This is a genomic window from Streptomyces sp. NPDC005866 (genome assembly GCF_040629895.1).
Lineage (GTDB): Bacteria > Actinomycetota > Actinomycetes > Streptomycetales > Streptomycetaceae > Streptomyces.
This window is the reverse complement of record NZ_JBEXWP010000007.1, coordinates 56125-112867: the sequence shown is the minus strand read 5'-3', so window position 1 is coordinate 112867 and position 56743 is coordinate 56125. Positions and strand designations below refer to the sequence as shown.

General features: G+C 70.9%; 55 protein-coding genes and 1 pseudogene (2 of these 56 running past the window's edge). 34 read left to right on the top strand and 22 right to left on the bottom strand.

Annotation, left to right across the window (positions count from 1 at the left end; all coding sequences use genetic code 11):
* Positions 1-537, top strand: the 3' end of a protein-coding gene (gene mycP / locus ABZ396_RS12975; RefSeq protein ID WP_358915269.1) for a type VII secretion-associated serine protease mycosin. 627 nt of this gene lie to the left of the window's left edge; only the last 537 of its 1164 coding nucleotides appear in the window; its start codon lies beyond the left edge, outside the window; the stop codon is at positions 535-537.
* Between the two features lie 113 nt (positions 538-650).
* Here the strand turns inward: mycP and ABZ396_RS12970 are convergent, their stop codons facing one another.
* Complete coding sequence (locus tag ABZ396_RS12970; RefSeq protein WP_358915267.1) at positions 651-1646, bottom strand: serine hydrolase; 996 nt, start codon at positions 1644-1646, stop codon at positions 651-653.
* A 150-nt stretch (positions 1647-1796) separates the two neighbouring features.
* On the opposite strand from ABZ396_RS12970, the gene ABZ396_RS12965 reads away from it, so the two are divergent.
* On the top strand, positions 1797-2528 hold the full coding sequence (locus ABZ396_RS12965) for an SseB family protein (RefSeq protein ID WP_358915265.1): 732 nt from the start codon (positions 1797-1799) through the stop codon (positions 2526-2528).
* A gap of 3 nt (positions 2529-2531) precedes the next feature.
* Here ABZ396_RS12965 and ABZ396_RS12960 read toward each other — a convergent pair whose 3' ends face one another.
* The gene (locus ABZ396_RS12960) at positions 2532-2906 is read right to left on the bottom strand and encodes a DUF1844 domain-containing protein (protein WP_358915263.1); all 375 of its coding nucleotides are present in this window, start codon (positions 2904-2906) and stop codon (positions 2532-2534) included.
* A gap of 400 nt (positions 2907-3306) precedes the next feature.
* On the opposite strand from ABZ396_RS12960, the gene infC reads away from it, so the two are divergent.
* From infC to ABZ396_RS12910, 10 genes are all read left to right on the top strand, one after another.
* Positions 3307-3969, top strand: a complete 663-nt coding sequence (gene infC, locus ABZ396_RS12955; protein ID WP_358915577.1) for a translation initiation factor IF-3 — start codon at positions 3307-3309, stop codon at positions 3967-3969.
* A gap of 132 nt (positions 3970-4101) precedes the next feature.
* Complete coding sequence (rpmI, locus tag ABZ396_RS12950; protein ID WP_006607578.1) at positions 4102-4296, top strand: 50S ribosomal protein L35; 195 nt, start codon at positions 4102-4104, stop codon at positions 4294-4296.
* 98 nt (positions 4297-4394) lie between these two features.
* The gene (rplT, locus tag ABZ396_RS12945) at positions 4395-4778 is read left to right on the top strand and encodes a 50S ribosomal protein L20 (protein ID WP_055492778.1); all 384 of its coding nucleotides are present in this window, start codon (positions 4395-4397) and stop codon (positions 4776-4778) included.
* Positions 4779-4914: 136 nt separating this feature from the next.
* On the top strand, positions 4915-5769 hold the full coding sequence (locus ABZ396_RS12940; RefSeq protein WP_358915260.1) for an RNA methyltransferase: 855 nt from the start codon (positions 4915-4917) through the stop codon (positions 5767-5769).
* A gap of 53 nt (positions 5770-5822) precedes the next feature.
* Positions 5823-6968 (top strand): ATP-binding protein, encoded by a 1146-nt coding sequence (locus tag ABZ396_RS12935; RefSeq protein ID WP_358915258.1) that lies wholly within the window; start codon positions 5823-5825, stop codon positions 6966-6968.
* Positions 6969-7131: 163 nt separating this feature from the next.
* The gene (gene pheS / locus ABZ396_RS12930; RefSeq protein WP_358915256.1) at positions 7132-8253 is read left to right on the top strand and encodes a phenylalanine--tRNA ligase subunit alpha; all 1122 of its coding nucleotides are present in this window, start codon (positions 7132-7134) and stop codon (positions 8251-8253) included.
* Positions 8253-10766 carry a phenylalanine--tRNA ligase subunit beta gene (gene pheT, locus ABZ396_RS12925; RefSeq protein WP_359184536.1) on the top strand — a complete coding sequence of 838 codons (2514 nt, stop codon included), beginning with the start codon at positions 8253-8255 and terminating at the stop codon, positions 10764-10766. Before pheS ends, pheT begins: the two co-directional genes overlap by 1 nt.
* A gap of 259 nt (positions 10767-11025) precedes the next feature.
* Positions 11026-12132 carry a PP2C family protein-serine/threonine phosphatase gene (locus ABZ396_RS12920; protein ID WP_358915252.1) on the top strand — a complete coding sequence of 369 codons (1107 nt, stop codon included), beginning with the start codon at positions 11026-11028 and terminating at the stop codon, positions 12130-12132.
* A 399-nt stretch (positions 12133-12531) separates the two neighbouring features.
* The gene (locus ABZ396_RS12915) at positions 12532-13872 is read left to right on the top strand and encodes a transcriptional regulator (RefSeq protein ID WP_358915250.1); all 1341 of its coding nucleotides are present in this window, start codon (positions 12532-12534) and stop codon (positions 13870-13872) included.
* Positions 13873-13959: 87 nt separating this feature from the next.
* Positions 13960-14544: an NUDIX hydrolase gene (locus tag ABZ396_RS12910; protein ID WP_358915248.1), complete on the top strand. Its 585-nt coding sequence runs from the start codon at positions 13960-13962 to the stop codon at positions 14542-14544.
* Positions 14545-14758: 214 nt separating this feature from the next.
* On the opposite strand, the gene ABZ396_RS12905 is transcribed toward ABZ396_RS12910, so the two are convergent.
* Both ABZ396_RS12905 and ABZ396_RS12900 read right to left on the bottom strand, forming a co-directional pair.
* Positions 14759-15016: a hypothetical protein gene (locus ABZ396_RS12905; RefSeq protein WP_358915246.1), complete on the bottom strand. Its 258-nt coding sequence runs from the start codon at positions 15014-15016 to the stop codon at positions 14759-14761.
* 208 nt (positions 15017-15224) lie between these two features.
* Entirely contained in the window at positions 15225-16085 is an 861-nt protein-coding gene (locus ABZ396_RS12900; RefSeq protein ID WP_358915245.1) for a 3-hydroxybutyryl-CoA dehydrogenase, read from the bottom strand.
* Positions 16086-16254: 169 nt separating this feature from the next.
* On the opposite strand from ABZ396_RS12900, the gene ABZ396_RS12895 reads away from it, so the two are divergent.
* Positions 16255-17481 (top strand): family 10 glycosylhydrolase, encoded by a 1227-nt coding sequence (locus tag ABZ396_RS12895; protein ID WP_358915243.1) that lies wholly within the window; start codon positions 16255-16257, stop codon positions 17479-17481.
* A gap of 34 nt (positions 17482-17515) precedes the next feature.
* On the opposite strand, the gene ABZ396_RS12890 is transcribed toward ABZ396_RS12895, so the two are convergent.
* Together ABZ396_RS12890 and ABZ396_RS12885 are read right to left on the bottom strand one after the other, a co-directional pair.
* Positions 17516-17716 (bottom strand): DUF1918 domain-containing protein, encoded by a 201-nt coding sequence (locus tag ABZ396_RS12890; RefSeq protein WP_358915241.1) that lies wholly within the window; start codon positions 17714-17716, stop codon positions 17516-17518.
* 13 nt (positions 17717-17729) lie between these two features.
* Positions 17730-18656: a DMT family transporter gene (locus tag ABZ396_RS12885; protein ID WP_358915240.1), complete on the bottom strand. Its 927-nt coding sequence runs from the start codon at positions 18654-18656 to the stop codon at positions 17730-17732.
* On the opposite strand from ABZ396_RS12885, the gene ABZ396_RS12880 reads away from it, so the two are divergent.
* The 3 genes from ABZ396_RS12880 (at position 18655) to ABZ396_RS12870 (ending at position 21341) form a co-directional block, all read left to right on the top strand.
* Positions 18655-20100: a PLP-dependent aminotransferase family protein gene (locus tag ABZ396_RS12880; RefSeq protein WP_358915238.1), complete on the top strand. Its 1446-nt coding sequence runs from the start codon at positions 18655-18657 to the stop codon at positions 20098-20100. The two genes, ABZ396_RS12885 and ABZ396_RS12880, sit on opposite strands and share 2 nt — an antisense overlap.
* A gap of 84 nt (positions 20101-20184) precedes the next feature.
* Positions 20185-20631, top strand: a complete 447-nt coding sequence (locus ABZ396_RS12875) for a GNAT family N-acetyltransferase (RefSeq protein WP_358915236.1) — start codon at positions 20185-20187, stop codon at positions 20629-20631.
* 116 nt (positions 20632-20747) lie between these two features.
* Entirely contained in the window at positions 20748-21341 is a 594-nt protein-coding gene (locus ABZ396_RS12870; protein WP_358915234.1) for a histidine phosphatase family protein, read from the top strand.
* On the opposite strand, the gene ABZ396_RS12865 is transcribed toward ABZ396_RS12870, so the two are convergent.
* Positions 21323-21766, bottom strand: a complete 444-nt coding sequence (locus ABZ396_RS12865; RefSeq protein WP_358915575.1) for a DUF6314 family protein — start codon at positions 21764-21766, stop codon at positions 21323-21325. The two genes, ABZ396_RS12870 and ABZ396_RS12865, sit on opposite strands and share 19 nt — an antisense overlap.
* Before the next feature lie 2 nt (positions 21767-21768).
* Entirely contained in the window at positions 21769-22005 is a 237-nt protein-coding gene (locus tag ABZ396_RS12860; protein ID WP_358915232.1) for a hypothetical protein, read from the bottom strand.
* Between the two features lie 177 nt (positions 22006-22182).
* On the opposite strand from ABZ396_RS12860, the gene ABZ396_RS12855 reads away from it, so the two are divergent.
* Complete coding sequence (locus ABZ396_RS12855; protein WP_358915230.1) at positions 22183-24669, top strand: alpha-L-arabinofuranosidase C-terminal domain-containing protein; 2487 nt, start codon at positions 22183-22185, stop codon at positions 24667-24669.
* Here the strand turns inward: ABZ396_RS12855 and ABZ396_RS12850 are convergent.
* The gene (locus ABZ396_RS12850) at positions 24656-25090 is read right to left on the bottom strand and encodes a carboxymuconolactone decarboxylase family protein (protein WP_358915228.1); all 435 of its coding nucleotides are present in this window, start codon (positions 25088-25090) and stop codon (positions 24656-24658) included. The genes ABZ396_RS12855 and ABZ396_RS12850 overlap by 14 nt on opposite strands.
* Before the next feature lie 441 nt (positions 25091-25531).
* Between ABZ396_RS12850 and ABZ396_RS12845 the strand changes: the two genes are divergently transcribed.
* The 10 genes from ABZ396_RS12845 (at position 25532) to ABZ396_RS12800 (ending at position 35829) form a co-directional block, all read left to right on the top strand.
* Positions 25532-28078, top strand: a complete 2547-nt coding sequence (locus ABZ396_RS12845) for a YfhO family protein (RefSeq protein ID WP_358915226.1) — start codon at positions 25532-25534, stop codon at positions 28076-28078.
* Between the two features lie 23 nt (positions 28079-28101).
* Positions 28102-29076 (top strand): glycosyltransferase family 2 protein, encoded by a 975-nt coding sequence (locus tag ABZ396_RS12840; protein ID WP_358915224.1) that lies wholly within the window; start codon positions 28102-28104, stop codon positions 29074-29076.
* Entirely contained in the window at positions 29076-29489 is a 414-nt protein-coding gene (locus ABZ396_RS12835) for a GtrA family protein (RefSeq protein WP_358915222.1), read from the top strand. Before ABZ396_RS12840 ends, ABZ396_RS12835 begins: the two co-directional genes overlap by 1 nt.
* A 67-nt stretch (positions 29490-29556) precedes the next feature.
* On the top strand, positions 29557-30585 hold the full coding sequence (gene argC, locus ABZ396_RS12830) for an N-acetyl-gamma-glutamyl-phosphate reductase (protein ID WP_358915220.1): 1029 nt from the start codon (positions 29557-29559) through the stop codon (positions 30583-30585).
* Positions 30582-31733: a bifunctional glutamate N-acetyltransferase/amino-acid acetyltransferase ArgJ gene (gene argJ, locus ABZ396_RS12825; RefSeq protein ID WP_358915218.1), complete on the top strand. Its 1152-nt coding sequence runs from the start codon at positions 30582-30584 to the stop codon at positions 31731-31733. The genes argC and argJ overlap by 4 nt, the downstream gene beginning before the upstream one ends.
* The gene (argB, locus tag ABZ396_RS12820; protein WP_358915216.1) at positions 31730-32647 is read left to right on the top strand and encodes an acetylglutamate kinase; all 918 of its coding nucleotides are present in this window, start codon (positions 31730-31732) and stop codon (positions 32645-32647) included. The genes argJ and argB overlap by 4 nt, the downstream gene beginning before the upstream one ends.
* Positions 32644-33840 carry an acetylornithine transaminase gene (locus tag ABZ396_RS12815; protein WP_358915214.1) on the top strand — a complete coding sequence of 399 codons (1197 nt, stop codon included), beginning with the start codon at positions 32644-32646 and terminating at the stop codon, positions 33838-33840. The genes argB and ABZ396_RS12815 overlap by 4 nt, the downstream gene beginning before the upstream one ends.
* Positions 33841-33847: 7 nt before the next feature.
* Positions 33848-34393, top strand: a complete 546-nt coding sequence (locus ABZ396_RS12810; RefSeq protein ID WP_358915212.1) for an arginine repressor — start codon at positions 33848-33850, stop codon at positions 34391-34393.
* 109 nt (positions 34394-34502) lie between these two features.
* On the top strand, positions 34503-35090 hold the full coding sequence (locus ABZ396_RS12805) for a sigma-70 family RNA polymerase sigma factor (protein ID WP_358915210.1): 588 nt from the start codon (positions 34503-34505) through the stop codon (positions 35088-35090).
* Entirely contained in the window at positions 35080-35829 is a 750-nt protein-coding gene (locus tag ABZ396_RS12800; protein ID WP_359184529.1) for a zf-HC2 domain-containing protein, read from the top strand. The genes ABZ396_RS12805 and ABZ396_RS12800 overlap by 11 nt, the downstream gene beginning before the upstream one ends.
* A gap of 1 nt (position 35830) precedes the next feature.
* On the opposite strand, the gene ABZ396_RS12795 is transcribed toward ABZ396_RS12800, so the two are convergent.
* The 8 genes from ABZ396_RS12795 to ABZ396_RS12760 all read right to left on the bottom strand — a co-directional run bounded on the left by ABZ396_RS12795 (position 35831) and on the right by ABZ396_RS12760 (position 43759).
* Entirely contained in the window at positions 35831-36652 is an 822-nt protein-coding gene (locus ABZ396_RS12795) for a serine/threonine-protein kinase (protein ID WP_358926185.1), read from the bottom strand.
* Complete coding sequence (locus tag ABZ396_RS12790) at positions 36649-38463, bottom strand: ABC transporter ATP-binding protein (protein ID WP_358926183.1); 1815 nt, start codon at positions 38461-38463, stop codon at positions 36649-36651. Before ABZ396_RS12790 ends, ABZ396_RS12795 begins: the two co-directional genes overlap by 4 nt.
* Positions 38464-38543: 80 nt before the next feature.
* A complete protein-coding gene (locus tag ABZ396_RS12785; protein ID WP_358926181.1) occupies positions 38544-38720 on the bottom strand; it encodes a hypothetical protein in 177 nt (58 codons plus the stop codon).
* Between the two features lie 110 nt (positions 38721-38830).
* Positions 38831-39619, bottom strand: coding sequence for an FAD:protein FMN transferase (locus ABZ396_RS12780; RefSeq protein WP_358926180.1), 789 nt, complete (start codon positions 39617-39619; stop codon positions 38831-38833).
* Positions 39612-40397, bottom strand: a complete 786-nt coding sequence (locus ABZ396_RS12775; RefSeq protein WP_358926178.1) for an FMN-binding protein — start codon at positions 40395-40397, stop codon at positions 39612-39614. The genes ABZ396_RS12780 and ABZ396_RS12775 overlap by 8 nt, the downstream gene beginning before the upstream one ends.
* A 44-nt stretch (positions 40398-40441) precedes the next feature.
* Positions 40442-41824, bottom strand: coding sequence for a ferredoxin reductase family protein (locus tag ABZ396_RS12770; protein ID WP_358926176.1), 1383 nt, complete (start codon positions 41822-41824; stop codon positions 40442-40444).
* Positions 41825-41883: 59 nt separating this feature from the next.
* Positions 41884-42393, bottom strand: a complete 510-nt coding sequence (locus tag ABZ396_RS12765; RefSeq protein WP_358926175.1) for an FMN-binding protein — start codon at positions 42391-42393, stop codon at positions 41884-41886.
* 10 nt (positions 42394-42403) lie between these two features.
* Positions 42404-43759: a ferric reductase-like transmembrane domain-containing protein gene (locus ABZ396_RS12760; RefSeq protein WP_358926173.1), complete on the bottom strand. Its 1356-nt coding sequence runs from the start codon at positions 43757-43759 to the stop codon at positions 42404-42406.
* A gap of 150 nt (positions 43760-43909) precedes the next feature.
* Between ABZ396_RS12760 and ABZ396_RS12755 the strand changes: the two genes are divergently transcribed.
* Positions 43910-44650 (top strand): response regulator transcription factor, encoded by a 741-nt coding sequence (locus tag ABZ396_RS12755; protein ID WP_358926188.1) that lies wholly within the window; start codon positions 43910-43912, stop codon positions 44648-44650.
* Positions 44647-46137: a HAMP domain-containing sensor histidine kinase gene (locus ABZ396_RS12750; RefSeq protein WP_358926172.1), complete on the top strand. Its 1491-nt coding sequence runs from the start codon at positions 44647-44649 to the stop codon at positions 46135-46137. The genes ABZ396_RS12755 and ABZ396_RS12750 overlap by 4 nt, the downstream gene beginning before the upstream one ends.
* Positions 46138-46146: 9 nt before the next feature.
* On the opposite strand, the gene ABZ396_RS12745 is transcribed toward ABZ396_RS12750, so the two are convergent.
* From ABZ396_RS12745 to ABZ396_RS12735, 3 genes and pseudogenes are all read right to left on the bottom strand, one after another.
* Positions 46147-46851 (bottom strand): L,D-transpeptidase family protein, encoded by a 705-nt coding sequence (locus ABZ396_RS12745; protein ID WP_358926170.1) that lies wholly within the window; start codon positions 46849-46851, stop codon positions 46147-46149.
* Between the two features lie 3 nt (positions 46852-46854).
* Positions 46855-47442 carry a pyridoxamine 5'-phosphate oxidase family protein gene (locus tag ABZ396_RS12740; RefSeq protein WP_358926168.1) on the bottom strand — a complete coding sequence of 196 codons (588 nt, stop codon included), beginning with the start codon at positions 47440-47442 and terminating at the stop codon, positions 46855-46857.
* 115 nt (positions 47443-47557) lie between these two features.
* Positions 47558-48423, bottom strand: a pseudogene (locus tag ABZ396_RS12735) (hypothetical protein).
* 234 nt (positions 48424-48657) lie between these two features.
* Here ABZ396_RS12735 and ABZ396_RS12730 point away from each other — a divergent pair.
* The 5 genes from ABZ396_RS12730 (at position 48658) to ABZ396_RS12710 (ending at position 54663) form a co-directional block, all read left to right on the top strand.
* Positions 48658-49851 carry an argininosuccinate synthase gene (locus ABZ396_RS12730; protein WP_358926166.1) on the top strand — a complete coding sequence of 398 codons (1194 nt, stop codon included), beginning with the start codon at positions 48658-48660 and terminating at the stop codon, positions 49849-49851.
* A 78-nt stretch (positions 49852-49929) separates the two neighbouring features.
* Positions 49930-51357: an argininosuccinate lyase gene (gene argH, locus ABZ396_RS12725; RefSeq protein WP_358926164.1), complete on the top strand. Its 1428-nt coding sequence runs from the start codon at positions 49930-49932 to the stop codon at positions 51355-51357.
* Positions 51358-51535: 178 nt separating this feature from the next.
* Positions 51536-52507, top strand: coding sequence for an aldo/keto reductase (locus ABZ396_RS12720; protein ID WP_358926163.1), 972 nt, complete (start codon positions 51536-51538; stop codon positions 52505-52507).
* An 84-nt stretch (positions 52508-52591) separates the two neighbouring features.
* Entirely contained in the window at positions 52592-53143 is a 552-nt protein-coding gene (locus ABZ396_RS12715; RefSeq protein ID WP_358926161.1) for a helix-turn-helix domain-containing protein, read from the top strand.
* Positions 53140-54663: an MFS transporter gene (locus ABZ396_RS12710; RefSeq protein WP_358926160.1), complete on the top strand. Its 1524-nt coding sequence runs from the start codon at positions 53140-53142 to the stop codon at positions 54661-54663. Before ABZ396_RS12715 ends, ABZ396_RS12710 begins: the two co-directional genes overlap by 4 nt.
* Positions 54664-54673: 10 nt before the next feature.
* On the opposite strand, the gene ABZ396_RS12705 is transcribed toward ABZ396_RS12710, so the two are convergent.
* Complete coding sequence (locus tag ABZ396_RS12705; RefSeq protein ID WP_358926159.1) at positions 54674-56308, bottom strand: multicopper oxidase family protein; 1635 nt, start codon at positions 56306-56308, stop codon at positions 54674-54676.
* Between the two features lie 162 nt (positions 56309-56470).
* A protein-coding gene (locus ABZ396_RS12700) for a lysophospholipid acyltransferase family protein (RefSeq protein WP_358926158.1) crosses the window boundary here: on the bottom strand, positions 56471-56743 show its 3' end. It continues 399 nt past the right edge of the window; only the last 273 of its 672 coding nucleotides appear in the window; its start codon lies off the right edge, out of view — the gene reads right to left on this strand; its stop codon occupies positions 56471-56473.

Here is a 56743-nt window from a genome sequence, read left to right as displayed (position 1 = left end):
CACATCTCCTACCCGGCCGCCTACCCGGGTGTCATCGCCGCCACCGCGGTGGACAAGTTCGGCACCCGCGCCGCCTTCTCCACCCGCCGCTGGTACGCCACGGTCAGCGCACCCGGCGTCGACATCGTCATCGCCGACCCGGACCACAAGTACTACGAGGGCTGGGGCACGAGCGCCGCCTCGGCCTTCGTCTCAGGAGCCGTGGCCCTGATCAGGGCAGCCCATCCCGGCCTCACCCCGGCCCAGGTCAAGAAGCTCCTGGAGGACACGGCCCGCGACGCCCCGTCCGGCGGCCGCGACGACTCCCGGGGCTTCGGCATGATCGACCCGGCGGCGGCGATCAAGGCCGCGGCCAGGGTGAAGACGCGGAGCCTCACGTCGGCGTCGTACGGCGAGAAGTACTTCGGCCCGGGCCCCGACACGCAGGGGAAGACGACGAGCGCGACCGACTGGGCGGCCCCGCTGGCGGGCGGCGCGGGCGGCGTGCTGTTGGTGGCGGCGGGAGTCCTGTGGCGGAACCGCCGCAGGACTCTGTGAACCGCCCCGGCTCGGAAACGCCCCGATAACAGGCGACCCCTCAAAGGCGCGGGGAACTGCGCGACCAGCCCCCACCGTGCCGCGCCCGCCCACGAACCCTTGGACCCACCCCCCTACTGCGGAGCAGCAGCCGACGCCGACTCGGAAGACTCCGCAAACGACCCCACCGCCGCCCGAGCAGCCGCCTCCACCAGCGAAATCCCCTTCGCCTGGCTCACCGTCCCCTTGGACAGCACCGCGACCAGATAGCCGGTCCCGTCCGCCGTCACCCGCCCGATGCTGTTGACGTCCCACAGCCCGGTCGTACTCCGGGCCAGCCACCCGTTCTTCAGCGCGAACCCCGAACCGTCGGCGGCGGCCGAAACGCCCCACCGCTGGTCCGACTCGACCGTCTTCATCAGGTCCTGGATGTACGACCGCGCGGCCTCGCTCAGCTGCGAGTCGTCCCCGAACACCTGCTGGAGCAGGGCTAGCTGGTCGGCCGCCGTGGTCTGGGTCAGCCCCCACAGCTCCCCGTCGCCGCCCTCGGTCTCCGTCAGTCCGAAGCGCTTGTTCGCCGCGTCCAGGCCCGCCGCCTCGCCGATGATCTCCCACAGTTCCGACGCGGACGTGTTGTCGCTGTTCCCGATCATCTTCGTGGCGTACGCCTTCTCCGTCGCCGTCAGCTGCCGCCCCGCGTCCTGCGCCTGAAGCAGCAGCGTCGCCAGGATGTCGACCTTGACGATGCTCGCGGTGTCGAACGCCGTGTCGCCGTAGGCCGCGCTGTCACCGGAGGCCAGATCGAGGACGGCCGCCGACACCTTCGCTCCGGACGGCACGGGCACCGTCTCCATCGCCGTGCTCAGCAGCGCGGCCCGGTCCACTGCCCGCTCCGTCACGGGTTCCACCGATGCCTCCGCGCCCGCCGAGGCCGAGGAGGACGGCGCCGGCGACGCGGCCGAGGGTACGGCGCCGCCGTCGCGGGCGTGCGCCTTCACATACACGGTCCCTGCCGCGGTGGCGCCGACCACGGCGACCGCGGCGAGGGAGATGTACAGAAGAGCCCGGCGCCGGGGCCGGGCACGGCGGCGGCCCCGCCGGGATCCTGAGGTGGCTCTGGGGGACTCCATGCCCGCGATGCTCGGGGCGAGGACTGTGTGGTCCGTTTGTCGCAAGTTAGAAGCGGGTCAGGGATATCTGAGAATCCCGTGAAAGCCGTGTCGATCCGGTTTCGGGGGCCGCACAACCGCAGCAGCATCCCACCGATAGGGTCGGGGACCGTGGCGAACAAGAACATTCCCGACTCCGGCTACTCCGACGACGACGGCTCCGCCGACCCCCGGCTGTCCGCCGCGCTGGCCGCCTGGGCCGAGGACCGCACGGCGGTGGGACCCGTCCTGGCGGCACTGAAGGACGCCCGGCTGCTCGTCCCGGTGGTCGCCGTGCTCGGCGACGCCGAGGAGGACGAGAACGGGCTGCGCCGCGAGAAGACCAGCGACATGGCCGTCCCGACCCTGAAGGCCGGCCGCCGAACCGCCCTGCCCGCCTTCACCTCCACCGACTCGCTGGCCCGCTGGGACCCGGCGGCGCGGCCCGTCGCCGTACCCCTGCACCAGGCGCTCCAGGCCGCCGCGCACGAGAAGGCGGACACGGTGGTGCTGGACCTGTCGGGGCCGGTGCCGTTCGAACTGACCGGACCGGCGCTGCTCGCCCTCGCGGAGGGGCGCACGACAGCCGATCCGCTCGCCGACCCGGCCGTGATCGAGGCGGTCCGTACGGCCGTGGCCGCCGAGCCCGCCGTACGCCGCGCCCACCTCGGGCCGGGACACACCGACGGGACCCTCGCCCTGGTCCTGGACCCGGCCGCGCCGCCCGCCGAGACCGCACAGGCCGTCGCCGAGCGGCTCGCCGCCGACGAGACACTGAGGGCCCGCCTGGTACGCGGCCTCGACCTGGCGCTGCTGCCGGCCGGGGCCACGCCGCCCGGCGAGCCCTTGTACGTAAGAATCTGACTGCTAGCCGTAGACCGGGCCGGTGTACTTCTCGCCGGGGCCCTGGCCCGGCTCGTCGGGGACGACTGAGGCCTCGCGGAAGGCCAGCTGGAGCGACTTCAGGCCGTCCCGCAGCGGGGCCGCGTGGAAGGAGCTGATCTCGGTCGCGGACGCGTCGAGCAGCCCGGCGAGGGCGGTGACCAGCTTGCGGGCCTCGTCCAGGTCCTTGTACTTGGCGCCCTCCTCGGTGAGGCCGAGCTTCACGGCCGCGGCACTCATCAGGTTGACGGCGACCGTCACGATCACCTCGACCGCGGGGACCTCGGCGATGTCGCGGGTCATCTCGTCGAAGTCGGGCTGTCCGGCGTCACCGGTGCCAGAAAGGGGCGTCTCACTCATGGCCCACACGATAGGCGCAGCGGGGGCAGGGCTCCGACCTGACCCCAGGACGTCCCAATTGGTCCTCTCTCCGCTTTGCTGCTAACCTTGTGTGACGACCGGCCGGACAGGTATGCCTCGCGGCTAACCGACCCGGCCCACAAGTGGAGACTCCGAACTCCCACCTGACCGCCCTGCTGGGCGGCGGGTCACCGGTCAGACGGTCGCTTCGCCACTACGGCGACGGCGTTCCGTCCGATAGTGCGCCCCGCGATCCTCGCGGCGGTGTTCCGGTAGTTCGAGGAGCCCCGCCTGTGATCGTCCGGGGCATTTTTTCTGCTTCGGTGCGGTTAGGTCTCACGAAAACAGACGTTACGCGGCTGTCCGCCAGACCGTCGCGTGGTGCTACCGAGGAGGATCCATCAGCACCGAGCCCCGCATCAACGACCGGATTCGCGTTCCCGAGGTGCGACTTGTCGGTCCCAGTGGCGAGCAGGTGGGCATCGTCCCCCTGGCCAAGGCACTGGAGCTTGCGCAGGAGTACGACCTCGACCTGGTCGAGGTGGCGGCGAGCGCACGCCCGCCGGTCTGCAAGCTCATGGACTACGGCAAGTTCAAGTACGAGTCGGCCATGAAGGCCCGTGAGGCGCGCAAGAACCAGGCGCACACGGTCATCAAGGAAATGAAGCTCCGGCCGAAGATCGACCCGCACGACTATGACACCAAGAAGGGTCACGTCGTACGGTTCCTCAAGCAGGGCGACAAGGTCAAGATCACGATCATGTTCCGTGGTCGCGAGCAGTCCCGGCCCGAACTGGGCTACCGACTGCTGCAGCGTCTCGCGGAGGACGTCCAGGACCTCGGTTTCGTGGAGTCGAACCCGAAGCAGGACGGCCGGAACATGATCATGGTTCTCGGTCCGCACAAGAAGAAGACCGAGGCGATGGCCGAGGCCCGACAGGCGCAGGAAGCCCGCAAGGCCGAAGCGAAGGCCAACCCCGGCAAGTCGCAGAACGCTGCCGAGCTGGAGGCCGACGCCGAGGAGCACGCCGAGGCGCCCGCCGAGGAGCACGCCGAGGCGTGATCCAGGGGTCAACGCCCCAGGTCAGCACCCGGGGCGCCAGCCCAGGATGTATTCGATACAAGAGCGACGTTCCACTGTGCCCGGTTTCACGACCGGGCACCGGAGCGCCATCGACGAGGAGATAACGGCGCTATGCCGAAGAACAAGACGCACAGCGGTGCCAGCAAGCGCTTCAAGATCACCGGCTCCGGCAAGGTGCTGCGTGAGCGCGCCGGCAAGCGCCACCTGCTCGAGCACAAGTCGTCTCGTGTGACGCGTCGCCTCACCGGCAACGCCGAGATGGCCCCGGGCGACGCCGCGAAGATCAAGAAGCTTCTCGGCAAGTGACACGCGGGCGCCGGCCGGCGCCCTGAAGTCAGCACCGGGACCCAGTCGTTTCCGGGCCGCGTGAGTCCAACCGCGGCCCCGCTACAAGGAGTTAACAAGTGGCACGCGTCAAGCGGGCAGTCAACGCCCACAAGAAGCGCCGGGCGATCCTCGAGCAGGCCTCCGGCTACCGCGGTCAGCGTTCGCGCCTGTACCGCAAGGCCAAGGAGCAGGTCACCCACTCGCTGGTCTACAACTACAACGACCGCAAGAAGCGCAAGGGCGACTTCCGTCAGCTGTGGATCCAGCGCATCAACGCCGCTGCCCGCGCCAACGGCATCACGTACAACCGCTTCATCCAGGGTCTGAAGGCCGCGAACGTCGAGGTCGACCGCAAGATCCTGGCCGAGCTGGCGGTCAACGACGCCGGCGCGTTCGCCGCGCTCGTCGAGGTCGCGCAGAAGGCGCTCCCGGCGGACGTCAACGCGCCGAAGGCGGCGTGACGCTGGCGCTGGCTCTGGCCGACGTGACTGAAGGACCCGCAGGCTGACTTGCTTGCGGGTCCTACTGTTGCCGTTGGGCACAGAGGAATGAGCGGCAGCTCAGAACGTACTGACGTCTCCGAAGGTGAACAACAGGATGCCCACTCCCGAGCTGATCTCCCCCCGTTCCGCCCGTGTGGCTGCCGCCCGGCGGCTCGGCAAGCGGAACTTCCGGGGGAAGGACCGGCTGTTTCTCGCCGAGGGACCGCAGGCCGTGCGGGAGGCGGCCGGGCATCGGGCCGGCGACCTGCCGACGCTCGTCGAGCTGTTCGCGACGCTCGACGCCGCCGAGCGGTACGCCGACATCGTGGGAGAGGCGAGGGCGGCCGGCGCCCGGATCCACCTCGCCTCCGAAGACGTCATCGCCGACATCTCCACCACCGTCACCCCCCAGGGGCTGGTCGGTGTGTGCCGGTTCCTCGACACTCCCTTCGAGGACATCCTCGCCGCCCGCCCCAAGCTCGTCGCCGTCCTCGCCAACGTCCGCGACCCCGGCAACGCCGGGACCGTGCTGCGGTGCGCCGACGCGGCCGGTGCCGAGGCCGTCGTACTCACCGATGCCTCCGTCGACCTGTACAACCCCAAGGCCGTCCGCGCCTCCGTCGGATCGCACTTCCATCTGCCCGTCGCCGTCGGCGTGCCCGTCGAGCAGGCCGTCGCCGGGCTGAAGGGCGCCGGTGTGCGGATCCTCGCCGCCGACGGGGCCGGGACCGACGACCTCGACGACGAGCTGGACAAGGGCACGATGGGCGGGCCCACCGCCTGGGTGTTCGGGAACGAGGCCTGGGGGCTCCCGGAGGAGACCCGCGCGCTGGCGGACGCCGTCGTGCGCGTTCCGATCCACGGGAAGGCCGAAAGCCTGAACCTCGCCACCGCCGCGGCCGTATGTCTCTACGCAACGGCCCGTGCACAGCGCGCCTCCGGAGGGTGCCGTTCCGTCACCGAGAGCTAGTAGGGTGACCAGCTCGGGGGCCTGCTGCGCCGTCTGAGAGGTGGAGTACGGGGATGAGTGTCGGCACCAGCAACGCGCCGGGTGACCGCGGTACAGGCCGCGTACCCGTACGCCGGCACGGCGACCTCAAGGGGCCCGGCATCGACCCCGACGAACTGCCCGACGGCCTGGTGATCGCCGACGAGCACGGCATCGTCGTCTGCTTCAACGCCGCCGCCGCCCGCATCACCGCCACCGCCCCCGCCGACGCCCTCGGACAGCGGCTGGAGAAGGCCCTGCCGTTAGAGGACCTGGAGGGCAGGCGCTGGTGGCAGCTCACCGACCCCTACGGCGGCCTCGCCATCCGGGTCGGCCAGCCCGAGCGGAACCTCCTGCTGCCCGGCGGCCGGGAGGTGCTGGTCTCCGCCACATATGTGCGGGCCGAGCCGACCGGGCCGGTCCGCCGGGTCGTCGTGTCGCTGCGGGACACCGAGGCCCGCCGCCGTACCGAACGCAGTCACGCCGAGCTGATCGCCACCGTCGCCCATGAACTGCGCTCGCCGCTGACCTCCGTCAAGGGGTTCACCGCCACCCTGCTCGCCAAATGGGAACGGTTCACCGACGACCAGAAGCGGCTGATGCTGGAGACGGTCGACGCGGACGCCGACCGGGTCACCCGGCTCATCGCCGAGCTGCTGGACATCTCCAGGATCGACAGCGGACGCCTAGAGCTGCGCCGGCAGCCCGTGGACATGGGCGCGGCCGTCGGACGGCACATCCAGGCGTACGTGGCCGCCGGGCAGCCCGCCGACCGTTTCCTGCTCCGCATCGAGCAGCCGCTGCCCGCCCTGTGGGCCGACCCCGACAAGGTCGACCAGGTCCTCAGCAACCTCATCGAAAATGCGGTGCGGCACGGCGAGGGAACCGTCACCATTGACATCACGCCCTCGGCGTCCCTGCGCGAAGGGGAAGACCTCGAGAACACAGCCACGTCGGTCACCGTGAGCGACGAGGGGTCAGGCATCCCGGAGGAGTCCATGAACCGCGTCTTCACCCGATTCTGGCGGGGCAGCAAGCGCGGTGGCACCGGCCTCGGGCTCTACATCGTGAAGGGCATCGTCGAGGCCCACGGCGGCACCATCACCGTCGGACGCGCCACGAGCGGCGGCGCCGAGTTCCGATTTACGTTGCCCGTGGGCGCACCGGCGTATCTCGCCTGAGATCACAGACAGCGTCTGGGATCACCGGGACCGCCTGAGCAGCCCGCGGGCGCTTCGCATTCCTCCACCCCCGTTAGACTCGGCCTTTGGCACCTTTGTGTCCTTCACACGGCCCACCACGGTCTCGGGGACCACCGCCAGCCAATCGGAAGCACGGGAAGAGATGTCGGCACCCAATAAGTCGTACGACCCTGTCGAGGTCGAGGCGTTGAAACCGGAAGAGATCGAGCGCATGCGGGACGAGGCGCTCGCCGCCTTCGCCGCCGCGGGCTCCCTCGACGCGCTCCAGGAGGCCAAGGTCGCCCACACCGGCGGCACCTCCCCGCTGGCCCTCGCCAACCGCGAGATCGGCGCCCTGCCCCCGCATGCCAAGGCCGCCGCCGGAAAGCTGGTCGGCCAGGCCCGCGGCGCCGTGAACAAGGCCCTCGCCGGCCGCCAGGAGGAGCTGGAGGCCGAGCGCGACGCCCGGGTGCTGGTCGAGGAGGCGGTGGACGTCACGCTGCCCCACGACCGCGTCCCGGCCGGTGCCCGGCACCCGCTGACCACGCTCTCGGAGCGCATCGAGGACATCTTCGTGGCCATGGGCTACGAGGTCGCCGAGGGCCCGCAGGTCGAGGCCGAGTGGTTCAACTTCGACGCCCTCAACATCGGCCCGGACCACCCGGCACGCGGCGAGGCGGACACCTTCTTCGTCGAGGGCCCGCGGGGCGGCACCGAGTCGGGTGTCGTGCTGCGCACCCACACCTCGCCGGTCCAGATCCGCTCGCTGCTCGACCGCGAGCTGCCGGTCTACGTGATCTGCCCGGGCCGCGTGTACCGCACCGACGAGCTGGACGCCACCCACACCCCGGTCTTCCACCAGGTGGAGCTGCTCGCCGTCGACGAGGGCCTGACCATGTCCGACCTCAAGGGCACCCTGGACCACATGGTCCAGTCGCTGTTCGGCGAGGGAATGAAGACCCGGCTGCGGCCGAACTTCTTCCCCTTCACCGAGCCCAGCGCCGAGATGGACATGCTGTGCTACGTCTGCAAGGGCGAGTCCGTCGGCAACCCCGACCGGCCCTGCCGTACGTGCTCCTCCGAAGGCTGGATCGAGCTGGGCGGCTGCGGCATGGTCAACCCGCGGGTGCTCACCGCCTGCGGCGTCGACCCGGAGAAGTACAGCGGCTTCGCCTTCGGGTTCGGCATCGAGCGGATGCTGATGTTCCGCCACAACGTCGAGGACATGCGAGACATGGTCGAGGGTGACGTCCGGTTCACCCGGCCGTTCGGGATGGAGATCTGATGCGGGTCCCGCTTTCCTGGCTGCGGGAGTACGTCGACCTGCCGGCCACCGAGACAGGCCGCGATGTGCAGGCCAAGCTGATTTCGGCCGGTCTGGAGGTCGAGACCGTCGAGCAGCTCGGCGACGGACTCAAGGGCCCGCTGGTCGTCGGCCAGGTCCTCACCATCGAGGAGCTGGAGGGCTTCAAGAAGCCGATCCGCTTCTGCACCGTCGACGTCGGCACCGCCAACGGCACCGGTGAGCCGCAGGAGATCGTCTGCGGCGCCCGTAACTTCGCCGTCGGCGACAAGGTCGTCGTCGTCCTGCCGGGGGCCGTGCTCCCCGGCGGGTTCGCGATCAGCGCCCGCAAGACGTACGGCAAGACCTCCCACGGCATGATCTGCTCCAGCGGCGAGCTGGGCATGGGCGACGACGGCACCCACGGCATCATCGTGCTGCCGCCGGAGACCGAGGTCGGCAAGGACGCCATCGAGCTGCTCGAACTGGTCGACGAGGTCCTGGACATCGCCGTCACCGCCAACCGCGGCGACTGCCTGTCCATCCGCGGCGTGGCCCGCGAGACCGCCATCGCCTACGGCCTGCCGCTGCGCGACCCGGCGCTGATCGACGTACCCGGCCCGAACGCCTTCGGCTACCCGGTCGAGGTCGCCGACCCGGTCGGCTGCGACCGCTTCACCGCGCGCACGGTCACCGGGCTGAGCCCCGAGGCCCGCTCCCCGATCTGGCTGCAGCGCCGGCTCCAGAAGGTCGGCATGCGCCCGATCTCGCTCGCCGTCGACGTCACCAACTACGTGATGATGGAGCTCGGCCAGCCGCTGCACGCCTACGACCGCAGCCTGGTCCAGGGCACCATCGGCGTCCGCCGCGCGGCCGAGGGCGAGAAGATCGTCACCCTCGACGGCGTCGAGCGGAAGCTGCACGCCGAGGACCTGGTGATCACCGACGACCGCGGCCCGATCGGCCTCGCGGGCGTCATGGGCGGCGCCGACACCGAGATCGCCGACCACGACGACGTGGAGAACGCCACCTCCGACGTGGTCATCGAGGCGGCCCACTTCGACGCCGTCGCCATCGCGCGCACCGCCCGCCGGCACAAGCTGTCCTCCGAGGCCTCCCGCCGCTTCGAGCGCGGGGTCGACCCGCAGGCCGCGGCCGCCGCCGCGCAGCGGACTGTCGACCTGCTGGTGCTGCTCGCCGGCGGCACGGCCGAGGCCGGCGTCACCGAGGTCATCGCGCCGTCCGCGCCGCACACCATCACCGTCGCGGCGAACCACCCCGACAAGGTCGCGGGTGTCGACTACGGCCGGGAGACCGTCGTCCGCCGCCTGCAGGAGGTCGGCTGCGACGTCTACGGGCAGGACGAGCTGATCGTCACCGTGCCGTCCTGGCGGCCCGACCTCCTCGAACGGAACGACCTGGCCGAAGAGGTCATCCGCCTGGAGGGCTACGAGAACCTGCCCTCCACGCTGCCCAAGCCGCCGTCCGGCCGCGGCCTGACCCACCGTCAGCGCCTGCACCGCCGGGTCGGCCGCGCGCTCGCCGGGGCCGGTTATGTCGAGGCGCCGAACTACCCGTTCGTCAGCGAGCAGGTCTTCGACCAGCTGGGCCTGGCCGCCGACGACCCGGCCCGCCGTGCCGTCAGGCTGACCAACCCGCTCAACGACGAGGAGCCCGCGCTGCGCACCTCGCTGCTGCCGGGTCTGCTCGGTGCGCTGCGGCGCAACGACGGGCGGGGCGCGCACGACCTGGCACTGTTCGAGACCGGCCTGGTCTTCCTCCCGCGTGAGGGGCACGGCGTCGCCGGTCATCTGCCGGTCGACCGCCGCCCGACCGACGAGGAACTCGCCGCGCTGGACGCCGTGCTGCCCGAGCAGCCGCGGCATGTGGCCGTCGTCCTCGCGGGCGCCCGCGAGCAGGCCGGCTGGTGGGGCAAGGGCCGTCCTGCCGACTGGGCCGACGCGGTCGAGGCGGGGCGCGCGGTCGCCCGTGAGGCCGGCGCCGAGCTGATCGTGCGGTCCGTCCAGTACGGGCCGTGGCACCCTGGCCGGTGCGCCGAGCTGGCGGTCGTCGCCGACGGCGCCGAGCGGGTCGTGGGCCACGCCGGTGAGCTGCACCCGCGCGTGCTCAAGGCGCTGGGGCTGCCCGCGCGCACCTGCGCGATGGAGCTGGACCTGGACGCGCTGGAGCAGGCCGGCGACGGCACGCCGCAGGCGCCGAGCATCTCGACGTTCCCGGTGGCCACGCAGGATGTCGCCCTCGTGGTGGACAAGCCGGTACCGGCCGCCGAGGTGGAGGCCGCGCTGCGCGAGGGCGCCGGTGAACTGCTCGAAGGCATCCGGCTGTTCGACGTGTACGAGAATGCCGCGCAGCTTGGCGAGGAGAAGAAGTCGCTGGCGTATGCGTTGCGGTTCCGCGCGGCTGACCGGACGCTGACCGTGGATGAGGCGTCGGCTGCTCGAGACGCGGCCATTGCCCTTGCCGGGGAGCGTACGGGAGCGGTGCTGCGCGGCTAGTCACTCGGGGAACTGTCGTCGGCCGGCCGCGGGTTGTCGGTGGCTGCGCCCACGCGGGGGAGCCGCATGTCGATACCGCCCCGCGCCCCCTTCGGGGCGCCTGTCACCTGCATAAATGCGGCTGTCTGAGGGATGGTCACTCATTTGGGTGAGATCCATCCGAGACATGGCCCTTTCGGGGCATGCCGTCGACAGAATCGGACCGGCCTTTCGGGGTCGGTCCGTCTGTTCTGTCAGGGCCTACTTGGGGGCCATCGGCATGATCCGCATCAAGGCTGGGGTTCCCCGCAGAAGGCGGCCCCGGACGAGCTCTCGGCCCTCGCGTTGTGCTCTCGCCCTGGGACTGCCCACGGTGTGGGGCGCCGCCGCGGTCTCGTACAAATTCGGATGCCCGCTGGCCGAGCAGAGCGGGCTCGGCGCGCGGATCATCACCAGCGCCGTGTTCTTCGCGGTCGGCACCGGGCTGATACTCCATGTCCGGCGGGCCCTGCTCAGGGAGCTACGGCAGGCCCGCAAGGTCGCCGGCGCCGCGCAGAGCGTGCTGCTGCGGCCGCTGCCGCCCCGTCTCGCCGGGCTGAACGTCGCCGCCGCCCAGCTCTCCGCCGACCGGGGCGCGGCCATCGGCGGTGACCTCTACGAGGCCGTCGCCACCGAGCACGGCGTACGGATCGTGATGGGCGACGTACGGGGGCACGGACTGGCCGCCATCGGCACCGTCGCGGCCGTCCTCGGCAGCTTCCGCGAGGCCGCCCACGACGAGCCTGAACTGGGCCATGTCCTCGGCCGGTTGGACCGCGCCCTGGCCAGACACTTACGAGAAAGAGCCAGGGCGGAACACCCCGCCAGCGGCCTGGACCCGGACAGCCCGGTCGCCGAGGAGTTCGTCACCGTACTCCTGCTGGAGATCGGCGGGGACGGCGAACTGCGCGTCCTCAACTGTGGCCATCCATGGCCGTATCTGATCAGCGGGCCGACGGTCGGCCTGTTGTCGGCGGCAGAACCGCTGCCACCCCTCGGACCGTTCCCCCTGCCGCCGGACCTCGCCGCCACGCACTGTGGCCACCTGCTCCCGGACGACTCCCTGGTCCTGTACACGGACGGTGCGGAGGACGCGAGAGACGCGCGGGGCCACTTCTTCTGCCTGCGGGAGGCCTTGGCGGAAGCGGTACGCGAGCGCCCGGTCTCCCCCCAGCGCATCCTGAGGACGGTCTTCACCGCCCTGCTCCACCACACGAACGGCCGTCCCTCCGACGACATCGCGCTCCTCGCACTGACCAACGACCGCGCACAGCAACGCGCCTTGCTCGGTGCGCGTGGAACCGTGCGAGCGACCCCTACCCACCCGCAGCCGACAACGCACCGCTAGGGCCTGTTGCGAAAGTCCCGCCTGCCCCGCGACGCCCGGCACGCACTCTCGCCGCACCGGGCACGAAGCCAAGTACGTCCAGTTCGAGGGCTTGCACCCGGCACTTTCCCAGCCTCCGGCCGGGGGGACCCCCAGAGCACGCACCGGACGCCGCGGGGCCCGCCCTCCGGGCGGACGACGGGAGTTTCGCAACAGGCCCTAGCCGGCGATCGGCCGGGCCACCGCACTGTACGAGGGGGGAGCCGGCGGCCCGGCCGGCCTCTTGCGAGGCAATTCAGTCAACCGGCCCGACACTCTCCGCAACAGCGCGCGCACGCTGCGGATTCGCGCACTCCGTTCACACCCCGTGTGAACACCCACGCACTACGCTGACGGCACCAGGCCACTCGGGGGGCATTCATGCAGCCCAACTCTCTGCTCGACGCGATCCTGGACGAGGCGGGGATCTCGCACGCCGGTCTAGCCGCCCACGTCAACCAGGCGGGCCGGGCCCGCGGACTCTCGCTCCGCTACGAACACACCGCCGTGGCCCGCTGGTTGAAGGGCCAGCGGCCGCGCGGCCAAGTGCCCGACCTGATCTGCGAGGTACTCGCCGCCCGGCTGCACCGCACGGTCACCCTCGACGACATCGGACTCGGTGTGCCCGGCCAGCCCAGCGTCGCGCACACCACCTCGCTCTCCGGGTTCGTCGAACGGGCCACCGCCCTGTGGCGGTCCGACGAACAGCAGCGCCCGCACATACTCGGCGCGCCCGCCGTCACCGGCACGCCCGCCGTGATGCCGGTGTGGGAGTGGGAGAACCCCCCTGAGGACGTGGACGTCTCGCGGGGCGGCCGGCACCGGGTCACCCCGGCCGACCTGGAGATGCTGCGCGCCGCCCGCGCCCACTACGAGCAGATGTACCGCAAGGCCGGCGGCATGGCGACCCGCACCCGGGTGGTCGGCTTCCTCAACGCCGAGGCGGCTCCGCTGCTGCGGGGCAGCTACACGGATGCCACGGGGCGTCAACTGCACCGGGCGACAGGCGGTTTGGTCGCCATCGCGGGGATCTGCGCATACGACTCCGACGCCCACGGTCTGGCCCAGCGCTACTTCCACCAGGCCCTGCGCCTGGCGAAGGCGAGCGGCGACCGGGGACTCGGCGCGTACGTCATCGCGCTGCTGGTCAACCAGGCTCTGTTCATGCGGGAGTTCCGGCAGGCCGTCGCGTTCGCCGAGGCCGCGCTGCGCGCAGCCGGCAAGCACATCACCCCCGCGCTCGCCTCCGACCTCTACGCGATGCAGGCCAAGGCATACGCCCACCTCGGCGACGGCAGCAGCGCGCTGTCCTGCATCCGGCGGGCCGAGACGGCCGCCGAGCGCATCCGGCGCGGCCACGAACCCGATGAGACCGGCTATGTCCAACCAGGCCTGGTCAATGTGCAGGTGGCCGAGGCGCTGCTCAGTCTCGGCGAGCTCGCCGCCGCCCGGGAGCATGCCGCTGCCGCCGTCGACAACCCGGCCCACGACCGGGGGCGGGTGCACCGGCTGGCCATGCTGAGCACCATCGAACTACGCCAGGGCAACGCGGACAACGCGGTGGCCATGGCCGTGCAGATGGCCGAGCAGGCGCGGGGGATGGAGTCCCAGCGACTGCGCGACAGACTCCGTGCGGTGCGCGAGCACCTGGTGCGCAGCGGCTCGGCCGGAACCGCCGAGGCCGCCGAACTCATCGACAGCGCGCTGCGCGTACCGCTCTAGACCACACCCGTATCGATCGAGGCGCACTGTAGGCCTGAGGAGTCCCTGCTGCGATATTGCCACTTATCGGCGGAAGGTGGCAGAACCGTGCAGTGGACGAAACACAACGAACAAACCGTGTACGAAAATCGCTGGTTCAGCGTCAATCTCGCAGATGTCGAGCTGCCGGACGGCCGGCATCTCGACCACTTCCTGATACGGCTGCGGCCCGTGGCCGTGGCGACGGTGGTCAACGAGGCCAACGAGGTCCTCCTCCTGTGGCGCCACCGCTTCATCACCGACAGCTGGGGGTGGGAACTCCCGGCCGGTGTGGTCGAGGACGGGGAGGACATCCCCGTCGCGGCCGCCAGGGAACTGGAGGAGGAGACCGGCTGGCGGCCGGGAACCCTGCACCACCTCATGACCGTGGAGCCGTCCAACGGCCTCACCGACGCCCGGCACCACATCTACTGGTCCGACGAGGGCGAGTACGTCGGACACCCCGTGGACGACTTCGAGTCGGACCGCCGGGAGTGGGTCCCCCTCAAGCTCGTCCCGGACATGATCGCCCGCGGGGAGGTCCCGGCCGCCAACATGGCGGCCGCGTTACTCCTGCTGCACCATCTCAGGCCGGCCGATGACCGGACGGCTAGGGGCTGTCCGGCGGATCAAGTCGCAGGAAATCAGCGGTGACTCATCGACGCTGCTGAGCGGGGTGTGGTGCGCGCAGCTGCAAGGCGGAGGAGGCGTAGACAATCAGCCGCTTCCGCGGCGGGGGACGCGGTGGGGGCACCCCCGGCCGAAGGCTGGGGGACGTCGGCGACCGACGACAACGCCGCTGGGGGCACCCCCTCTGGGGGAGGGCGTGCCACACCCCGCGTGGGCGGCATGATCCGCCGGACAGGCCCTAGTGGGCCAGCGCCTGCCAGACGGTGACGACCAGGGCGCCCAGTGCGGTGAGTGCGGCGATCGAGGGCAGGGGCCAGCGGGCGTTCTCCAGCGAGGCGAGGCGGGCGTTCAGGTCGTCCAGTTCCTTGGCCGTCTCCCTGGTGCGGCGACTGAGCAGGTTCAGCCCTCCCTCGACCCGGGCGTAGGCCACATCGAGGCGGCGACGTAACTCTGCGAGTTCTCCCCGGATCACGGGATGCTCGGGTTCGGTGGCCACGGCTCCACTCCTTTGCGTAGTCGGAGATGTCGTTCCGCATCCCTTTGCATGCGCATGAAGAGTGAACTCGCCTGGTGAGCGCATGGGGAGAGTGTGCGCAGGGCATATGCGTGCCCGGGGCGCACACGGTGTGTGAAACACACGGGCCCGGCACCGATGGTGGTGCCGGGCCCGCGGAGCATCGCTCCCTGTAATCAGCCAGGTGTGCTCAGCCGTAGCTGTAGAAGCCCGAGCCGGTCTTCCGGCCCAGCCGGCCCGCCTCGACCATGCGCTGGAGCAGCGGGGGAGCGGCGTACAGCGGCTCCTTGTACTCGGCGTACATCGAGTTGGCGATGGAGACGATGGTGTCCAGGCCGATCAGGTCGGACAGCTTCAGCGGGCCCATCGGGTGGGCGCAGCCCAGCTCCATCCCGTTGTCGATGTCCTCGCGGCTCGCGATGCCGGACTCGAACATCCGGATGGACGAGAGCAGATACGGCACCAGCAGCGCGTTGACCACGAAACCGGAGCGGTCCTGGGCGCGGATCGCGTGCTTGCCGAGCACCTTCTCGGCGAAGACCTGGGCGCGGCTGATGGTGCCCTCGGAGGTGGTGAGCGCCGGGATCAGCTCGACCAGCTTCTGCACCGGGGCCGGGTTGAAGAAGTGGACGCCGATCACATGGTCGGGCCGGGAGGTCGCGACCGCCAGCTTCACCAGCGGGATCGAGGAGGTGTTGGAGGCCAGGATCGCGTCCGGGCGGGTCACCACCTGGTCGAGCACCTGGAAGATCTCCGTCTTCACCTGCTCGTTCTCGACGACGGCCTCGATCACCAGGTCACGGTCGGCGAACTCGCCGAGGTCCGTGGTGAAGCTCAGCCGCGCCAGCGTGGCGTCCCGCTCCTCCTCGCTGATCTTGCCGCGCTCGGCGGCCTTGGCCAGGGAGTTGAACAGCCGGGTACGGCCGATCTCCAGGGCCTCGCCCGTGGTCTCGGCGACCTTCACGTCCAGACCCGAACGGGCGCACACCTCGGCGATGCCCGCCCCCATCTGGCCGCAGCCCACGACTCCGACCTTCTCGATGTCGGTCACATCGTCCCTTTCGCTGATCTACGGGCGGGGGCAGGACCTCCGGTCCGGTGCCTGCTCCGTTCGTGCACGTTACCCGTAAGTATCGATGATCGATCGTGCGGGTGGGGGCATCCTGTGGCGCGGAGGCGATCCGTGACCGTGCGGATCCGGAGAGTTAGAGGGTCTCACGATGGCACGAGTGTCTCGCAGGGCGTTCGCGGTGGCGGCGCTGTCGACGCTGGCCCTGGCGGCACCGGGGGTGACGGCCACGGCCCGGCCCCGACGCGCGGCCACCGAGATGCGGGGCATGTGGCTGGCGACCGTCTCCAACCGTGACTGGCCCTCGCGCACCGGGCTGTCGGCGTCCGCCCAGCGCAAGGAGCTGACCGCACTCTTCGACAAGGCGGTCGACTACCGGCTCAACACGGTGATGTTCCAGGTGCGGCCCACGGCCGACGCGTTCTGGCCCTCGTCCTACGAACCCTGGTCCCAGTACCTCACCGGCACCCAGGGCAAGGACCCCGGCTGGGACCCGCTCGGGGTGGCCGTCGAGGAGGCACACGCCCGGGGCCTGCACCTGCATGCCTGGTTCAACCCGTACCGGATCGCCAACCACACCGACCCGGGCAGGCTGGTCGCCTCGCACCCCGCCCGCAAGCACCCGGACTGGGTGGTGCGGTACGGCGGCAAGCTCTACTACAACCCGGGCATCCCGGCGGTCCGAGCCTTCGTGGCGCAGGCGATCCTGGACGCGGTCGCCAAGTACCCCGTGGACGCCGTCCACTTCGACGACTACTTCTACCCGTACCCGGTGGCCGGCCAGACCTTCGACGACGATGACGCCTACGACACCTACGGCGGCGACTTCTCCTCCCGGGCGGCCTGGCGCCGGGACAACATCGACAAGCTGGTGACCGAGACCGCCGCCGGGATCAGGAAGCTCCGGCCCGGCACCCGGTTCGGGATCAGCCCGTTCGCGGTATGGCGCAACGCCACCACCGACTCCCGGGGCTCGGACACCGAGGCGGGCGTGGAGACGTACGACGACCTGTACGCGGACACCCGGAAATGGGTGCAGAAGAACTGGATCGACTACATCGTCCCGCAGGTGTACTGGCAGATCGGCAACGCGGCCGCCGACTACGCCAAGGTGGTCGACTGGTGGGCCGGGGTGGCCAAGGGGTCCGGCACCCGGCTCTACATCGGTGAGGCGCTGTACCGGGCCGGGGCCGCCGACGCACCCTCGGCCTGGCAGGACCCGGCCGAACTGTCCCGGCATCTGACCCTGGCCGACCGGTATCCGCAGGTCGGCGGGCATGTGTACTTCGCGGCCCAGGACGTGGCCGCCGATCCGATCCGGGCGCTGTCGCGGGTGGTCGCCGACCACTACCAGCAGCCGGCGCTCCCGCCGGGCTGACCGGCGAGCGGCCGGCGCCACCCGTCGTCGCGGACTACTGACGCTGTTGGGTCTCCCGGTGCTTGACCTGGCAGTCGGGACCGGGGGACATGATGGCCTCGTGGCCGTCCTGGAAGCGGACCCGGTAGGGCGGGTTGCCCTCGGGGCCCAGCACCTGGACGACTTCCGAGACATGGTCGTGCTGTCCGACCACCCTGCCGTGCTGGACAAGCTGGTCGCCCTTGGATGCATGCATCTCCAGGGCCTCCTCACGATCGCGATCGTTGGGTGACGGCGATGCACACGAGCACGGCGGCGGCCGTGAGTGGAGCGGCCGCGCTGAGATGCTCGCCGAGCAGCAGTACCGACCACACCAGTGTGAGCAGGGGCTGCGCCAACTGCAACTGGCTGGCCTTGGGAATGCCGACGGCCGCCATGCCCCGGTACCAGACGACCAGACCGAGGAACTGCGAGCCCGCCGCCACCCACAGCACACCGGCCACACCGTGCGCGTTCCACACCACCGGTTCGTACGACAGCGCGACCACGGCGGCCGGCACGGTCAGCGGCAGGCAGCACACCAGCGCCCAGCCGATGACCTGCCAGCCCGGCATGGTGCGGGCCAGCCGGCCGCCCTCGGTGTACCCGGCCGCGCACACCACCAGCGCCGCGAAGAGACAGCCGTCGGCGGTCGTGAGTGCCCCGCCGCTCTGGGCGACCGTGAACGTCAGCACGGCCGCCGCGCCCGCGAGGGCCGCCGCCCAGAAGGTGCGGGAGGGGCGCACCCCCGTGCGCAGGGCCGAGAAGAGGGCGGTGGTCAGCGGGAGCAGGCCCACCACGACGGCCGCGTGCGAGGTGGTGGAGGTCTCCAGGGCGAGCGTGGTCAGCATCGGGAAGCCGAGCACCACTCCGGCCGCGACGACCGCCAGCCCCGCCCAGTGCCGGCGCTCGGGCAGTCGTACCCGAAGGAACAGCAGACAAGCGCCCGCCATGGCCGCCGCGAGCACGCTGCGCACCGCCACCAGCGCCCAGGGTCCGAAGCCCTCCAGGCCCCAGGCGGTGGCCGGGAAGGTGAGGGAGAAGGCGACGACACCGAGCGCGGCCTGCAGGGTGCCGGCCCGGTGGGAGGCGGGGGCGGCCGGGGGTATGCCGACCGCTATCGAACTCGGCTCAGTAGCGCTACTCTGTGCTCTCATGCAAGAGCGTAGCAGCGTGCTTGAACTGGCGGAACAGCTGCGGCGAGACCTCGACCGCTACTCACCCGGAGGAAAGCTCCCGTCCAGCCGGGCGCTGGTGGAGCGGTTCCGGGTGAGCCCGGTGACCGTCTCGCGGGCACTGGCCCAGCTGGTGGTGGAGGGTCTGGTCGTCACCCGGCCCGGCTCCGGCGCCTTCAAGGCCAGGCCGCGCCCCACGGTCGAGCCCGCCGGGGACACCTCCTGGCAGGAGGTGGCGCTCAGCGCCGACGGCGCCCTCGACGTGGTACCGCGCACGGTCGACGCGTCCGGGGTCACCGTCTGTCTCGCCGCCCCGCCGCCCGGCGTGCTGGAACTCAGCGGCGGCTATCTCCACGCCTCCCTGGAACCCGAGCGCGCGATGGCGGCGGCACTGGCGAGGGCCGGCCGCCGGCCCGGCGCCTGGGGGCGGCCGCCACTCGACGGGCTGCCGGAACTGTGCGAGTGGTTCGCGCGGGGCATCGGCGGCGCGGTCACCGCCGCCGAGGTGCTGATCGCGAACGGTGGCCAGTCCGCCCTGGCCACCGCCCTGCGCGCGCTCGCCCCGCCCGGCGCCCCGGTCCTCGTCGAGTCCCCCACCTACCCCGGCATGCTCGCCATCGCCCGCGCCGCTGGACTGCGTCCGGTCCCGGTCCCGGTCGACCCCGACGGAGTGCGACCCGCCCTCCTCGCCGACGCGTTCCGCGCCACGGGCGCCCGGGTCTTCGTCTGCCAGCCGCTCTTCCAGAACCCGACCGGCGCCGTCCTCGCCCCCGACCGCCGCACCGAGGTGGTGCGCATCGCCCGCGAGGCCGGCGCGTTCGTGATCGAGGACGACTACGTACGGCGGCTGGGCCACGCCGACGCGGGCCCCCTGCCCCGCCCGCTCGCGGCCGACGACCCCGACGGAGTCGTGGTCCACGTCGGCTCGCTGACGAAGGCCACCTCGCCGAGCTTCCGGGTGGCCGCTCTGGCCGCCCGCGGCCCGGTCCTGGAACGCCTGCGCGCCATCCAGATCGTCGACACCTTCTTCGTCCCCCGTCCCCTCCAGGAGGCCGCCCTCGAACTCGTCGGCTCCCCGGCCTGGCCCCGCCATCTGCGCGCCCTGACGGCCGAGTTGAAGACCCGCCGCGACACCCTCACCGGCGCCCTCGCCCATCACGTCCCCGAACTCGCCCTCCCGCACATCCCCTCCGGCGGTTACCACCTCTGGCTCCGGCTCCCCGACGGCGTCGACGACGGGACCCTGACCGCCGCCGCCCTCCGCGCGGGCGTCGCCGTCACCCCCGGCCGCCCCTACTTCAGCGCCGAAGCTCCGGCCGCCCACATCCGCCTGAGCTTCGCGGCGGTCGCGGGCGCGGCGGAGATCCTGGAGGGGGTACGGCGGCTGCGGGCGGCGTGCGACGAGGTGCTGCGGCCCGGCCCCTGAAGTCCGGCCCCGGAATCCGACCGCTGAAATGCGGCCCCTGAAATCCGATCGACGCCGGCGCGGCCGACCGGCGAGGATCGCCCCGTGAGCGACGCACCCAGCCTCCCCGAGGCCTACGAGTTCTCCGCCGACACCGAGCGTGTGGACGTCGACCGCGTCCACCGCTGGCTGTCGACCGACGCCTACTGGGCGACCGGCCGCCCGCTGGAGCAGCACCGGCTGGCGATGGCGGGGTCCCTCAACTTCGGGGTGTACGACAGCGTCACCGGGGAGCAGGTGGCCTACGCGCGCGTGGTGACCGACCAGGCGCTGTTCGCCTGGCTCGCCGACGTGTACGTCGACCCGTCGGTGCGCGGCAAAGGGGTCGGCACGGCGATGGTCGGTGCGATCCGCGAGCACCTGCGGCCGTACGGAGTGCGGCGCGTGCTGCTCGCCACCCACGACGCCCACGGGGTCTACGAGAGGCTCGGATTTGCCCCGCTCGAACACCCGGACCAGTGGATGGCGCTCTACTACGAGTCGCCGAAGTGACATTCCGGTTGACTTGTCGGACACCTCCTGACCATTGGGTAACATTTCCTCCGCCCCGGACAACTCGCAGCCCACGAGCCCTTGACCTGCGCACTTGAGCGTCACACCATCGCCGCATGTCACTTCGGGTCACGTTCGTCGCAGCCGCGCGCAGCTCACCGCTGCTCGCGGAGCGCTTCGAGGACGCCCGCCCGCTGGACCAGGCGGGCTGGGACGAGGTGCAGCGGGTCGGCGCCGAGCTGCTGCCGCTCGCGGCGGCCGAGCTGCGCTACTGCTCGCCGACCCCGCGCAGCCGCGCGACCGGCGAGGGCCTGGGATACGCCCCGCTGGTCCAGCTCGCCCTGCGCGACTGCGACATGGGCCGCTGGCGCGGGCTCACGCTGGGCGAGGCGATGGCCAGGGAGCCGGACCAGGTGGACGCCTGGCTCGCCGACCCGCGCGCCACCCCGCACGGCGGCGAGTCGCTGCTGTCGTTCATCTCCCGGGTCGGCGGCTGGCTCGACACCCGCCCGGTGGACGACGGCGGCCGTATCGTCGCCGTCGCCGAGCCCTCGGTGATCCGCGCCGCCCTCGTCTACGCCCTCAAGGCGCCGCCGTCGACCTACTGGAACATCGACGTACGCCCGCTGTCGACGACCACGGTGACGGGTCGCGCCGGGCGCTGGAACCTGCGGTTCGACGTGTCGCCGGCTCAGGCCTCGCGTACGTAGTCGGTGGTGAGGACCAGGTCCTTGGCCGGACCCCCCACCCGCCACACCGTCCGCCAGTGGTCGGCGTCCCGGACGGTGAACTCGCCCCGGTAGAGGTCGGCCGCGCACGGGTGGTCGGCGACATACCGCCCCGACGTCAGGTCCAGGTCGTGGAAGGGCCGCCCGTCGGCGAACCGCACGTCCGCCGTCCCCGGCCGCGGCCCCGGCAGGAACCGCAGCGTCCGCTCGGCGGGCCGCGCCACCCCCTGCCAGGTGAACGTCCCCGACTCCTCGTGCAGCAGCCCGCCCCCGTCCAGCGCCCGGAACACCGTGGCCCCCTGGAACGCCCCTTCGTCCCCGCTCACCAGATCCAGCACCCTCCGGTCGACACGCCACCGCCCGGCCAGATGCGCCAGCACATCCGCCACCGGCCAGAAATCGCCCATGGTCATGTCTTCTTCGGGCGGGGAGAGCCGGTCGGTGCCTTGCGCTCGGCCTGCTGCCGGATCTCGTAGTGGGCGGCATGACCGGTCGCCCGGAACGCCTCCTCGTACGCGGCGAGCGCCCCGCCCAGCCCGCCACCCGCCGCGCCCCGCCGCCGGATGTACCGGGCCGGCCAAGCGAGAGCCGCGAGGACGACACCGAATGCGGCGAGCACGATCAGGTACGGCAGCAACGTGTGCATGCCCCGACTTTACGCCCGGCGTGGCGGACGGCCCGGGGCCGGCCGACGTCCGCCCCATTGACGCGCTCATGCCCTGTACATATCTTGCCGTTCGAAGTGCTGACAGCTGTCCGATATTTCGAACCTGATTGAACCTGGTCGATCCAGATCAACTCCTTCACGAGCCGCGGAGTATCCATGTCACGCACCACCCGCACCCGGCTGAGACTCGGCCTCGGGGCAAGCGCTTTCCTGCTTGCCGTCGGCCTTGTCCCGGCCCTCGCCCACGCCGAGGACATCACCGACTACGCGATCACCGCCGACCCGACGGCCCAGGGCGCCGCGATCGACAAGACGATGTACGGCGTCTTCTTCGAGGACATCAACCGCGCCGCCGACGGCGGCCTGTACGCCGAGCTGGTCCAGAACCGGTCCTTCGAGTACACGACCGACGACAACAAGTCGTACACCCCGCTCACCGCCTGGACGGTCACCGGCACCGCCCAGGTCGTCAACGACTCCGGGCGCCTCGCCGACCGCAACCGCGACTATCTCTCCCTGTCCGCCGGTTCGGCCGTCACCAACTCCGGCTACAACACCGGAATCCGGGTCGAGGGCGGCAAGAAGTACGACTTCTCGGTCTGGGCCCGCGCGGAAGGCCGTACGACCCTGACCGTCAGCCTGTCGGACTCCGGCGGCACGCTCGCCACCGCACGCCAGGTGGGCGTGAAGAAGAACGGCTGGGCCAGGTACCGGGCGACCCTCACCGCGACCCGCACCAGCTCCACCGGGCGTCTCACCGTGGCGGCTTCGGACGCCGCCGCGCTCGACATGGTCTCCCTCTTCCCGCGCGACACCTACAAGCACGAGCCCAACGGCCTGCGCAAGGACCTCGCCGAGAAGATCGCCGCCCTGCACCCGGGCTTCGTCCGCTTCCCCGGCGGCTGCCTGGTCAACACCGGCTCGATGCAGGACTACAGCGCGGCCTCCGGCTACCAGCGCAAGCGGTCGTACCAGTGGAAGGACACCGTCGGGCCGGTCGAGACCCGGGCCACCAACGCCAACTTCTGGGGTTACAACCAGAGTTACGGCCTCGGCTACTACGAGTACTTCCGCTTCGCCGAGGACATCGGCGCCATGCCGCTGCCCGTCGTACCGGCCCTGGTGACCGGCTGCGGCCAGAACAAGGCCGTCGTCGACGACGCGCTGCTCAAGCGGCACATCCAGGACACCCTCGACCTCATCGAGTTCGCCAACGGACCGGCGACCGGCGAGTGGGGCAGGAAGCGGGCCGAGATGGGCCATCCCAAGCCCTTCCACCTCACCCACATCGAGGTCGGCAACGAGGAGAACCTCCCCAACGAGTTCTTCGTCCGGTTCCAGCAGTTCCGGGCCGCGATCCAGGCCGAGTACCCGTACATGCGGGTCATCTCCAACTCCGGCCCGGACGACTCCGGTACGACCTTCGACACGGCCTGGCAGCTCAACAAGGACGCCAAGGTCGACATGGTCGACGAGCACTACTACAACAGCCCGCAGTGGTTCCTGCAGAACAACGACCGCTACGACTCCTACGACAGAAGCGGGCCGAAGGTCTTCGTCGGCGAGTACGCCTCCGGCGGCAACGCCTTCAAGAACGGCCTCGCCGAGGCGGCCTACATGACCGGCCTTGAGCGCAACGCGGACGTCGTCGAACTCGCCTCCTACGCCCCGCTGTTCGCCAACGAGGACTACGTCCAGTGGCGCCCTGACCTGGTGTGGTTCAACAACCACACCTCCTGGGGCTCGGCGAACTACGAGGTCCAGAAGCTCTTCATGAACAACGTCGGCGACCGGTTCGTCCCGTCCACCGCCACCGGCACGCCCTCCCTGCTCGCCCCGATCACCGGCGCCGTCGGTCTGTCGACCTGGAACACCAGTGCCGCGTACGACGACGTCAAGGTGACGGACGCCGAGGGGAACACGCTGCTCAACGACGACTTCTCCGGTGACGCGTCGCGGTGGACCCACACCGGCACCGGCAGCTGGACCGTCCAGGACGGGCAGTACGTCGAGACCTCGGACACCGCCGAGAACACCATGGTCTCCGCCGGTGACCCCTCCTGGCACGACTACGACCTGCATGTGAAGGCCGTCAAGAAGTCAGGCAAGGAGGGCTTCCTCGTCGCCTTCGGCGTCAAGGACACCGGTAACTACTACTGGTGGAACATCGGCGGCTGGAACAACACCCAGAGCGCGGTCGAGCAGGCCGTGGACGGCGGCAAGTCGACGCTGATCGCCAAGGCGGGGTCGGTGGAGACCGGCAGGGCCTACGACGTCGACATCAAGGTGCGGGGCCGGAAGGTCACCCTCTACCTCGACGGGCAGGAGTGGGGCAGCTTCACCGACGACAGGCCGGCCGAGCCGTTCCGGCAGGTGGTCACCGAGGACAGGAAGACCGGCGACCTGATCGTCAAGGTCGTCAACGCCCAGTCCTCGGCCGCCCGTACGGCCATCGACCTCGGCGGCGCCAAGGTGGCCGGGAAGGCCGAGGTGACCACGCTCGCGGCAGCGCCGGACGCGGTGAACACCGAGACGTCCACCGCGGTCGCCCCGGTCACGTCCACCTTCACCCCAGTCGCCGACAGGTTCACGTACACTTTCGCGGCGAACTCCGTCACCTTCCTGCGGATCAGGCAGAAGTAGCCTCCTGCGTGGGCTGCTGCCCCACCGGCAGCAGCCCACGCTCGGCGAAGACCTTCCTGGCGACCAGGGTCGCGTTGAGCGCCTTGGGGAAACCGCAGTACCCGGCGGAGTGCAGCAGCGCCTCGACGATCTCCTCGGGCCTGAGACCCGCGTTGAGGGAGAAGTTGATGTGCACCTCCAGCTGGGGCTCGCAGCCGCCCAGCGCGGTGAGCATGCCCAGAGTCACCAGCTGCCGGTCGCGCGGTGCAAGTTCGGGCCGGGAGTAGATCTCGCCGAAGCCCCAGGAGACCACCTGGTGGCCGAGCTCGGGGCTGATGTCGGCAAGGGCGTCGAGGACCGCCGGCCCGGTGCCGCCGTCGACCTGACCCAGGACCTCAAGACCGCGGGCGAAACGCTCTTCACGGCTGGTGCTCTCACTCATGGTTCTTCCGTTCTCCTCCGAAATGGTCACGACAAGAACGCTAGGAGTTCGAGCGCGCTCCAGGTCAAGCCGGGTCCGTGCAGCGGAAAGCCCTCGTGCACGGACGTACCGGGATCAAGCCGGCCGAACGCGTCCATCGCGCGGGGACAGGCTGGTCATAGGTCAGTTAACCTGCAAAACATCTGTCTGAAATCCTCAGTTTCCTTTGAATTCGCGAATTCTTTCCCGAGTCGCACGCGGATTCGGAATTCGACTGACTACTTCACAGACGAGGTACAACCATCAGGGACCTCTACCCGTCTAAGTCGGCGAAACACCGACCTGCGGGGAGTAACAACCCCCGTTTTTCTCTGGGGGCCGCACAGAATGAATCGCACGACCCTGACCGGGCACGAACAGGGGGTGAAACCGGTGGGGGGCGAAGAACGGGAGACCGGACCCGTGCGACGGCTGAACGCCGATCCGCGACGGGCGGCCGCCCTGCTCGCGGCGCTCCTCACCACCGTGGCGTTCTGCGCGGCCGACATGGTGGCCCGCAGCTATCCCTTCGGCTCCCACACCCGCAGCGTCAACGACCTCGGCAACCAGTACGTGCCCTTCCACGCGCACCTGTGGGACCTGCTGCACGGCAGGGCCGACGGCGGGATCGTCTTCAACTGGCAGTCCGGCTACGGCTCCAGCTTCCTGCCGGACATCGGCACCTATGTCAGCAGCCCGTTCGCCCTGCTGGTCGCGGTGTTCCCGCGCGACGAGATCGACCTCGCGGTGTACACGATCACCGTGCTGAAGACGGCCACCGCCGGCGCCGCCATGGCCTGGCTGCTGCTCAGCCTGCGCAGCGGCCGCTGGTGGGCGGCCGGCGTCCTGGGCGCCTCCTACGCCCTGTGCGGCTGGAGCCTCGCCCTCGCCTCGTTCAACCCGATGTGGCTCGACGGGCTGATCGCGCTGCCGCTGCTCTGCCTGGTCGGAGAGTGGGCCATGGCAGGCCGGCGCCCGCTGCCCAGTGTGCTGATCGTGGCGCTCGCCTGGACCGCCAACTTCTACACCGCCTACATGGCCACCCTCGGCGCCGCCCTGGTGCTGCTGCTCCGGCTGGTGCTCGCCGAGCTGCCGTGGCGGCGCGCACTGGCCGTGGCCGGCCGGGCCGTGGCCATCGTCGGGCTCGGGATCGGTCTGGCCGCGCCGCTGGTGATCGTCGTCTACTCCGGCACCAAGCACGCCTACCCCGGCCGTGAGGGCCACTTCACCCCGGTCGCGGCCGACGACCTGCTCGCCCGGCTGCTGCCGACCACCTACAGCTACAGCTCCCCGGCCCTCTACGTCGGCGTCACCGCGCTGGTGCTCGCCCTGGCCCTGCCCTTCCACCGGAAGGTCCCGGCCCGGGTGCGGGCGGGCTGGACCGTTCTGGTGCTCGCGGTCGCCCTCTCCCTCCAGTGGGCGCCGACCAGCCTGGCCTGGCACGCCTTCGCCGCCCCGAACGGCAGCTCCTACCGGCAGGCGTTCGTACTCTGCGCCCTGCTGGTCATAGCGGCTTGGCATGCCCTTGCCTACGGGCTCCCGGACCGGCGCGCCCTGGGCGCGGCCACCGTGCTCCTGCTCCTGATCGCCGCCGTCGCGAGCCGCAGCGCCCTGACCCAGCGGCACTCCCACCACACCTGGCCGGTGGTGCTGCTCGCGGTCGCCGGGACGCTCGGCGGGCTCGCGCTCCTGAGCCTCAGGAACGGCCGGCCCGTGCTGGCCGGACTCGCCGCCGTGCTGCTGATCGGCGCCCAGTTCGGCGAGGCCGCCGCCACCTCCGCCGTGGCCACTCATGTGCGCCTCAGCCAGATGGACGACTACGCGCCGTGGGGAGACCGTCAGCAGCGGGAGGCGGACGCCGTCGCCCAGGCCGACGCCTGGCCGGACTACCGCACCGAACCCGGCCGCAACCAGACCGTCGCCAACGACCCGATGATGGTCGGCGGCCAGGGCTCCCAGTACTACAGCAGCCTCACCTCCGACGTCCTCAGCCGCACCCTCACCGCCCTCGGCGACGGCTGGACCTCGCGCGGCCGCAGCCTGCAGAGCCTCGACAACCCCGTCACCGACGCGGTCTTCTCAGTGGGCGCCCGGGTGCACAACCCGCCGGACCCGCACCAGAAGTGGCTGCCCCAGGGCGGCGGCCCGGCGACCGTCACCCGCGAGGACGTCCCACCGCTGGTGACCGTGCGGCCGCCCGCCGCGCACACGACCCCCGCCGACTTCGGCCCCTCGCCGTACCGCAACCAGGAACTGCTGCTCGGCACCCGCGTCTATACCCTGCCCCGCACCACCCTCAGCGGTGAGCAGAAGGGCGACGAGACGCGAGGGCTGCTGGTCGACGGACCGCAGACGCTCACCGCGCGGTGCCGGGCCGGAAGCGAGGCGTTCCTGTGGGCCCCGCACTACTCCGGCACGGCACAACTCGCCGGCGGTGGCGAGCAGCAGCTCTACCGGTCCGACGCCGAGGGCGCGCAGATCGCCGCGATGCAGCCGCTCGGCACGGTACGCACCTCGGGGCCGGTGCGGATCGACCTGAAGCCCAACCGGCTGAGCCGCGTTCCGGCGCAGGGTGCGGTCGGCTGCCTCGACACCGCCGAACTGCGCAGCGCCGTACAGCACTTGAAGTCCACCGGCGCGACCGAGGTGACCGTCTCCGACGGCACCCTGCACGCCGAACTGCCCGCCGGCAGCAAGGGAACCGCCGTCGTGGCCGTTCCGCGGATCGCCGGCTGGCGCTGCTCCGCCGGTGGCGACGAGGTCGCGGCGGGCGAGTTCCACGGCCTGATCGCCGTCCCGCTGAACGGCTCCGCCACCAGCCTCACCTGCACGTTCCACCCACCCGGCCTGCGTCTGGGCACAGCCGTCGGCGGCTCCTCGCTGCTGACCCTGATCCTGCTCGGCACCGTCCGGGCCGTACGCCGCAGAACCGCCGCCCGCTCCGGCGAGCGCACCACCGCCGCTCACTGACCCGTCCCCAGGGGGAGAGACCCATGCTGATATCGATCGTCGCGCCCTGCTACAACGAGGAAGACGTCATCGAGCGCTTCCACGAGCAGGTCCAGCGGATCGCCAACGAACTGCTGCCGCTCGGCCACGACATGGAGTTCGTGTACGTCGACGACGGCAGCCGCGACAAGACGCTCACCCTCCTCAGCCAGATCGCCGACGGCGACTCGCGCGTCCGGTACGTCTCCTTCAGCCGTAACTTCGGCAAGGAAAGCGCCCTGCTCGCCGGCCTGAAGCACGCCACCGGTGACTCCGTGATCGTCATGGACGCCGACCTCCAGCACCCGCCGTCGCTCATCAAGCGCATGGTCGAACTGCGCGGCGAGGGCTACGACCAGGTCATCGCCAAGCGCACCCGGCAGGGCGACCGCTTCACCCGCACCGTCACCGCCCGCCTCTACTACCGGCTCATCAACCGGCTCGTCGATGTCGAACTCGTCGACGGCGTGGGCGACTTCCGGCTGATGTCGCGCCGGGTGGTCGACGCGGTCGTGAACCTCACCGAGTACAACCGGTTCTCCAAGGGCCTGTTCGCCTGGGTCGGCTTCCCCAGCACCACCTTCGAGTACGAGAACGCGGTGCGCGAACACGGCACCACCTCCTGGTCGTTCCGCAGCCTGCTCAACTACGGCCTCGACGGGCTGCTCTCCTTCAACAACCGCCCGCTGCGCGCCGCGCTCTACCTCGGCCTGACCCTGCTGGCCCTCGCCGGCGTGTACACGGCGTGGATCGTGGGCGGAGCGATGATCCACGGCGTCCAGACCCCCGGTTATGTCACCATCATCACAGCCGTCACCGCCCTGGCCGGCGTACAGATGATCATGCTCGGGGTCATCGGCGAGTACACCGGCCGGATCTACTACGAGGTCAAGGGGCGCCCGCACTTCCTGGTGAAGGCGACGAACGTGGACCGAACGGAAGACCGCACCCGCGGCACGACGAAGGACCTCATCCCCTGATGCAGAACGCCCTGTCGACCACCGGACCCACCCGCCCGATATCGGGGCAGATCATCACTTTCGCGCTGATCGGGGTCATCAACACGGCGACGTACTACGGCCTCTACCTGCTGTTCCTGATGTATTTGCCGTACCTCGCCGCGCACATTCTCGCGTTCCTGCTGAGCATGATCGGTTCGTTTTTTCTCAATGCGAAGTTCACTTACCGCATACGCCCCACCTGGCGGAAATTCCTACTGTTCCCACTGACCAACGCGACGAATTTCGTGATCACCACGGTTGGGGTGTATGTGATCGTCGACGTTCTGCATGCGGGGAGTCGCTTCGCGCCGTTGATCGCCTCGGCGGCGGCCATCCCGGTCACCTTCGTCGTGTCGCGCTGGGTGATGCTGCCGAAGGTGGAGGCCGCGTAGGATTGCATGCAGCGTTGCATAAACGTGCAGCGAACCGTATAGTCATGCCATCTGGAGGAGGATGGACATGGCGGTACGTGCGGCGGTGGCCGGAGCGAGCGGATACGCGGGCGGAGAGGTCCTGCGGCTGCTCCTCGGGCACCCCGAGGTCGAGATCGGTGCCCTGACCGGCAACTCCAACGCGGGGCAGCGCCTGGGCGCGCTCCAGCCGCATCTGCTGCCGCTGGCCGACCGAGTGCTGGGGGAGACGACCGCCGAGACCCTCGCCGGGCACGACGTCGTCTTCCTCGCCCTGCCCCACGGCCAGTCCGCCGCCGTCGCCGAGCAGCTCGGCCCGGACGTCCTGGTCGTCGACATGGGCGCCGACTTCCGTCTCCAGGACCCGGCCGACTGGGAGCGCTTCTACGGCTCCCCGCACGCCGGCACCTGGCCCTACGGCCTCCCCGAACTGCCAGGCGCCCGCGCCGCGCTGGAGGGGTCCAGGCGCATCGCGGTACCCGGTTGCTACCCCACCGCCGTCTCCCTCGCCCTGTACCCGGCCTACGCCGCCGGGACCGCCGAGCCCGAGGCCGTGGTGGTCGCCGCGTCCGGCACCTCCGGCGCGGGCAAGGCGGCCAAGCCGCATCTGCTGGGCAGCGAGGTCATGGGGTCCATGTCGCCGTACGGCGTCGGCGGCGGCCACCGGCACACCCCCGAGATGATCCAGAACCTCAGCGCGGTGGCGGGGGAACGGATCGCCGTCTCCTTCACGCCCACGCTCGCGCCGATGCCCCGGGGCATCCTCGCCACGTGCAGTGCCTCGGCGAAGAGCGGAGTGACGGCCGAGTCCGTCCGGACCGCCTACGAGAAGGCCTACGCCGACGAGCCCTTCGTCCACCTCCTGCCGGAGGGCCGGTGGCCCGCCACGGCGTCCGTCTACGGTTCCAACGCCGTTCAGGTGCAGGTCGCATACGACGAGGCCGTCGGCCGCATCATCGCGATCAGCGCCATCGACAACCTGACCAAGGGCACCGCCGGCGGTGCCGTCCAGAGCATGAACCTCGCCCTGGGTCTCGCCGAGACCACCGGGCTGACCACGATCGGAGTTGCGCCGTGAGCGTGACGGCAGCGAAGGGATTCAGGGCGGCGGGCATCGCCGCCGGGATCAAGGAGAACGGCAACCCCGACCTGGCCCTCGTGGTCAACAACGGGCCCCGCCGCGCCGCCGCGGGCGTCTTCACCTCCAACCGGGTGAAGGCCGCGCCGGTCCTGTGGTCCGAGCAGGTCCTCAAGAGCGGCCAGGTCTCCGCCGTCGTCCTCAACTCCGGCGGCGCCAACGCCTGCACAGGCCCCAAGGGCTTCCAGGACACCCACGCGACCGCGGAGAAGGCCGCCGAGGTCCTCGGCCGGGGCGCCATCGAGGTCGCCGTGTGCTCGACCGGTCTCATCGGTGTGCTCCTCCCCATGGACAAACTGCTGCCGGGGGTCGAGACCGCGGCCGCCGCCCTGAGCGAGCACGGCGGTGAGAAGGCGGCCATCGCCATCAAGACCACCGACACCGTGCACAAGACGTCCGTCGTGACGAGGGACGGCTGGGCCGTCGGCGGGATGGCGAAGGGCGCCGGCATGCTCGCGCCCGGCCTCGCCACCATGCTGGTCGTGCTCACCACGGACGCGGTCGTCGAGAGCGAGGTCCTGGACAAGGCGCTCCGGGCCGCCACCCGTACGACCTTCGACCGCGTCGACTCCGACGGCTGCATGTCCACCAACGACACCGTGCTGCTGCTCGCCTCCGGATCCTCCGGGATCACCCCGGAGTACGAGGAGTTCGCCGAGGCCGTACGCGCCGTCTGCGACGACCTCGGCCAGCAGCTGATCCGGGACGCCGAGGGCGCCAGCAAGGACGTCAGGGTCGAGGTGGTCAACGCCGCGACCGAGGACGACGCCGTCGAGGTGGGCCGCTCCATCGCCCGCAACAACCTCCTCAAGTGCGCCATCCACGGCGAGGACCCCAACTGGGGCCGTGTCCTCTCCGCGATCGGCACGACCAAGGCCGCCTTCGAGCCCGACCAGCTCAACGTCGCGATCAACGGCGTCTGGGTGTGCAAGAACGGCGGCGTCGGCGAGGACCGGGAGAAGGTCGACATGCGCTACCGCGAGGTCCACATCGTCGCGGACCTCGCCGCCGGCGGCGAGACCGCCACCATCTGGACCAACGACCTGACCGCCGAATACGTCCACGAGAACAGCGCCTACTCGTCATGAGCACCACGCGTAAGCACACCGCGCTGCCCAAGGCGCAGACCCTCATCGAGGCCCTGCCCTGGCTGGTCCGCCACAACGGCAAGACCGTGGTCATCAAGTTCGGCGGCAACGCCATGATCGACGAGGACCTGAAGGCCGCGTTCGCCCAGGACGTCGTCTTCCTGCACCACGCCGGTCTCAAGCCGGTCGTCGTGCACGGCGGCGGCCCGCAGATCAGCGCCGCCCTCGACCGGCACGGCATCGTCAGCGAGTTCAAGGCCGGGCTCCGGGTCACCACCGAGGACGCCATGGACGTCGTACGGATGGTGCTGGCCGGACAGGTGCAGCGGGAACTGGTGAACCTGCTCAACCAGCACGGCCCGCTCGCGGTGGGGCTGACCGGCGAGGACGCCCACACCATCACCGCCACCAAGCACCGGCCCGAGATCGACGGCGAGCTCGTCGACATCGGGCGGGTCGGCGAGATCACCTCGATCGACACGGGCGCGATCCAGGCCCTGCTCGCCGACGGCCGTATCCCGGTCGTCTCCTCGATCGCCCGCTCCCAGGACGACTGTGATTCGGGGCATGTCTACAACGTCAATGCTGATACGGCGGCTGCGGCACTCGCTGCTGCGCTGGGCGCCGAGACTCTCATGGTCCTCACCGATGTCGAGGGCCTTTACGAGGACTGGCCGAACTCCGACGAGGTGATCAGCCGTCTCACCGCTTCCCAACTGGAGAAGCTGCTGCCGGACCTGAGCTCCGGCATGGTGCCGAAGATGGAGGGCTGTCTGCACGCCGTACGCAACGGCGTCACCACCGCCCGCGTCATCGACGGCCGGGTCCAGCACTCGATCCTGCTGGAGATCTTCACCGACGAAGGCATCGGCACGATGGTCGTGCCCGACGAACGACAGGGGGAGCAGCCATGAGCAACCAGGAACTGACCACGCGGTGGCAGGGCGCGCTCATGAACAACTACGGCACCCCGCGGCTGCCCCTGGTGCGCGGCGAGGGCGTCAGGGTGTGGGACACCGAGGGCCGGCAGTACTACGACTTCGTCGGCGGTATCGCCACCAACGCGCTCGGCCACGCCCACCCGGCGATCGTCGAGGCCGTCGGCAAGCAGATCGCAGCCCTGGGCCATATCTCCAACTTCTTCATGGCCGAGCCCACCGTCGCCCTCGCCGAGCGGCTGCTCCAGCTCTTCGGCCGGGACGGCAGGGTCTTCTTCTGCAACTCCGGCGCCGAGGCCAACGAGGCCGCCTTCAAGATCGGCCGGCTGACCGGGCGCACCCACATGGTCGCCACCGACGGCGGCTTCCACGGCCGTACTATGGGTGCCCTCGCGCTCACCGGGCAGCCCGCCAAGCAGGAACCGTTCCGTCCGCTGCCCGCCGAGGTCACCCACGTGCCCTACGGCGACGCACAGGCCCTGGCCGCCGCCGTCACCGAGGACACCGCGCTGGTCGTCATCGAGCCCGTCCAGGGTGAGAACGGCGTGGTCGTACCCCCGGCCGGCTATCTCAAGGCGGCCCGCGCGATCACCGCCGCCACCGGCGCCCTGCTCGTCCTCGACGAGGTACAGACTGGCGTCGGCCGTACCGGCACCTGGTTCGAGTACCAGGCCCACGAGGGGGTGCTGCCCGATGTCGTCACCCTCGCCAAGCAGCTCGGCGGCGGACTGCCGCTCGGCGCGACCGTGGCCTTCGGCCGCGCCGCCGAACTCCTCCAGCCGGGCCACCACGGCACGACCTTCGGCGGCAACCCGGTCGCCTGCGCCGCCGGGCTCGCCGTCCTCGACACCATCGAGAACGAGGGGTTGCTGGAGAACGTCAAGCGCCAAAGCGAGAAGTTGCGGGACGGAATCGAGGGTCTCGGCCACGGATTGATCGATTATGTCCGGGGCGCGGGCCTCCTCCTGGGTATCGTGCTCACCGAGCCGCTGGCGGTACAGGTGCAGCAGGCGGCTCAGGAGGCCGGGTTCCTGGTGAACGCGCCCGCCCCTGACGTCGTTCGGCTGATGCCCCCGCTGAACCTCCGTGACGACCAGGCGGACGCGCTGCTGAGGGCCCTGCCCGGCATCCTCGACGCAGCGATCGGGGACGGACGATCCGGAGAATGAGACGACGATGAGCCAGGCGCAGGAGTTCGACCAGTCGGGCGGGGCGGGGCCCGCGGTGCCGCAGACCCGGACCGCCCGGCACCGCCGGATCGTGGACATCCTCAACCGGCAGCCTGTGCGGTCGCAGAGCCAGCTCGCGAAGCTGCTGGCCGACGACGGGCTGACGGTCACCCAGGCGACGCTCTCCCGGGACCTCGACGAGCTGAACGCGGTGAAGATCCGCAACACCGACGGGGAACTGATCTATGCGGTGCCGAGTGAGGGTGGTTTCCGCACCCCGCGCGCACCGCTGGGGGAGTCGGCGAAGGAGGAGCGGATGCGCCGCCTCTCCCAGGAACTCCTGATCTCCGCGGAGGCGTCGGCCAACCTGGTGGTGCTGCGGACCCCGCCCGGCGCGGCGCAGTTCCTCGCCTCGGCGATCGACCAGGCGGAGCTGCAGGACATCCTGGGGACGATCGCCGGTGACGACACACTGCTGCTGATCAGCCGTGAGCCGGCCGGCGGACAGGCACTCGCGGACCACCTGCTGCGCCTGGCCCAGAACGGCCACTGACCCGCGTGCGGGGCCCGGCCCGCCGACGGAGAATGGGCATGTGATCTTCCGCGGCGAGCGGTCAGGCGGGCGGGCAATCCCCTGGCGGCCGTCGAACGTATACAGAGGTGTGTCGGGTTTCCGGTTCCCCGTCGGCCGCCTCCCGGACGAGGCACTGCTCTCCGGGCTGGCCACCGGGGATCCCGAGCTCGCGGTGATGTTCGTACGGAGGTTCCAGCACCGGGTCTTCGGGGTGGCCATGGCCGTCACCGGGGACCAGCAGCTCGCGGAGGACATCGCCCAGCAGACGTTCGAGCGCGCATGGCGTCATGCGCAGGTCTACGACTCGCGCCGCGGCTCGGTCGCGACCTGGCTGACGACCATCGCGCACAACCTCGCCGTCGACGCCGTCCGTGCCCGGCGGACGGAGCCGATGGCACCCGAGGACCTCGACCCCCTCCTCGACGCCGTCACCGTGACCCCCGAGCAGTGGGCGCTGGCCGACGAGGCCTCCACCCAGCTCCGGGCCGCTCTGGCACGGCTGCCGCGGGAGCAGGCCCGGGCCCTGATGATGGCAGGCATCTACGGCATGACGGCTCAGCAGATCGCCGACGCGGAGCGGATCCCGCTGGGCACCGCGAAGACCCGGATCAGAACGGCGATGGCTAGGCTTCGCACCGCACTCACGTCTCCGAAGCGGGGCGACCATGTCCAGTGACCGAAACTGCGAGAAGCTGCGGGAGGCCGGCGCCGAACTGGCGCTGGGCGTGCTGCCCGGCCGCGAGCGGGCCGAGGCCGTCGCCCATCTGGACCGGTGCGCGGACTGCCGGGAGTACGTCCGGCAACTCACCGGGATCGGCGACCGGTTGATCGGCCTGTTGCCGGACCGAGAGCCACCGCCCGGCTTCGAGACCCGGGTGGCGCGCAGCCTGGCCCAGCAGGCGCCGGGGCCCGAAGGGCAGCGGCCCGCCCGCGCCGCCCGGGGCCTGCGCGGCCACGCCCGGCGGGCCCGGCTGCGGCTCGCCGCGGTCGCCGCCGCCCTCGCCGTCGCCGTCGGATTCACCGGCTGGGCGATCGGCACCGCGGTCCAGGAGGTCACCGCCTCGGCGCCCGCCGTCGGGTCCGAGCCCGTGTTGGTCGGGGACATGACCCCGCCCGGGGGCGGGCAGCCCGTCGGCGAGATCTACGCCCACCCCGGCAGCCCCGCCTGGATCTTCATGTCCGTCGCCCTGACCCCCACCCCCTATACAGGCAAGGTCACCTGCTTCCTCGAACACGCCGACGGTACGACCACACGTGTCGGCGACTTCCCGCTGCGCGACGGGCGCGGCGACTGGGGTGTGGCCGTCCCCGTCGACCTCACCAAGTACACCGGCGTCCGTCTGACCTCTCCCGACGGCACCGTCCTCGCCACCGCCCAGCTGCAGAAGGGCAAGGTGGTGGCCCCGGAGGTGTGAGTCACGTGCCGCGGTCCGGGGACGGCGAGGCCGGCTCCAGAGCGGCGGCCAGTTCGGCGACGGTGGGGCGGGCCGAGGGCTTGGACCGGAGGCAGCCGTCGACGGCGGCGGCGAGAGCGCGGGGCAGCCGCCGCCGGGACGAAACCGGCGGGGGACGGCGCTCCAGCGCGGCCCCGGAGCAGTCGAACGGCCAGTCCCCGCACGCGACTTCGAACAGCGTGACGCCGATGCCCCACACGTCGGCGGCGGTCGTGAGGGTGCCACCGCGGGCCTGCTCAGGGGCGAGGTAACAGCAGGTGCCCACCCCGGCCGGCGCGGTCCCGGGCGGCCGGGCGACGCTCAGGTCGAGCACCTTGGCGTGACCGCGGTCCACCACCACATTGGACGGCTTGAGATCCAGGTGCAGCAGCCCCTGTCCGTGCAGGTAGTGGACCACCGAGCACAGCTGCACCCCCAGCAGCGCCACATCGGCGGCGGACGGCCGGCGCCGCAGCCGCTCCAGCAGCCGGGAGAGCGTCTCACCGGTCAGCGTCTCCAGGACGACGAGCGGCTCGGGGGAGTCGAAGACGTCGTACGAGCGGACCAGATGCGGATGGCTGAAGTCCCGCAGCCACCGCCCCTCCCGCAGCAGCCGCTCAGCCAGCCCCCGCTCACCCCGCCGGTCGGGCCGCACCACCTTGATCACGCACCGGCAGTCCCGCTCCACGCTCCACGCGTCGTGGATGTCGAGCCATCCGGTACGCGTGAGATGCCCGAGCACCTCGTACCCCGGGACCGGTCGCGTGCCCGGCGCCAGCGGCGAGGCCCGACCCACGAGGCTCATGACAGCACCGCTCCCGCGTTCAGCCGGTGCAGCCGGGCGTACGTCCCCTCCCGCCCGAGCAACTCCGAGTGCGCGCCGTCCTCGACGACCCGGCCGTGGTCGAGCACCACGATCCGGGTGGCGTCGCGGACGGTCAGCAGGTTGTGGGAGATGACGACGGTCGTCCGCCCGGCCATCAGCCGGCGCAGCGGGTCCATGATCCGCCGGCCCGAGCTCACGTCGAGCCCGGCGGTCGGTTCGTCCAGGAGCAGCACCGGCGCGTCCCGGATCATGGCCCGGGCGATCGCCAGCCGCTGGCACTGGCCGCCGGACAGCGTCCGGCCGCGCTGGCCGACGAGCGTATCGTAGCCGTCCGGGAGCCGCTCGATGAACGGGTCCGCGTCCGCGGCACGCGCCGCCGCGACGATCTCCGCCTGAGTGGCCGTCGGCCGCCCGTAGGCGATGTTGTCCCGCACGGTGCCGTGGAAGACGAGCGTCTCCTGCAACACCACCGCCACGTTCTCCCGCACGTCGGACAGGCTGAGCTCGCGCAGATCGGTCCCGTCGAGGCGGACCGCGCCCCGGTCGGGGTCGTAGAACCGCAACTGCAGCTTCGCGAGCGTGGACTTGCCCGCCCCGCTCGCCCCGACCAGCGCCAGCGTCTCCCCGGGCGCCACATGGAACGACACGTCCGACAGCGCCCAGGCCGCCGTACCGGGATAGCGGAACCACACCCCGTCGAACTCCACCTCACCCCGCGCCCGGCGGATGCGCCGGGCGCCCGCCGCCTCGGCCACCTGGGGCCGCTGGTCCAGGAGTTCGATGATCCGTTCCGCCGAGGCGGAGGCCGCGTAGAAGGTGGTGCCGAGCCCGGACAGGCCGTGCACCGGGCTGTACAGCTTGCCGATCAGCGCGAGGAACACCAGCAGTCCGCCGAGGGTGAGCTGGCCCTGGGCCAGCTTCCAGGTGCCGAAGGCCAGCACCGCGAGGCCGCCCGACACCTCGATGATCTCCACGACGGGTCCGTACACGGCACGGATCCGCGCCGACGCCATCGCCGCCCGGAACCTGCCGACGTTCTCCCGCTCGAACCGGCGCGCCTCCCAGCCCTGCCGGTTGTACGCCTGCACCAGCACGACATTGCCGAGCGACTCCTCGGCGATCGCGCTGAGCGAGCCGCTACGGCGTCTGCGCTCCCGCGACGCCTCCTTGATCAGCCGGGAGAAGTGCCGGGCGGAGCCCCAGAACAGCGGCACGATGACGAGGGAGAGCAGGGTCAGGTCCCAGCGCAGGTAGAACAGCAGGCCGAGGAAGACGCCGAGACGGATCACGTAGTAGAGGGCGTCGGCCACACCAGAGAGCAGGAACGTCTCCACCGCGTCGACATCGCCCGTGACCCGGGACAGCACGTCCCCGAGCCGCCGGCGCTCGAAGAAGCCGAGCGACAGCCCCTGGACATGCCGGAACACGTCGGAGCGCAGTGCGAGCAGGAAGCGTTCGCCGACCCAGGTGGAGGTCACGTCGTCGGCGAAGCCGAGCACGCCGGAGCAGACGACGAGGCCCAGATAGGTGGGCGCGATCCACAGGAACGGCCGCAACTCCCGGGTGACGAGCACATCGTCGACGACGATCTTGAAGAGCCAGAGCTCGGCGGCGTCGACGGCGGGAGCGGTCAGACTCAGCAGGACGAGGGGCACCAGCCAGCGCCGGCCACCGCGGGTGTACGGCCAGAACCGCCGGAACACCTCGCGCGGCGGCATCGGGGGCGCGGCCGCGACCACGGCGTCGGACTGATCGCCGGTCGACAGCAGGCGCCGTAGAACATGCGCCATGGCGGGGGGTCTCTCGGAAACCACCGGCGAAGCGGACCGGTATGTCCTGCGGTCGCCGGTCCGCTCAGCCTTCGGTGCGGTCAGTAGCCGTTGTGGTCGTGACGGTCGCCGTGGTCGTGGCGGTGGTCGTGGCGGTCGTTGTGGTCGTGGTGGTGGTCGTGGTCGTGACGGTGCCCGTGCCGCGAGGAGTCGTGGTCGGACGAGTGGTCGTCATGGTGCCGGTGGTCGGCCGGCATGAGGTTGCTGAAGATGGCCATGTCGTTCCTCCTGAAATGTGCTTCAGAGGGGATACGGCTGGGGTGGGGAGTTGGATGGCGCTTTACGGGACAAATCCTGAAAAATGTCGTGCCCCCGCGCCCACCCCACCTCAGCCCAGACGCGCCGCGAGCCCCCCGGTGCACCGCACCTCGTCGCCCGCCGTGATCAGCAGCCCCTCCACGTCCGGCAGGCACTCCAGCCAGGCCAACCCGGCCCGCGACCCCATCGCGAACGCCGCCGTGGCCCAACAGTCCACCCACGTCAGACGGGGACCCACCACCGTCACCGCCACCAGGTCCGTCACCGCCGGCTTCCCGGTCCGCGGGTCGACGATATGGGCGCCGCGTTCCGCCGTACCGGACGTGGCCACCGCCAGTTCGTCCACGCCCGCCGCCGTGATCACCGCCGCCAGCCCGCCCGGCCGCAACGGATCGGCGATGCCCACCCGCCACGCCCGCAAGGGCTCGGGCGCACCGACCATCTGGACGTCGCCGCCCCCGTTCACGCTCACCCCGGTCACTCCGGCCACCCGCGCCAGCCCCCGCGCCGCCCGCTCGGCAGACCAGCCCTTGACGATGCCCGTGGGGTCGAGGCGCCCCCGGTAGCGCATGCTGAACCAGCCGTCGCTCACCCGTTCCGCCTCGGCCGCCAGCTCCAGCACCTCGGCCACCTCGGGGTCGCATTCCGCGAGGCCGATCTCCTCCCGCGCCAGCCGTGACACCTGGCTGCTCTCGCGGTAGGTGCTGAACAGGCGGTCGACCCGGTGCAGTCCGGCGACCGCCTCGTCGAGGGCCGCCCGTACGGCGTCCGGATGCCCGCCGCGGACGTCGAAGGAGAAGACGGTCCCCATGACCTCCTCCGCATGGCGTACCGCAGCCTCCGCCACCGTGTCAGCCACCAGCCTGGTCCAGCGCCGACTGCAGGGACTGCTTGTAGCCGGTGCTGGTGTAGGTGGCCCCGGAGACGGAGTCGATGTTCGCGTTCCCGGCCGCCACCGCCTGCTGGTTGAGCTCCGGTACGGAGAGCGCGGTCTTCTGGTCGCTGGTGCCGCCGCTGGGCGCCTGTACGGCCTCCGCCTTGGTGATCTTCCCTCCGGAGACGGTGATCCGGACCTGGACCGGCCCGTACTGGGTCTGCGCGACCTGCCCGGTCACGGTCTTGGCCTGCGCCTGCGCGGACCCGGAGGAGGACGGCGAGGAGCCCGACGAGCCGGGCGCGCCCGCCGTCTTCATCTTGTCCAGCGCCGACTGCAGCGACTGCTTGTACCCGGTGCTGGTGTAGGTCGCGCCGGAGACGGAGTCGATGTTCGCGCTCTGCGCCGCCACCGTCTCCTTGTTCAGCTGCGGGACCGACAGCGCCGTCTTCTGGTCGCTGGTACCGCCCTTGGGCGCCTGCACCGCCTCGGCCTGGGTGATCTTCCCGTCCGCGACGGTGAGCCGGACCTGTACGACCCCGTACTCGGTCCGGGTCGCGTCACCGGTCACCGTCGTGGCCCCGGCGGCCCCGGTGCCGCCCTGCGGCGACTCCTGTCCCGCCGCCGTGGCCGACGGGGCCGCACCCGCCGCCGACGCGGACGCCGGGTCCGACGCCGGCTTCAGCGACAGCAACAGCACGACGCCGGACACGGTCGCCGCGGTGGCCAGCACCACACGCCTGATGGGGTGACTCTTCCTCATCGTTTCCGAACTCCCGTTTCCCTGGATTCCCGTGGTCCCGTCGCTCACATCTCGAACGACTCGTGATGGATGCGGCGGGCGGGAACCCCCGCGCCGCGCAGAGCGTCGTACACCTGCTGCGCGAACCCGGGCGGGCCGCACATGAAGACGTCGTGGTGATCGATGTCCGGGATCTTCCGCCGGAGGTTGTCCGCGGAGATGTCCGGCCGCTCGCCCTCCGGGCTGTTGACCGCGTACATGAGCCGGGCGCCGCGCTCCTTGGCGATCCTGGCCAGCTCGTCCCAGAGGGCCAGGTCCCGCGTGGTGTTGGCCCGGTAGAGCAGGGTCAGGTCGCCGGCGGCGCCGGGCAGCGTCTCGAACAGCGCCCGCATGGGCGTGATCCCGACGCCGCCCGCCACCAGCAGAACCTTGCCGCGGCTGCGCCGGGACGCGGTCATCGCCCCGTACGGCCCTTCGGCCCAGACCTTGGTTCCGGGCCGCACTTCGCGCAGCCGCGCGCTGTGGTCGCCGATCGCCTTGACGGTGATCCGCAGCATGTCGGGGCGCGGCGCCGCCGACAGCGAGTACGGGTGCGAGCTGAACCGCATCCCTGGGGCCATGAACCGCCAGCGGAAGAACTGGCCGGCCTCCGCGCCCATCCGGTGCAGCTTGCGCCCGCCGATCAGCACCGACACGATGCCCGGCGTCTCCTCGATGACCGCCTCGACCCGCATCCGGTGCCGCAGGTTGAGCCGGATCGGGGTGAGGATCCGGTACCAGACGACCAGCGCGCTGACCGCGCCGTACAGGCCGTACCAGAACGTCTTGGCCAGCGGCGTGAGGGCGAAGTCGTTGCCGGTGGTGATCTGGTGCCAGAAGGTCAGGAACACCGCCGCGTACGTGAGCAGGTGCACGTGGTACCAGGTGTCGTACGGCATCCTGCGGCGGACCGGGCCGATCGAGGTGAGGCCGATGACCACGAACAGACCGGTGCCGATGGCCGCCTTGCCCATGTCGGGGAGCTGGTTGATGGAGTCGACCGTCTGCTGGACGATGTCGTTCAGCGTCTTGCCGGCCTGCAGCGCATAGCCCCACATGATCAGGAAGACGTGCGCGACGACCAGGCAGAGGGTGTACCGGCCGCTCATCGCGTGCCAGCGGGCGACGCGGTCGGAGCCGACCCGCCGTTCCAGCGCCGGCACCCGGGCCGTCTGCAGCACGACGAGTGCCATCAGGTATCCGGCCAGCAGACCGGTGATGCGGCCGGCGTTGAGGATCTTGCCGTTCTGGTCGGCGATGGACGGGGTGTTGTGCCACCACAGCCACAGCACGGCCGCCGCACCCGCCCACACGGCGAGCAGCAGCGGTACGGCCGGGGAGCGGCGCGGGCGGATGCGGCGCATCGTCTGTCGGCGGGCGGCACGTCCGCCTGCGAGCGTGGTGGTCACGGTTCCTCCGTGGGGACTTGACCGTTGGCCCACAGGTACGTGCCGCACAGCCTGAGTGTTCAGAGACCCGCGGAGTCCAGCGCCGACTGGAGCGACTGCTGGTAACCCTGGCTCGTGTAGGTGGCCCCGGACACCGTGTCTATCTTCGCGCTCTGCGCCGCCAGGGCCTCACTGCGCAGCTGCGGAAGGGCGTAGCTGTCGATCTCCTGGTCCCGCGGGTTGTCCTGCGGGTACTGGACCGCCGTGACGTCGGTGACCTTGCCGCTCTTGATGGTCACGCGCACCTGGACGGGACCCCAACGGGTCTGGACGGTGTCCCCGGTGACGGTCCTGGTACCGGTGCTGCCGCTCCCGGACGTGCCGGAACCGCCCTTGCCGCCGGTGCCACCGGTCGCCCCCGGTGCGGCACTCGCGCTCGCGCTGCTCGACGGGGCGGGGGCCGCCGAGTCCGTGATCACGGTCGGGGTGGTGTGCGGCTTCAGCGCCAGCAGCATCACGATCCCGGAAACGGTGACGGCGCTCGCCAGCGTGATGCGCCGCAGGGGCCGGTTCTTGTTCAGTGCGTGCACGTCAGGGGCCTCACAGCTCGAAGGACTCGTGGTGGATACGGCGGTCCGGCACCCCGGCGGCACGCAGCGCCCCGTACACCTCCTGGGCGAACCCGTGCGGGCCGCAGATGTACACGTCGTGCCCGGCGAGACCGGGGAAGTTCGCCCGCAGCGCCTCCGCCGTGAGGGCGGGGCGCTCGCCGTACGGGCCGTTGAGGGCGTACCGCAGCTGGGCGCCACGCCACCGTGCGATCTCCTCCAACTCGCCGCCCAGCGCCAGGTCTTCGGCCGTCCGCGCCCGGTAGAGCAGGGTGACCTCGCCGGGCAGCGTCTCGAACAGCGCCCGCAGCGGGGTGATGCCGACACCGGCCGCGATCAGCAGGGACCGGTGACTGGTGGTCCGGTCGGCGGTGAGGGCGCCGTACGGGCCCTCCGCCCACACCCGGGTGCCGGGGCGCAGCAGCGATACGGCCGCGCTGTGGTCGCCGAGCGCCTTGACCGTGATCCGCAGCAGATCGCCGCGCGGCGGTGCCGAGAGCGAGTACGGCGTCGACGTCCAGCCCATGCCGTCGCCGCCGAGGAACCGCCAGCGGAAGAACTGCCCGGCCCGTGCCCCGAGTTCGTCGATCCGGCGCCCGCGGATCACCACCGAGTACACGCCCGGTGCCTCCTGCTGCACGGTCTCCACCCGCAGCCGGTGCCGGAGGTTGAGCCGCACAGGAGCCAGGATCCGGAACCACAGCACCAGGGCCGCGACCCCCAGGTACAGGGCGTACCAGAAGGCGGTGGCGACCGGCTTGCCGTTGAAGTCGTTGCCGAGTGCCAGCTGGTGGCCGAAGGCGAGGAAGACGGCCGCGTAGGTGAGGAGGTGGACGTAGTACCAGAACTCATAGCTCGTACGACGGCGCATCGCACGGACCGAGGTGACACCGACCGCGAAGAGGATCACCGTACCGGCGGTGGCCTTGAGCATCTCCGGATAGTCCAGGACGACGGTGAGCGTCTCGTGGACGAGCGAGGCATGGTCCTGGGCGGCGTACCCGGCGAGGATCAGTGCGATGTGAGCGACCAGCAGGCAGACCGTGTACCGGCCGGCCATCGCGTGCCAGCGGGCGACGCGGTCCGAGCCGACCCGGACCTCCAGCAACGGCACCCGCGCCATCAGGCCGACGAGCACCGCACAGGCGTACCCGCACAGCAGTCCGGCGATCCGCCCGGCCCCGGTCAGCCAGCCCGCCGCACCGACGACCGAGCCGCTGTCCGACCACCACAGCGCGAGCACGGCCGCCGCCCCGGCCCACAGCACGGCGAGCACGACAGTGGCGGGGCAGCGGCGCGTGGCCACGGATACGGCCGGGGCCGTGCGCCGTTCGTCCACGGTCGTCATGAGTCGTGTCCTTTCTCCGTTCCGGTCGCCACTGTGCAGCCCGAACTTCTGAAGGACCTCTCAGCGACCGTCCGCTGAGCCGACTCAGAGCAAACTCACAGGTCCCGGGGCCACCGCTCTCCACCGGGAGGAGTGATGCTGGTAGACGCGATGAACATGACCCGCTCCGGCCGCCCCGCCCTCACCCGACCCGACGGCACCCCGCTCCGCGTCCTCGTCGTCGACGACGACCCCGACCTCGCGGAGGTGCTCACCGGCGCCCTGCGCTACGAGGGCTGGGAGGTCCGCGAGGCCGGCGACGGCGCGTCCGCCCTGGCCGCGGCCCGTGAGCTGATGCCGGACGCGGTGGTCCTCGACGTGATGCTCCCCGACACCGACGGCTTCGCCGTGCTCCGTTCGCTGCACCGGGTCCAGCCGGACGTGTGTGTGCTCTTTCTCACCGCCAGGGACGGCGTGGAGGACCGGATCGCCGGTATCACCGCGGGCGGCGACGACTACGTGACCAAGCCCTTCAGCCTGGAGGAGGTCATCGCCCGGCTGCGTGGACTGCTGCGCCGCGCCGGTATGGCCCGCCAGCTGGACGAGGGCCCCCGGCTCGTCGTCGGCGACCTGACGATGGACGAGGAGGCCCGCGAGGTGACCCGGGCCGGCGAACTGGTCGAGCTCTCCCCGACCGAGTTCGAACTCCTCCGCTTCCTGATGCGCAACCCGCGCCGTGTCCTCAGCAAGGCCCAGATCCTGGACCGGGTGTGGTCGTACGACTTCGGTGGCCGCGCCCATGTCGTGGAGCTGTACATCTCCTACCTGCGTAAGAAGGTGGACGCGGGCCGAGAGCCCATGATCCACACGGTCCGTGGCGCGGGTTACGTCCTCAAGCCGGTCGGCAGGTGAGCCTCGTACTGCGGCTGCGGCGGCCACGGCGCCTGCCCCGCCCCCGCACCATCCGCGCCCGCCTCATCGTCGGCCTGGTCGTCCTGCTCGCGGTGAGCTGCGCGGCCGTGGGCGTCGCGGCGGTGATCGAGCTGGACGGCTTCCTCACCGGACGCCTGGACCAGCAGCTCCAGCAGACCGGGGTGAGCTTCCCGGAGTCGCTGGAACACGGCAAGATCAAGCCGAGCGACCACGACGGCGACGAGCACGGCGACACCCGGCGCCAGACCGCCGGCACCTTCGGCGCGCGGGTCCTGAACGGCCAGGTCACCAACGCCGCCCTGATCCCCGCCGGGAACAATCCGGACCTGACCGTCGGCCTCACGGCCCGCGACCGCGCGGCCCTCGCCGAGGTGCCCGCGAACGGCAAGGGCCACACGGTCCAGCTCTCCTCCGTGGGCGACTACCGGCTCAGGGCCTTGCCGGGCCGCGACGGGGACGTCCTGATCACCGGGCTGCCCCTGGAGCCGGTGAAGGCCACCGTCCACCGACTGGAAATGGTGGCGGCCGGCGTCTTCGGCCTCGCCCTCGCCGCGGCGGGCGTGGCCGGAGCCCTCTGGGTCCGCTGGTCCCTGCGCCCGCTGAGCCGGGTGGCGGCCACTGCCACCCGGGTCAGCGAACTCCCGCTCGCCAGCGGTGAGGTGGCCCTGCCACCCCGCGCCCCCGAAACGGACCCCCGCAGCGAGGTCGGCCGGGTGGCCACGGCCTTCAACCGCATGCTGGGCCATGTCGAGGACGCGCTGACGAAACGCCACGCCAGCGAGGAACGCCTCCGTTCCTTCGCCGCCGACGCCAGCCACGAGCTGCGCACCCCGGTCGCCTCGGTCCGCGGCCACGCGGAACTGGCACTGCTCCACCCGGGCCCGCTCCCTCCCGAGATCACCCGGGCCCTGGAACGCATCGCCGCCGAGTCCGCCCGGATGGGCGAGATGGTCGACGACCTCCTGCTCCTGGCCCGCCTGGACGCGGGTCGCCCACTGGAACGCCACCCGGTCGACCTCACCCACCTGACCCTGGACGCGGTGACGGACGCCCGCGCCGCGGGCCCGGACCACCGCTGGACCCTGGACCTCCCGGAGGAACCGGTGACGGTGACGGGCGACACGCACCGCCTGCAACAGGTGTTGGCCAACTTGTTGGCCAACGCGCGTTTGCACACACCCGTGGGCACGAAGGTGACGGTGACCCTGGAGGCGGACGACGGGGCAGGGGTCCTTCAGGTCCACGACGACGGTCCGGGTATCCCGGCGGACATCCAGCCAGGCATCTTCGAACGCTTCACGCGAGCTGACCACCGCCGCCGCGCGGACGCCTCCGGCGGAGGAGCGGGCCTGGGGCTGTCGATCGTGGCGGCGGTGGTGGAGGCGCTCGGGGGGACGGTGACGGTGGAGAGCGCCCTCGGATCCACCACGTTCACGGTTCGACTGCCGCTGGGGGCGGACACCTGAGGGGCGCACTCAGTACCGGGTGACAGCCGTGTCCCCGCTCACGGTCCCGACGGCGATGTGCGGCGCCTTCTTCGGATCCACCCACCGCACGATCTCGCGCATCGCATCCACCGGCACCGAAACACACCCGGCCGTGGCGCCCTGCCCGTTGACATGGAGGAAGATCCCGGCCCCCCGCCCCCGCACGGGCCGGTCGTAGTTGAACCCGATGACCAGCGCGTACGCGTACGTCGTCGTATACGACGACAACCGCTCCGCCTCGGCGGCCCGGCAGTCGCCCGGCAACGGCTCGACCCAGCGGTTGTAGGAAGCGGAGTCGTTGTCCTGGCACCACCATGAATCGGCCGTCACCGCCCGGTAGCCGACGGAGGTACCCGCCGGCGCCGCCTGGAGGCCGAACCCGAACGGAAGGTCGTACAACCCCGTCGGTGTCGTGTTGGTGCCCTGCTGCCGTCCGGCCCCCTCGACCAGTCCCTTCGCGCCGAACCGTGCGGCGGCCGACCCCACCTTGGTCCACTGCCCGTCCCGGCGCTCCCACCAGGTGACGGTTCCCGATGTCGAGCTCAGCGCGGACGCCTCGGCGGTGATCAGCTGGCTGCCGCCGCCAGTGTCGGCCATCCGGGCCGGCAGCGGTGAGGTGTCCGCGCCCCTCGGTGTCGCTCCGAGCAGCAGCAGAGACGCGGAGACAAGGGTGACGACGATGCTTGGACGCATGGCTCAGACGGTAGACGGCGGCAGCGGCAACGGCAGCCCGGGTAGGCCATCCAGGCTCACCGCGATGTGGTCCTTCTTCTCGAAGTACGCGCTCAGTGAGGCATCGTCCTCGCGCGCGAAGCGCCTGCCGTGCAGGTCGCGGTCGTCGTCGTAGGCCATGCGGGGGACCGCGTAACCGCAGGAGTCCCGGACGAGTTCGGCGTGCACGACGATGATCGCCCGCAGGCCGTGCGGGCTGGGGTCGATGTCCGGGAAGCGGGCGAGCAGTTCCCGGAAGCGAGGGTCGTCGCGGAAGACCGCCTCGCCGCGGCCGTGCACCCGCACGATGTTCGGCGGGCCCTGGAACGCGCACCACATCAGGGTGATGCGGCCGTTCTCCCGCAGATGGGCGATGGTCTCCGCGCTGGAGCCGGCGAAGTCCAGGTACGCCACGGTGTGTTCGTCGAGCACCGCGAAGGAGCCCTTGAGGCCCTTGGGGGAGAGGTTGACCGTGCCGTCGCCCGCGAGCGGGGCGGTGGCGGTGAAGAAAAGGGGCTGTTCCTCGATGAACGTGCGGAGTCTGCCGTCTATGCGCTCGTAGGTCTTTCCCATACCGGTGAATTATCGGCGCGTTTACTTCGCATGTCTAAGCAATTCCGGGATCCGGACACCACTGTGGCCGCCCCGGCCGGCGCTGTACACGGGGCGGCCACAGCTGCCTGTCACGTCACTTGGTGAGCGTGCAGGCGGCCAGGGTGTCCAGGCCGGTCGGCTTGGCCGACGTACGGCCGATCGCGATCGCGATCCGGTCGACGGTCGACTTCCGCTTGTTCTCCAGGGGGCCGAGGATCGCGTTCTGCACGAAGTTCGGGCCGCCCTGGCCGACCGAGGTCCGGAGCCGCTTGTCGGCCTCGTCGATCTGAGTCTGGAGCAGGGTGAGGTTCCGGTCGACCTCCGTCTGCGCGGACGCGGGGATCGCCGGCAGCCGTGAGGCGACGTCGGGGCAGGTGATCGTGCCCGCCGCGGTGCTGCCGGTGCTCGTACCGGTGCTGCCGGTCGACTGCTGCCGGGTGGCCGCCGCACTCGGCGCGCCCGAGGCCGTGCCCGTCGCCGTACCGCTGCCCGTGCTGGTACCGGTCCCGGTCGCGTTGAGGGTGCACGGCGCCAGCGCGTCCAGGCCGGTCGGCTTGGCGGCCGTACGGCCGATCGCGGTGGCGATCCGGTTGACGGTCGCCACCCGCTTGTCCTTGAGGGGACCGAGGATCGCGTTGTTCACGAAGTTGGGCCCGCCCTGCCCCACCGTGTCGACAAGCCGCTTGTCGGCCTCCTGGATCTGCGTCTGGAGGAGGGTGAGGTTGCGGTCGACCTCGGCCTGCGCGGAGGCCGGGACCGCGGGCAGCTGCGAGGCGACGTCCGGGCAGGTGATCGTGCCGGGTGAGGCGGCGAGGGTGCGGGCGTTGCTCGTGCCGCTGCTCTTGTCGGGGGCCCCGGCGAGGCCGAGCCGGCGATGACCGCACCGGACAGCGCCACGGCGGTGGCACCGCCGATGAGCGCGACGCGACGCTTGTTGTACTTCGGAAGAGCCCTGGACATGCGGATGCCTCACTTGGGTCAGAGATGGATGTACCAGACGCGGCGCCGGCGCTCAGGCACGGGTACGGGAAAGCGGTTTCGATTGTTCAGAGCTCTTCCATGGATCCCCCGGCGCCCCGGAACGCTCCGGAAGGCCTCGGCGGACGGCGCGGATCGGATTGACGAATCATGCAGATCCCCGCATACTCATGCATAAGAAGCGGATGTGCATGTGGCTGTACATGAGGAGGGACCATGGCCGAGCGCGTCGTACTCGCCTACTCGGGCGGGCTGGACACCTCCGTCGCCATCGGCTGGATCGCCGAGGAGACGGGCGCCGAGGTCATCGCCGTCGCGGTGGACGTCGGCCAGGGCGGCGAGGACCTGGACGTCATCCGCAAGCGCGCCCTCGCGTGCGGCGCGGTCGAGGCCGAAGTCGCCGACGCCAAAGACGAGTTCGCCGAGGAGTACTGTCTCCCGGCGATCAAGGCCAACGCCCTCTACATGGACCGCTACCCGCTGGTCTCCGCGCTCTCCCGGCCGGCGATCGTCAAGCACCTCGTCGCCGCCGCTCGCCAGCACGGCGCCACGACGGTCGCCCACGGCTGCACAGGCAAGGGCAACGACCAGGTCCGCTTCGAGGCCGGCATCGTCGCCCTCGCCCCCGACCTCACCTGCATCGCCCCGGTCCGCGACTACGCGATGACCCGTGACAGGGCCATCGCCTTCTGCGAGGCGAAGGACCTCCCGATCGCGACCACCAAGAAGTCCCCGTACTCCATCGACCAGAACGTCTTCGGCCGCGCCGTGGAGACCGGCTTCCTGGAAGACATCTGGAACGGCCCGATCGAGGACATCTACGAGTACACCCAGAACCCGGCCACCCCGCGCGAGGCCGACGAGGTGATCGTCACCTTCGAGCGGGGTGCCCCGGTCGCGGTCGACGGCAGGCCCGTCACCGTGCTCCAGGCGATCCAGGAGCTCAACGAGCGCGCCGGCGCCCAGGGCGTCGGCCGGATCGACATGGTCGAGGACCGTCTGGTCGGCATCAAGTCCCGCGAGGTGTACGAGGCCCCGGGCGCCATAGCGCTCATCACGGCCCACCAGGAACTGGAGAACGTCGCCGTCGAACGCGAACTCGCCCGCTACAAGCGGCAGGTGGAGCAGCGCTGGGGCGAACTCGTCTACGACGGCCAGTGGTTCTCCCCGCTCAAGCGCGCCCTGGACGGCTTCCTCGACGAGGCGAGCCGGCATGTCACCGGCGACATCCGTATGACCCTGCAGGGCGGCCGCGCGGTGGTCACCGGCCGCCGCTCCGACTCCTCGCTGTACGACTTCAACCTCGCCACCTACGACACCGGCGACACCTTCGACCAGGCCGCGGCGAAGGGCTTCATCGACATCTACGGTCTGTCGTCCAAGATGGCGGCCAAGCGCGACCTGGCTTGAGCAGTAGCGTGACAACCGCCTCCTCACTCGCAGGTGGGGAGGCGGCGCCACATCCGTATCTCTCTAGGAGCAACGCAAGTGAGCAGCAACAGCGGTGACGTACGGCTCTGGGGCGGCCGTTTCGCCGACGGTCCCGCCGAGGCCCTGGCGAAGCTGTCCGCGTCCGTCCACTTCGACTGGCGGCTCGCGCCCTACGACATCGCCGGTTCACGTGCCCACGCGCGCGTGCTGCACAAGGCGGGCCTGCTCACCGAGGACGAACTCCAGCGCATGATCGCCGGCCTCGACCAGCTGGAGGCCGATGTCGCCGACGGCTCCTTCGTGGGCACGATCGCCGACGAGGACGTCCACACGGCTCTGGAACGCGGCCTCCTGGAGCGCCTCGGCCCCGACCTCGGCGGCAAGCTCCGCGCGGGCCGCTCCCGCAACGACCAGGTAGCGACCCTCTTCCGTATGTACCTGCGCGACCACGCCCGGACGATCGGCGGTCTGATCGCCGACCTCCAGGACGCCCTGATCGGCCTCGCGGAGGCCCACCCGGACGTGGCCATGCCCGGCCGCACCCACCTCCAGCACGCCCAGCCGGTCCTCTTCGCCCACCATGTCCTGGCCCACGTCCAGTCCCTGTCCCGGGACGCGGAGCGGCTGCGCCAGTGGGACGAGCGCACGGCCGTCTCCCCGTACGGCTCCGGCGCGCTCGCCGGTTCCTCGCTCGGCCTGGACCCGGAGTCGGTCGCCAAGGACCTCGGCTTCGAGCACGGCAGCGTCGGCAACTCCATCGACGGCACGGCCTCCCGCGACTTCGTCGCCGAGTTCGCCTTCATCACCGCGATGATCGGTGTGAACCTCTCCCGGATCGCGGAGGAGATCATCATCTGGAACACGAAGGAGTTCTCGTTCGTGACCCTGCACGATGCCTTCTCCACAGGCTCGTCGATCATGCCCCAGAAGAAGAACCCGGACATCGCGGAGCTGGCGCGCGGCAAGTCCGGCCGCCTGATCGGCAACCTGACCGGCCTCATGGCCACGCTGAAGGCCCTGCCCCTCGCCTACAACCGCGACCTGCAGGAGGACAAGGAGCCGGTCTTCGACTCCTGCGACCAGCTGGAGGTCCTGCTCCCCGCCTTCACCGGCATGATGGCCACCCTCACGGTCAACCGTGAGCGCATGGAGGAACTGGCCCCGGCCGGCTTCTCCCTCGCCACCGACATCGCGGAGTGGCTGGTCAAGCAGGGCGTACCGTTCCGCGTCGCCCACGAGGTGGCGGGGGAGTGCGTGAAGGCGGCGGAGGCCGAGGGCAAGGAACTGGACCAGCTGACGGACGAGCAGTTCGCGAAGATCTCCGCCCACCTGACGCCGGAGGTGCGGTCGGTCCTGAACGTGCCGGGCGCGCTGGCTTCCCGCAACGGCCGCGGTGGCACGGCGCCGGGCGCGGTGGCGATCCAGCTGGCGGAGGTCAAGGCGGACGTGGCCCAGCAGCACGGGTGGGCGGACGCAAAGAAGTAGAACTGTTCAGGCCCCCGAGGGACAGCGCCCCGAAAGGGGCGCGGTGAACCGCGCGAACGACCACCACGCACCCGCACCCGGCAATGCACCGCACGCCCCGAGCTGAACGGCGAACCAAAGGTCATCGCGGGTTACGTTGGTCAATAGCCCAACGCAGCCGACCGAAACGGAGCCCGCGATGCCCTTCGCCCGCCTCGCGACCGCGACCACGCCGACCTGCCACATCGGCCTCGGCCTCGCCGCGGTCGGCCGCCCCGGCTACATCAACCTCGGCCGCGAAGAGGACCTCGGCGAGGACCGCAGCGTCGCAGCCCTCCGCACCCGCACGCACGAACTCCTCGACGCCGCCTACGCCCAGGGCGTCCGCTACTTCGACGTGGCCCGCTCCTACGGCCGCTCCGAGGAGTTCCTCGCCGACTGGCTGAACGCCCGCCCCGACGCCGCCGACGTGGTCGTCGGCAGCAAATGGGGCTACACCTACACGGCCGGCTGGACCACGGACGCCGAGAAGCACGAGGTCAAGGACCACAGCGTCCAGACGTACGACCGTCAGCGCGCCGAGACCGCCGAGCTCCTGGGCGACCACCTCGACCTCTACCAGATCCACTCGGTGACCCCGGACAGCCCGGCCCTCACCGACAAGGAACTGCACGCCCGCCTCGCGGAAGCGGCGTCCGCCGGTCTCACCGTCGGCTTCTCCACGAGCGGCCCCGCCCAGGCCGACGCCATCCGCGCCGCCCTCGCCGTGACCGTCGACGGCGAGCCACTCTTCGGTACCGTCCAGTCGACGTACAACGCCCTGGAGACCTCGGCGGGAGCCGCTCTCGCCGAGGCGCACGACGCCGGGCTGACGGTGATCGTGAAGGAGGGCATGGCCAACGGCCGCCTGGCCGAGCCGCACGCCCCCGGCGTGCTGCGGGCCGTGGCCGAGGAGACCGGCCTCGGCTGCGACGCCGTCGCCCTCGCCGTCGTACTGCGTCAGCCCTGGACCGGAGTCGTCCTCTCCGGCGCGGCGACCATCACCCAGCTCGCCTCCAACCTGCACGCGGCCGCGGTCGATCTCGGCGAGGACCAGCTGAACCGCCTCGCCACCCTGGTCGAGGACCCGCAGGCCTACTGGGAGCGACGCGGCAGCCTGCCCTGGCACTGACGCGAGACACCCCTGACCAGCCTCTCGTGAGTCACGCATGCCCAGCGTGAGACAAAGTTGTCTCATATGACCTACCCTTGTCTCATGGCCCTCGACCGTGAGCAGGTGCTGCGCAGCGCAGCCGCCCTGCTGACCCGTAAATCCACCGCGACCATGGACGAGGTCGCCAAGGCCGCCGGGATCAGCCGGGCCACCCTGCACCGGCACTTCGCCGGGCGGGACGCGCTCGTCCGCGCGCTGGAGGCGCTCGGCATCGAGGAGTGCGAGGCCGCCCTGGACGCGGCCCGCCTGGACGAGGGCCCGGCGGCCGACGCCGTCCACCGCCTGGTCCGGGAGATCGAACAGGCCGCCGGCCTGCTGGCCTTCCTCTACACCGAGAACCAGCTGTTCGAGGGCGAGCAGCAGAACCAGGGCTGGACCCGTATCGACGACCGCATCGCGGCCCTCTTCAGACGCGGCCAGCAGAGTGGCGAGTTCCGTATCGATCTCACGCCGGCCTGGCTCACCGAGGCGCTGTACGGCCTGCTGGCCTCCGGCGCCTGGGCGGTGACGGAGGGCAGGGTCGCCCCCAAGGACTTCACCCACATGATCGTCGGGCTGTTGCTCGGCGGCGCACGACGAAGAGAGGAATCATGACCAGCACCCTGCAGCCGGCCTTCGCGACGGAGGCGGACAAGCGCCCGGGCCGTTGGGCCGCGCTTACGGTGCTGGTGCTGGCCGTGCTCCTGGTGGCCGTCGACGCGACCGTCCTCGGACTCGCGACCCCCTACATCAGCGAAGACCTCGGGCCCTCCGGCACCCAGCTGCTCTGGATCGGTGACGTCTACTCGTTCGTCATCGCCGGCCTGCTGGTCTCCATGGGCAGCCTCGGCGACCGCATCGGCCGCAAGCGGATCCTGCTCGGCGGCGCGACGGCGTTCGGCGCGATATCCGCCCTGAACGCCTACGCGACCACCCCCGGGATGATGATCGCGGCCCGCGCCCTGCTGGGCGTCGCGGGCGCCACCCTGATGCCGGCCACCCTCGCCCTGATCCGCAACCTCTTCCACGACCCGCGCGAACGCAGCCTCGCCGTCGGCATCTGGGGTGCCACCGCCTCCGCCGGTACGGCCGTCGGCCCGATCGCGGGCGGCTTCCTGCTCGAACACTTCTGGTGGGGCTCGGTCTTCCTCATCAACCTGCCGGTGATGGTGGTCCTGGTCCTCGTCGGCGTCAGGACGCTCCCCGAGTCCCGCAACCCCGACCCCGGCCCCTGGGACCTGATCAGCGTCGTCCTGTCGCTGATCGGCATGATCGCGGTCGTGTACGCGGTCAAGGAGGCCGCGACCCACGGCCTCACCGCGGTCACCGCGGCCGCCGCCCTGCTCGGCACCACGGCCCTCTACGGCTTCGTCCGCCGCCAACTCACCATGCCCAAGCCCCTGCTGGACATACGGCTGTTCCGTCGGCGCGGCTTCAGCGGGGCGGTCCTCGCCGACCTGCTGACCGTGCTCGGCATGTCGGGCCTGGTGTTCTTCCTCTCCCAGTACCTGCAACTGGTCCAGGGCAGGCACCCGTTCGAGGCGGGCCTGGCCGAACTCCCCGCCGCCGTGGGCGCGGTGGCGGCAGGCCTGGTGGCCGGCCGGGCGGCCCGCCGCTCCTCGGTACGGGCGGTGGTCTCCGGCGGCCTGGCGGCCGTCGGTGTGGCCCTCGCGGCCCTGACCACGTTCTCGCAGTCCACCGGCTACCCGATCCTCGGCGCCGCCCTCCTGGTGGTCGGCGTCGGCGCGGGCTTCTCCTTCACGGTGACGGCGGACGTCATCCTCTCCAGCGTCCCCAAGGACCAGGCCGGCGCCGCCTCGGCGGTCTCCGAGACGGCGTACGAACTGGGCGCGGCCCTGGGCATCGCCCTGCTCGGCTCGATCGTGATGGGCGTCTACCGCGGCTTCCCGGCCCCGGCGGGCACCCCGGCCGGCGCCCACGAATCCCTGGGCGCGGCGGTGCAGGCATCGACGGCCATGCCGCCCCGCACGGCGACCGTGATGCTGACGGCGGCACGGGACTCCTTCGTCCACGGTCTGCACCTGGCGTCGGGCGCGGGCGCCGTGGTCCTCCTGGCGACGGCGCTGGTGGCCTGGTTCCTGCTGAAGGGGCAGAAGCCGGAAGGCGCCGCGTAGGCATAGCGCCTCACTTCTTGTAACCGAGCACCGTCATCATCCCGCTCTCCGAGTGGTACTGGTTGTGACAGTGCAGCATCCACAACCCGGGATTGTCGGCGTCGAAGTCGAGCACCAGCTTGCGGTGCGGCAGCACGATCGTCGTGTCCTTCCGGGCACCCGCCGAGTCCAGCCCGGTGACCGAGAACGTGTGCCCGTGCAGATGCATCGGATGCCACATGTCGGTCGCGTTGATGAGCGTCATCCGCACCCGCTCACCGGCCCGCACCGCATGCCGCTGCCGCACGTCGTACGGCTTGTGGTCGAACCCCCAGTCGTACTTCTGCATCGTGCCCGTGATCCTGATCCGCAGGTCGCGGTCGGGCACCCGGTCGTCCATGGCGACGGAGTCGGCCGGCAGCAGACGGCGCGCCGGCACGATCTCGCCGTCCAGCTCGCTCGGGTAGACATCCGGCGCCGGAAGATTTCTTCCTTTGTCGGTGCGGAGGATCGCGAGTGCCTTGCCCTTCTTGCCCTCGGCGAGTGCGACGAGCGGGAAGACACCGTCCTTGGCTGTGACGAGGACGTCGTACCGCTCAGCCATGCCGATGAGCAGCGCGTCGGTGTTCCTGTGCTGCACGGGGTAGCCGTCGGTGTGGGTGACGGTCATGGCGTGGCCGCCGAGCGCGACCCGGAAGGCCGTCTCGGAACCCGCGTTGATGAGGCGGATCCGGACGCGGTCGCCGGGGCGGCATCGGAAGACGGAGGGGTCGGTGAGCAGGCGCCCGTTGGCCAGGTAGTGGGGATAGGCGACGTTGCCGCCCTCACCGTGGAGCATGCGGCTGTGGGAGTCGCGCAGCACCCGGTCGGGGCCCAGCCGCTTCCCGGACCTGGACGGTGCCGCGGAGGCGCTCGCCGACCCGCGCGGGCTCGCGCTGCCGTGGCCGGGGCCCATCCCCATCCCCATCCCCATCCCCATGGAGCCGCCCGGCTTGAGCTGGTCGAGCACCTTGTTGGGGGTGGAGCCCCCGATGCCGTCGACCCAGTCGTCCAGGACGACGATCCACTCCTTGTCGTAGGCGAGGGGCTCCTTCGGGTCGTCGACGATGAACGGCGCGTACAGGGCACGGTCGGGCTGCATGTCGACGTGCGAATGGAACAGATAGGTGCCCGGGTGGGGGGCGACGAAGCGGTAGACGAAGTCCGTCCCCGGCGCGATGCCGGGCTGGGTCAGGTCCGGGACGCCGTCCATGTCGCAGCGCAGCCGCACCCCGTGGGCGTGCAGTGTGGTCTTCTCGGTCAGCCGGTTGCTGAGGGTCAGGCTCAGGACCTCACCGGCGGTGACGCGGACCAGCGGACCCGGCACCGACTCGTTGTACGCCCAGCTGTGCACCGACCGCCCGCCCAGGTCCAGCATGCTCTCGGCGGCCGTGAACGTGACCATGCGGACGGGGCCGGAGCCACGCTTCCGCTCGGCCGCGAGCACCTCTGGATCCGACGGGTTGACAAACCCCTTGGGCCCCTGCGGGACGAATGCCGCGGTACCGGCCGTGTGTTGCGGGCCGGAGCGGGACTGGGGTCCGGAGTCGGAACAGGCGGCCAGGAGCCCTGCGCCTGCGGCAGCGAACGGAGCACGGAGCAGGGTACGCCGAGAAGGTTTCTGCATGTCTGAATAAGACATGCTGTGTGCTCATATGGCCGGTAAATGCAAAGGAATGGCCGAAGTGTCGGGCCAGATTCCACCGCCAGGCGGACGTGGACGGATGTCAGGCGGATGGCAGACAGACGGGCACGGACCCCCGGTCCGTGCCCGTCCGCCGAAAGGGTGTCAGGCGGCCTTCGCCTTGGTGGCGTACATGTCCACGTACTCCTGCCCGGACAGCCGCATCACCTCGGCCATCACCGAGTCCGTCACGGCCCGCAGCACATAGCGGTCCCGGTCCATCCCCTCGTACCGGGAGAACTCCATGGCCTCGCCGAACCGGACGGTGACCTTGCCGGGCCGCGGGATGCCCGCGCCGCCCGGCTGCAGCTTGTCCGTGCCGATCATCGCGAAGGGGACCACCGGCGCGCCGGTCATCAGCGTCAGCCGAGCGATGCC

Coding starts and splice junctions, on each gene's coding strand:
- ABZ396_RS12785 (WP_358926181.1), bottom strand. CDS start 38,720: ATGGCCATCTTCAGCAACCTCATGCCGGCCGACCACCGGCACCATGAC.
- ABZ396_RS12800 (WP_359184529.1), top strand. CDS start 35,080: ATGTCCAGTGACCGAAACTGCGAGAAGCTGCGGGAGGCCGGCGCCGAA.
- ABZ396_RS12855 (WP_358915230.1), top strand. CDS start 22,183: ATGTCACGCACCACCCGCACCCGGCTGAGACTCGGCCTCGGGGCAAGC.
- ABZ396_RS12880 (WP_358915238.1), top strand. CDS start 18,655: ATGCAAGAGCGTAGCAGCGTGCTTGAACTGGCGGAACAGCTGCGGCGA.
- argB (WP_358915216.1), top strand. CDS start 31,730: ATGAGCACCACGCGTAAGCACACCGCGCTGCCCAAGGCGCAGACCCTC.
- pheS (WP_358915256.1), top strand. CDS start 7,132: ATGTCGGCACCCAATAAGTCGTACGACCCTGTCGAGGTCGAGGCGTTG.
- ABZ396_RS12850 (WP_358915228.1), bottom strand. CDS start 25,090: ATGAGTGAGAGCACCAGCCGTGAAGAGCGTTTCGCCCGCGGTCTTGAG.
- ABZ396_RS12720 (WP_358926163.1), top strand. CDS start 51,536: ATGCCCTTCGCCCGCCTCGCGACCGCGACCACGCCGACCTGCCACATC.
- ABZ396_RS12775 (WP_358926178.1), bottom strand. CDS start 40,397: ATGAGGAAGAGTCACCCCATCAGGCGTGTGGTGCTGGCCACCGCGGCG.
- ABZ396_RS12840 (WP_358915224.1), top strand. CDS start 28,102: ATGCTGATATCGATCGTCGCGCCCTGCTACAACGAGGAAGACGTCATC.
- ABZ396_RS12795 (WP_358926185.1), bottom strand. CDS start 36,652: ATGAGCCTCGTGGGTCGGGCCTCGCCGCTGGCGCCGGGCACGCGACCG.
- ABZ396_RS12810 (WP_358915212.1), top strand. CDS start 33,848: ATGAGCCAGGCGCAGGAGTTCGACCAGTCGGGCGGGGCGGGGCCCGCG.
- ABZ396_RS12885 (WP_358915240.1), bottom strand. CDS start 18,656: ATGAGAGCACAGAGTAGCGCTACTGAGCCGAGTTCGATAGCGGTCGGC.
- ABZ396_RS12815 (WP_358915214.1), top strand. CDS start 32,644: ATGAGCAACCAGGAACTGACCACGCGGTGGCAGGGCGCGCTCATGAAC.
- ABZ396_RS12870 (WP_358915234.1), top strand. CDS start 20,748: ATGTCACTTCGGGTCACGTTCGTCGCAGCCGCGCGCAGCTCACCGCTG.
- pheT (WP_359184536.1), top strand. CDS start 8,253: ATGCGGGTCCCGCTTTCCTGGCTGCGGGAGTACGTCGACCTGCCGGCC.
- argC (WP_358915220.1), top strand. CDS start 29,557: ATGGCGGTACGTGCGGCGGTGGCCGGAGCGAGCGGATACGCGGGCGGA.
- ABZ396_RS12865 (WP_358915575.1), bottom strand. CDS start 21,766: ATGGGCGATTTCTGGCCGGTGGCGGATGTGCTGGCGCATCTGGCCGGG.
- rpmI (WP_006607578.1), top strand. CDS start 4,102: ATGCCGAAGAACAAGACGCACAGCGGTGCCAGCAAGCGCTTCAAGATC.
- ABZ396_RS12935 (WP_358915258.1), top strand. CDS start 5,823: ATGAGTGTCGGCACCAGCAACGCGCCGGGTGACCGCGGTACAGGCCGC.
- ABZ396_RS12940 (WP_358915260.1), top strand. CDS start 4,915: ATGCCCACTCCCGAGCTGATCTCCCCCCGTTCCGCCCGTGTGGCTGCC.
- ABZ396_RS12915 (WP_358915250.1), top strand. CDS start 12,532: ATGCAGCCCAACTCTCTGCTCGACGCGATCCTGGACGAGGCGGGGATC.
- ABZ396_RS12745 (WP_358926170.1), bottom strand. CDS start 46,851: ATGCGTCCAAGCATCGTCGTCACCCTTGTCTCCGCGTCTCTGCTGCTG.
- ABZ396_RS12755 (WP_358926188.1), top strand. CDS start 43,910: ATGAACATGACCCGCTCCGGCCGCCCCGCCCTCACCCGACCCGACGGC.
- ABZ396_RS12710 (WP_358926160.1), top strand. CDS start 53,140: ATGACCAGCACCCTGCAGCCGGCCTTCGCGACGGAGGCGGACAAGCGC.
- ABZ396_RS12790 (WP_358926183.1), bottom strand. CDS start 38,463: ATGGCGCATGTTCTACGGCGCCTGCTGTCGACCGGCGATCAGTCCGAC.
- ABZ396_RS12730 (WP_358926166.1), top strand. CDS start 48,658: ATGGCCGAGCGCGTCGTACTCGCCTACTCGGGCGGGCTGGACACCTCC.
- ABZ396_RS12715 (WP_358926161.1), top strand. CDS start 52,592: ATGGCCCTCGACCGTGAGCAGGTGCTGCGCAGCGCAGCCGCCCTGCTG.
- ABZ396_RS12970 (WP_358915267.1), bottom strand. CDS start 1,646: ATGGAGTCCCCCAGAGCCACCTCAGGATCCCGGCGGGGCCGCCGCCGT.
- ABZ396_RS12860 (WP_358915232.1), bottom strand. CDS start 22,005: ATGCACACGTTGCTGCCGTACCTGATCGTGCTCGCCGCATTCGGTGTC.
- ABZ396_RS12705 (WP_358926159.1), bottom strand. CDS start 56,308: ATGCAGAAACCTTCTCGGCGTACCCTGCTCCGTGCTCCGTTCGCTGCC.
- ABZ396_RS12890 (WP_358915241.1), bottom strand. CDS start 17,716: ATGCATGCATCCAAGGGCGACCAGCTTGTCCAGCACGGCAGGGTGGTC.
- ABZ396_RS12895 (WP_358915243.1), top strand. CDS start 16,255: ATGGCACGAGTGTCTCGCAGGGCGTTCGCGGTGGCGGCGCTGTCGACG.
- ABZ396_RS12835 (WP_358915222.1), top strand. CDS start 29,076: ATGCAGAACGCCCTGTCGACCACCGGACCCACCCGCCCGATATCGGGG.
- ABZ396_RS12740 (WP_358926168.1), bottom strand. CDS start 47,442: ATGGGAAAGACCTACGAGCGCATAGACGGCAGACTCCGCACGTTCATC.
- ABZ396_RS12920 (WP_358915252.1), top strand. CDS start 11,026: ATGATCCGCATCAAGGCTGGGGTTCCCCGCAGAAGGCGGCCCCGGACG.
- ABZ396_RS12760 (WP_358926173.1), bottom strand. CDS start 43,759: ATGACGACCGTGGACGAACGGCGCACGGCCCCGGCCGTATCCGTGGCC.
- ABZ396_RS12960 (WP_358915263.1), bottom strand. CDS start 2,906: ATGAGTGAGACGCCCCTTTCTGGCACCGGTGACGCCGGACAGCCCGAC.